The organism is Kitasatospora nipponensis, assembly GCF_039528135.1.
Classification (GTDB): domain Bacteria; phylum Actinomycetota; class Actinomycetes; order Streptomycetales; family Streptomycetaceae; genus Kitasatospora; species Kitasatospora nipponensis.
Genome location: NZ_BAAALF010000004.1, coordinates 66,218 through 119,200, shown reverse-complemented (window position 1 = coordinate 119,200; position 52,983 = coordinate 66,218). Strand labels below are relative to the sequence as shown.

The following is a 52,983-nucleotide window of genomic DNA, read 5'->3' as shown; positions in this document are numbered from 1 at the left end:
CCCCACGCCCGCGAAGCCGAAGACCGTCCCAACCCCCACGCCCGCGAAGCCGAAGACCGTCCCAACCCCCACGCCCGCGAAGCCGAAGGCCGTCCCCGCCCCGGCCCCCGTCCCCGCCCCGGCCAAGCCCGAGCGGCTCAGCGTCTCCGCGCTGCGGGCCAGGGCGCTGGAACACGAGCGGAACGGCCGCCCCGAGGAGGCACTGGGGAGCCACCTACAGGCCGAGTCGCTGGGCGACGCCGCCTCCCGGCGGGACATCGCCCGGCTCTGCCTGCGGCTCAGCGAACGCAGCACCGATCCCGACGAGCGCAAGCGGTACCGCAGGCGCGCCGTGAAGCGCTACCGCGAGCTCGCCGAGGCGGGGGAGGTGCAGGCCCTGCAGATCATGGCGGAGCTGGACGGCACCAACGCCCACACCTGGCAGCTGCGGGCGGCCGAGGCGGGCAGCACCAAGGCGATGCGGGCGGTGGCCCGCGGGCACCTGGCGACGGGCGGCGAGCCGGACGCCCGCAAGGCCCTGGAGTGGCTGCTGCGGGCCGGGCAGCAGGGCAGCACGGCGGCCGTGCTGGACGGCGCGCGGGTGCACGAGCAGCGCGGCGACTACCGCGAGGCGTTGGACTGGTACGCATGGGCCCAGCACAGCGGCGACGCCGGCGCGGCCCGGGAGGTGGCGCGCCTGCAGGCGGAACACCCGGGGGCGGCGCTGTGGCGTCGGGTCTCCGAACGCCTGCGCCGCCCCTGGGGCTGAGCCCCCGTCAGCCCCGTGCGGGCCCCGGGATGCCGGTCGGCGCGGCCACGGTCGGCGCGGGGTCGCCCGGTGCGGGGCCCGCGTCGGTGAGCCGGGTGGCCCGCCGCAGCTGCCGGCGCAGGTCGGCCAGCGCGCTGCGGGTCTCGCCGGGGAAGGAGCGGGCGGCGGTGGTGGCCAGGGTGTCGGGCAGGTCGCGCAGGGCGGCCCGCAGCACACCGGCCAGCCGCTCCAGGTCCCCGAGCGCCAGCCGGCTCTCCTCCTGGTCGGCGGTGGGCGGTTCGGGCGCCGGCGCGGGTTCGCCCTGCTCCCACTCCCGGGCGGTCGCGGGGACGTAGCCGAGCGCGGCCCGGGCGGCGGTCAGCGCCTTGGCGGTCGGCCGCTCGCCGTCGGCCAGCGTCTTGCCGACCACCTCGCGCACCTGCTCGGGACCGTGCTCGCGCAGCACGGGGACCAGCACCCGGGCCTGCGACTCGCGCAGCACGAGGTTGCCAAAAGCGGGATCTGGCAACAACGCGGCCTGTACCGGGATCATCTCCAGCAGGCGGTGGGCGTAGGACCGCGAGAGGTTCCAGCGCTGCGTCAGGTACTCGTCCCAGGTGCGGTGGGTGGCCCGGTAGAGCCGGCGGTCGTGGATCTCCCACAGGGCGGGACCGGCGTCCGCGGCGAACCGGGTGTGCGCGGCCTCCTTGTCCGCGTCGAACTGCGCCTGCGCCTGCCGGACCACCTCGATGCCCTCCTGCTGGGCGGCGGCCACCCTGGCCTCGAGCTCGGCCAGGCTGCGCCCGGTCACCCCTGACGCCGATGCCGGTGTCGATGCCGCGGCCGTGCCCTCGGCGCACCCGGTGCCCGGGTCCGCCGCGGCGGCGACCGCGACCGGAGCCGGGGCACCGTCGGTTCGGCGCCGGCCCGGCCGGTGGCCGATCAGCAGGGTCTCGGGGCCGGCCAGCCGGGCGGTGCTGTCCGGGCGCTGGAGGCGGGGGCGCTCGCTCATGCGACGGTCTCCTTGAGGCGGGTGATCCGGGCGGCCAGCTGGGCGAAGTCGTCGGCCATCTCCCGGGCGGGCAGGGTGCGCAGGGAGCGCAGCGGGGCGACGGAGTCCGCGGCGGCCTTGATCACGGCCCGCTCGCGGATGTGCGGAGCCCACACCAGCCGCGGGAAGCAGGTGGCGAGGCCCTCCAGCTGGAAGTCGTGGACGCCCAGGCCGGCCCGGACCCGGGACGGGACGACGCCGGCCACGTGCAGCCGCGGGTTGTTGAGGTCCTCGGCGTGGTCGCGGACGAAGGCCAGGACCCGCACGGCGCCCTCGATCCCGTCGAACTCCGGCTCGACCACGATGAGCACCGCGTCGGCCGCGACCATGGCCAGCTGGGTGAGGTGCCCCAGCGAGGGCGGGCAGTCGAGCAGGGTGGTCCGGCCGTCGTCGCAGCCGGCCATCGCCCGCTTGAGCCGCTTCACGGCGCCCACGGTGCCGGCCTCGGAGATCCGGTTCTCCAGCTCGAAGCGGGCCGGCAGCACGCGGATCCGCTCGCTGTACACCCCGCCCCAGCCGCACTCGACGTAGGCGTCCCGGGCCGCGCCGAGCGCGTCGCACTTGATCGCCTCGCTGATCGTCGCCTGGTCGGCGTCGGGCCGCGCGCCCAGCCGCCGCGAGGCGTTGCCCTGCGGATCCACGTCGGCGACGTCGACCCGCTCGCCGGCCTCCGCCAGCGCGGCGGCGAGGTTCACGACCATGGCCGTCTTCCCGGAGCCGCCCTTGTTCTGACACACCGCGATCCGCACTGGTGTCTCCTGTTCGCCGCCTGGGCCGCCGGGAGCCGCCGGCCGTGCTCGCAGCGTAGCCAGCCGATCGCCCACCGCCACCGAGCCCGGCTCGCCCCGGGCCAGGAACACCCGGACGGCGGCGCCCGCCGCCGGCGGGGTCGTCCCCGAGCCGTCCGGCGGGCGCCTGCCCGCCTCCGCGCCCGCCGATCGGCCCAACGACGCGCCCCCGGCCGGGTGAGCAGCACGGCGCGGACGGCCGGTGCGCTGGTAGGACGGGGCGCGAAAGGTCGGGCATCCGAGGGGTGGGGATTCAGTTGAGCGTTCTTGCTGCTGCCGGCCTGCGGCTGGACGCCGGGCCGGTGGACTACGCGCTGCTCGCCGTCTACTTCGTGCTGGTGCTCGGCATCGGCACGCTCGCCCGCCGCTCGGTCTCCTCCAGCCTGGACTTCTTCCTCTCCGGGCGCTCGCTGCCCGCCTGGGTGACCGGCCTGGCGTTCATCTCGGCCAACCTGGGGGCGGTCGAGATCTTCGGCATGACCGCCAACGGCGCGCAGTTCGGCATCCCGACCGTGCACTACTACTGGATCGGCGCGATCCCGGCCATGGTCTTCCTGGGCCTGGTGATGATGCCGTTCTACTACGGCTCGAAGGTGCGCAGCGTGCCGGAGTTCCTGGCCCGCCGGTTCGGCCGGTTCGCGCACCTGGTCAACGGGCTCAGCTTCGCGCTCGCCCAGGTGCTGATCGCCGGCGTCAACCTGTACGCGCTGGCCACCGTGGTCAACCTGCTGCTCGGCTGGCCGCTGTGGGTCTCCATCATGGTCGCCGCGCTGATCGTGCTGGCCTACACCATGCTCGGCGGGCTGTCGGCGGCGGTCTACAACGAGGTGATGCAGTTCTTCGTGATCGTGGCCATGCTGGTCCCGCTCACCCTGGTGGGCCTGCACCGGGTCGGCGGCTGGGACGGCCTGAGCACGCGGGTGCGGGCGCTGAACACCGACGCGAACCTGCAGCTGCACGCCTGGCCGGCCACCAACCTCACCGGCATCGCGAACGCCACGCTCTCCGTGCTCGGCATCGTCTTCGGCCTGGGCTTCGTGCTCTCCTTCGGCTACTGGACGACGAACTTCGCCGAGGTGCAGCGCGCGCTGGCGGCCCGGAACATGTCCGCGGCCCGCCGCACCCCGCTGATCGGCGCCTACCCCAAGGCGCTGCTGGCCCTGGTGATCGTGATCCCCGGCATGCTGGCCGCGGTGCTCTCCCCGGAGCTGGCCGCCTACAAGGCCAGCGGCGGGACCCTGGACAACGGGGTGACCTACAACAACGCGATCGAGCTGCTGATCCGCGACCTGCTGCCGAACGGCATGCTGGGCGTGGCGATCACCGGACTGCTGGCCGCGTTCATGGCCGGCATGGCGGCCAACGTCAGCTCGTTCAACACGGTCTTCACCTACGACCTGTGGCAGGCCTACGTGGTCAAGGACCGGCCGGACGCCTACTACCTGCGGGTCGGGCGCACGATCACCGTGCTCGGCTGCGCGCTGGCGATCGGCACCGCGTTCATCGCCAGTGGCTACAACAACATCATGGACTACCTCCAGACCCTCTTCTCCTTCTTCAACGCCCCGCTCTTCGCCACCTTCATCCTGGGCATGTTCTGGAAGCGGACCACCCCGCTGGCCGGCGGCATCGGCCTGATCGTGGGCACCGCCTCGGCCGTGACGATCGACCAGCTCAACCGGCACCACGTCCTGCACCTGTCCGGCCAGGGCCCGAGCTTCGTGGCGGCGAGTGCGGCCTTCGTCATGGACGTCACGGTCAGCGTCGCGGTCTCGCTGGTCACCGAGCCCAAGCCGGACGCCGAGCTGGTGGGCCTGGTCTGGTCGCTGACCCCGCGCGACACGATCAAGGACTCCGACACCCGCGAGGACGCCGGCTGGTTCCGCAACCCCGCGCTGCTCGGCACCGGCGCGCTGCTGCTCGCCGTCGCCCTCAACATCGTCTTCTGGTGACCAGGTGAACAGGAGCCCGTTGTGACCGACCCGGACCCCGATCCCGCGAGCGACGGCGCCCCCGCCCAGGCCGGCGCCTTCGACCTGCGCCGGGTGCTCGCGCTGCTGTTCGGCATCTACGGCACGGTGCTGACCGTCATGGGCGCCACCGTCACCTCCCAGGCCGACCTGAACCGGGCCGGCGGCGTGAACGTCAACCTCTGGGCCGGCATCCCGATGCTGCTGGGCGCCACCGCCTTCGGCGCCTGGGCCCAGCTGCGCCCGATCCGGCTGCCCGCCGGCCCGCCCGCCCCCGGCGCCCCGCCGACACCCGGGCCGCACTGAGGGGCAACCGGATCGGGGGCCGGCCGGCGGGTGTTCAACTGCGGAGGCGCCCCGCTTGGACACCCGCCGGCCGGCCCGGCCGCTACCGCTGGTGGGGCAGCCAGCCCTGCTGGACCGCCCGCACCCCGGCCTCGAAGCGGCTGCGGGCGCCGAGCCGCTCCATCAGGTCGGTGGCCAGCCGCCGGGCGGTGCGCGGGGAGACGCCGAGCCGCTTGGCGATCGCGTCGTCGGTGTGCCCGTCGGCGAGCAGCTGGATGGTGGTCGTCTCCTGCGGGTTCAGGCCGCTACCGTTGTGCCGGGTGCTCTCGCCGAACGGCTGCGCGGTGGACCAGACGTTCTCGAAGAGCGCGCACAGGGCGGTCAGCGTGCCGTGCCCGGTCAGCACGACGGCCGCGGCGGCGGTGTCCTCGTCGCTGACCGGGATGACCGCGATGGCGCGGTCGACGATGATCATGCGGGTGGGCAGCGAGGGCGCCGTGCGCACCCGGCCCCCCCGTTCGGCCAGCCAGGTGACGTAGTCGACGGTGGGCTGGTTGTTGCGCAGGCTCTCCAGGTAGATGGTGCGCATGGTGATGCCCCGCTCCAGCAGGGACTGGTTGAGCGGGCGGGCGGCGTCGATGCTCTCCGCCGTGTGGGCGCCGTCCGGGGCGAAGGTCATCACCTCGGAGCGCATCTCGTGGGTGAGCGTGGCGAGACGGTCGCGGATCTGGTCGATTCCGACCAGCTGCTCGACACCCGGGTGGGCGGTGTTCGGCCGCAGGTCCGCGTACTCCGCGATGAGTTGGGCCGCCGCGGCGCGCGAGGCCTCGATCCGCTGCTGCTGGGCGGCCAGTTCGGCCTGCTGGCGCGACATCAGGATCTCCATCCCGATGTCGGGGGACACGGCGCGCAGTTCGCCCCGGCGCTCGTGCGAGGGGCGGAGCAGGGCCAACTCGCTCAACGTGTCGAGCGCCTGGCGCACAGCGACCTCTGAGAGCCCCAGATGCTGGACCAGCTGTGCCACCCCGTACTGTGGTCTGGCGAGCATGGCCCGGTAGACGGTTTCGGACGTTCGGTCAAGGCCAAGCATGGCGAGCATTGTTGTCCCCCGTGGACGACAGTGTGGACCATCATTTCGAACGCGATCATTTCACGCGTATCGTGCGTTGCTCCAGGACTGCTCCTGGACGTTTCGGGTCGTGGCCTGAACCGTCCAGGAAGACCCTCTTTGCACCTCAAGGGGGTGTTTGGGAGTGTTGGCGCCATGTATCTCGTTCATCTCCGCCTGATGGTGCCGCCCGACGCCACCGTCCCGCTGGAGCGCGTCAGGCAGCTGATCCGCGTCTCGGCGCTGCCGTACGAGCGCGTCGAGCACGTCGCGGCGCACCAGCACGCTCCCGGCCGGCTGGTGGTCGGGGTCTACCTGCTGGCCGACCGGCTGGAGGAGGCCGAGGTCCGGGCGGCGGGGCTGTGCGTGCGGGTGCTGGCCGCCGCGCCCGAACTCGACTGCTGGCGCCTGGAGAGCGCGAGCGTCCCGCTCGTGGTGCCTTTCTACCAAAGGTTGTTGTCCTCGTCCGACGACGGTGGACGGATTGGGCCAGGGCCGTTTCCGTCCAGCTGACGGCCCTTCCAACTGCCCTGGGATGTGACGAAGCTGGTACTCGCCGGCAGGGAGCACCGCCCGGAAGCCGGCGCCGGAGAAGCGTCACCGCGGAACGCGCGATCCGGAAGTCAGCCAGCCGACCCAGATCGTTCGAAGGGCTCCGTCATGTCTCGCAACATCCTCGTCCAGACCGCCGCGGTCATCACGCTCGCTTTCGCCGTGGCCGTGCCCGCTCTCGAGGTGCACAGCGCTCTGGCGGTCCACCACACCGTTCCCTCCGCTCTGGCCAACGACATGATCTGGCAGAACACACCGCTGGAACGGACCCCCGGCACCGTGCTGCAGGCCGACATGATCTGGCAGGGCAGCCCGATCACCCCCGCCCCGACCCCCGTCCCCAGCGCTTCCGGCTCCCAGGGCGACGACATGATCTGGCAGTAGCCGGTCCCGCCACCGGGCCGGTGCCCACGGTCCCAGCACCGCCGGCCTCCGCGGGTTCCCGGCCACCCGGCGGCCCCGCAGGCGGATCCGACCGCCACGCCGCGGCCACCCGGCCGCTCACGCCCGTCCGCGCTCCCGTCCGCGCTCGCTGTCCGCTGCCCACGGCCCGTCGGGCCGAGCGCGTGACCCAGTGACGAGCCACCGGGGCGACACCCTGCGGGCCCCATGCCGCAGGCCCGGGCAACGCACGACTCGACTTTCCGCGGGCCCCACGAGTACCGGATCGCGGGCCGCTATCCAACGGGGTGAGACCATGAATCAGGCAGTCGCCGGTCCAGTCGAACGCGCGAACAACGGAACGGGCACCGAGCTGCGCGCAGCAGTCGGACCAGTCGGCGTGGTCGGCGCGGACGAGCTCGAGAGGCAGAGGTTCGCCACCGTCCCGATCGCCCTGCTGCTCCCGGGAGAGTCGCCGCGTTCCGAAGGGCCGGACGCCGAGCACGTGGCCCGACTGGCGGAGCTCGACGCGCCGCTGCCGCCCATCCTCGTCGAGCGGCGCACCATGCGGGTGATCGACGGGATCCACCGTCTGATGGCCGCGTTCTGGAAGGGCCACGAGGCCATCGAGGTCGAGTTCTTCGACGGCACGGCTGAAGAGGCCTTCCTGCGTGCCGTCGAGGCGAACATCACCCACGGCCTCCCGCTCTCGCGGGCCGACCGCCGGGCCGCCGCGACCCGGATCATCGTCTCGCACCCGCAGATGTCGGACCGCGCCATCGCCCGGGCCGCGGGACTGGGGGCCAAGGCGGTGGCCGCCATCAGACGCGGCTCGGTGGACACGGTGCCGCAGTTGCACGTCCGGGTCGGCCGGGACGGCAAGGTTCGTCCGCTGAGCAGCGTGGAGGGCCGGAAGCGGGCGGCCGAACTGATCGCCGAGGACCCGCAGGCCTCGCTGCGCGAGGTGGCGCGGCTCGCCGGGATCTCACCGGCCACGGTCAGCGATGTCCGCCGGCGCCTGGAGGCCGGGCAGGCCCCGGTGGCGGACCGCTCGGTGCAGTCGGCCGCCTCCGACGCCGCCACGGTCTCCGTCCCCCGACAGCGCACCGGGCGTCGGATGCGCCCGGTGCCGCCGGATCCCGCCACCGTGCTCGAGAAGCTGCTGCGCGATCCGGCCCTGCGCCACAAGGAGGAGGGCCGGCACCTGCTGCGGCTGCTGCAGCAGAACGCGGTCGGGATGCAGGACTGGTCCGGCCTGACCTCCGTGGTGCCCACGCACTGCGGGGACCTGGTGGTCGACCTCGCGCGCCGCTGCGCCGAGGTGTGGGAGGAGTTCGCGCAGGAGCTGGACGACCGGGTGCGCTCGGTGGGTCGGGTGTGATCGGTCGTCCAACCGAGCCGGTGCTTCACTTGGACGGGTCGCCACCCCGCGGGACGAGTGCTCCGGCTCCTGCTCTCCGCCGACCCGTTCTCTCCCGACGAGCCGTCAGCGGCGGCCCAGGCGCACGGTGAAGGCCTGGGCCGTGTGGTCCGTGTCACCCGGCAGCACCGTGCTGCCGTCCGCGCCGAAGAGCAGCACGCTCCCCGCCGCGTCCACGGACGCGCCCACCCCCTGGGCCCCGCCGTCCGGCAGCAGGGGCAGTTCCAGCAGGCGCTCGCTGCGCCCCGAGCGCAGGTCGCGCCGGTAGAAGGCGAGGGAGTCGCTCGCGCCGCCGGGCAGCAGGTTGTCGGCGGTCGAGCCGAAGTACGCGAAGCGGTGGTCCGGGCTCAGCGCCAGCAGGGACGAGGAACGGTTGCCCGCGGTGCCGTCGGCGGCGGCGCTGACCAGCGTGGTCGTGCCGCGGTCCAGGTCGCGGACCATGACCTGACTGGGGGCCAGGTAGTCGTTGTCGAGCGAGGTGAACACGGCGCTGCGGCCGTCCGCGCTGATCCGCCCGGCGGTGACGTCCGCGGTGGTGGTGCCGTCCGGCTCCACGCTCGCCACGGCGGTGCGACCGGTGCGCAGGTCGTGCGTGAAGAGCGGGTAGTAGCGGGCCTTGTGCGGGGCCAGGTCCGAGGCGGCGGCGTCCGTGGAGGCGGCGGGGGAGGAAGCCGTGGTGGGGACGTCGGTGGCCAGGTCCCGGTCGCGGGAGACGAAGACCACCCGGGAGCCGTCCGCGCTGATCGAGGGCCAGAACGAACCCGCGGCGCCCTGGGTGCCGTCGCTGTGCACCGAGACCCGCACGGTGCTGCCGGTGCGGCGGTCGCGGACGAAGGCGTCGGAGGCCTGGTTGGTGTCGCCGGGCACCAGGTCGGAGCGGTTGGAGTTGAACGCCACGTAGCGGCCGTCCGCGCTGATGCTCGGCTGCGCGCTGCCGCCCACCTGCGGTGCGCCGCCGGTCCCGACGCTGATCAGCTCGGTGTGGCGGGTGCGCAGGTCACGCAGGTAGATGTTGTCGACGCCCTGGGTGGTGCCCGGCACCAGGTTGCCCGCGGAGGAGGTGAAGACCACGTACCGGCCGTTCGCGCTGATCGCGCCGGGGGAGCTGAAGCCGTCGGGCTGGGCGCCCGCGTCGCTCAGGTCCGCGCGCTCGACGTGCCCGGTGCGCAGGTCGCAGACCAGGACGCCGCCGTTGCCGTTGTTGCCCCCCGGCACCAGGTTGCCGGCCGACGAGTCGACCAGCGCGAAGCGGCCGTCGGCGCTGATCGCGGCCGGGTACACGGCCTGGTCGGGCTGCGCGCCCCCGGGCGCCAGGCAGACCTGGCGCGCGGTCGCCGGGGTGGCGGTGGCGGGCGCCGCCACCGCCGGTGCGACGCCGGCGGCCGCGAGTGCGGCGGTGACGGCGCAGACCCCCGCGACCGTCTGGACGGTGGATCGACCGAGTCCGAACATGGTTCCCCTCCCGAAGTGGCCGCCCCCGCGGCCGCCGGCCCCACTGACGCCCCGAGCCAACCCGCCCGGCCGCCTCCCGTCAACGGGGCCGCCGACAACAGCCGCTCCGGATAAGGAAGCTGACGTACCCCGGACGGTCAGGGCTTGCGGGCCACTCCCACCGCCGCCAGCCGCAGCACCGGGTTGGCGTCCAGCGCCGGGGTGTCCGCCTCGGGGCGCCACTCGGAGACGGTGACCACGCCGGGCTCGACCGGGTCCAGCCCGTCGAGGAAGGCGGCGACCGCGGGCAGCGTGCGGAACTGCGCGCGCCCCACGCCCTTGCGCAGCACCGCCTCCGCCGCGGCGGCGTCGGGGTCGCCGGCGGCCAGCAGGTGGTGGATGAACAGGTAGCTGCCACTGGGCAACGCCTCGACCAACTCGCGCACCAGCCGCGCCGGTTCCTCCTCGTCCAGCACGTAGTGCAGGATCCCGCAGAGCAGCAGGCCCACCGGCTGCTCGAGGTCGATGTGCGCGCGCAGCACGGGATCGGCGAGCAGCCCCGCCGGGTCCAGCAGGTCGCCGGCGATGACGACGGTCTCCTTGGTGTCGGCGAGCAGCGCCCGGGCGTGCGTGAGCACCACCGGGTCGTTGTCCACGTAGACCACCCGGGTGGCGGCGTCGACGCCCTGGGCCACCTGGTGCACGTTGTCGGCGGTGGGCAGGCCCGAGCCGATGTCGATCAGCTGCCGCAGCCCGGCCTCCTCGACCAGGTACCGCACCACCCGCCGCAGCACGGCCCGCTGCTGCTGCACGCCCAGGTGCACCTCGGGCAGCGTCTGCTCGATCTGCTGGCCGACCACGCGGTCGGCCGGGAAGTTGTCCTTGCCGCCCAACAGGTAGTCGTAGACCCGGGCGATGTTCGGCGGCGGCGAGTCGTAGACCCCGGCGTGCGCCTGCGCGGTCGTCTCCTGCTTCGGCACTGCGGGTCTCCCTCTGCGCGACTGCTGTGCGACGGCGGCTGCCTCGACGGGGCCTGGCGCCGCTCGTCCTGTGCCGCCGCTCGTCCCTGGGCCGAATGATGGCCGATCATGCTCCGACTTTCAACGCCCAGTTGACGCCCCCCGACCTGACCTGCGGTTCCACCGGTCGGGCTAACCTACGGGGGTGACCACCGACCTGACCCTGCTGCCGCGTGTCGCCCACCGTGGACAGGAGGTCACCGCGCCCCGGCTCCGCGCCCTGCTCGCCCTGCTCGCGGGCGACCTGCGCACGGGCTGCGGCACCGAGCGGCTGGTGGCGGGGCTGTGGCCGCAGGAGTTGCCGCAGCGGCCCGGCAAGGCGCTGCAGGTCCTGGTGTCCAGGGCCCGGGCGCAGTTGGGCGCCGACCTGATCGTCAGCACGCCGAGCGGGTACCGGCTCGACCTCGCCGAGGACCAGGTCGACAGCTCCGCCCTGCTGCTGCACGCCGCCGCGAGCGCGGAGCGGGCCAGGGCCGGGGACCACACGGGATCGCTGGCGGCGGCCGAGGCCGGGCTGGCCCTGTGGACCGGCACCCCCGACGAGAGCGGCGGGGACGACGACCCGGTGGCCGCGCTGCGCGCCGAGCGCGCCCCCGTCCGCGACGCGCTGCTGCGCGCACGCGCGCTGGCGCTGGCCCGACTGGGCAGGCGCGCGGAGGTGGCCGGGCAGCTGGCCGCCCTCGCCGCCAGGCATCCGCGCGACGAGGAGGTGCTCGCCGAACTGCTGCGCGGCGAGGCGGCGACGGCCGGCCCGTCCGCCGCGCTCACCCGCTACGAGGAGTACCGCCGCGAGCTGCGCGAGGAGCTGGGCACGGGCCCGGGGACCGGGCTCAAGACCGTCCAGCAGGAACTGCTGCGCGGCGAGCCGCCGGTGGTGCGACACGGCGTGCCGCACGAGCCGAACCCGTTGCTCGGACGGGACGAGGACGTCGCGGCGGTGGAGGCGCTGCTGGGCGCCTCGCGCGCCGTCACCGTGGTGGGCCCCGGCGGCCTGGGCAAGACCCGGCTCGCGCACGCGGTGAGCCGCCGGGCCGAGCAGCGCGTGGTGTACTTCGTGCCGCTCGCCGCCGTCACCGCCGACCGGGACGTGGCCGCGCAGGTGGCCTCCGCGCTCGGCGCGGGCGCGGTGAGCGGCCCCGCCGCGGCCGACCCGGTCTCCGGCATCCTCGGCGTGCTCGGTTCCGGCTCCGCGCTGCTGGTGCTGGACAACTGCGAGCAGGTGGTGCGGGGCGCCGCCGACCTGGTCCGGGCCCTGATCTCCTCCTCCCGGGACCTGCGGGTGCTCGCCACCAGCCGAGCCCCGCTGGGCCTGACCTCCGAGGCGGTGTACGCGCTGCCGGAGCTCGAACTGGCCACCTCCGTCGAGCTGTTCACCCAGCGGGCCCGGGCCGCCCGCAGCGGAGTGCAACTGCCGTCGGACGCGGTGGCCGAACTGTGCCGCCACCTCGACGGGCTGCCGCTGGCCGTGGAGCTGGCCGCGGCCCGGGTGCGGGTGCTGTCGGTCCCGGAGATCGCCCGTCGCCTCGGCGACCGGTTCGCGCTGCTGCGCGGCGGGGCGCGCGACGCACCGGAACGGCACCGCACGCTGCACGCGGTCGTGGAGTGGAGCTGGAACCTGCTCGCCGAGGACGCCCGGGCGGCGCTGCGCACGCTCTCCGTCTTCCCCGGCGGCTTCCTGGGCGAGGCGGCGGAGCGGGTGCTCGGTGAGGACGGGCTGTTCCTGCTGGAGCAGTTGGCCGATCAGTCGCTGGTCACCGTCGCCGACACCCCGGCCGGTGTGCGGTTCCGGATGCTGGAGACGGTACGGGAGTTCAGCGCGGCCCGGTGCGCGGAGGCGGGCGAGGAGGAGCGGGCCGTCGACCGGTTCCTCGGCTGGGCGCGGGACTTCGGGGTCGCGTACCACGACGCGCTCTTCGGCTCGCAGGCGCTGGCCTCCTGGGAGCGGATCAAGGTCGAGCAGGACAACCTCGTGCTGGCCCTGCGACACGCCCTGACCCGTGCGGACGGGCCGTCCATCGCCGCCCTCACCGCCGTGCTGGCCGCCCTGTGGTCCACCGACTCCAACTTTCCCCGCCTCACCGCCCTGGCCGCGGACACCGGCCCGCCGCTGTCGCACTACCACCCCGAGCCCGAGTACCTCGAAGTCGCCCGCGCCGCAGCGGTGTTGTGCACGGTGGTGCTGTTCATGGGGCACGGCCCCAGTGCCGTGCGCCAGCTCGTCACCCTGCGGCGGCTGCCCCCGGCCCCGCCGGACACACTGCTGCGCGCCATCGCCGTGGTGCTCAGCGCGGTGCCCGCGATGGTGCCTCCCGACTACGACGTGCTGCGGGGGTTCTGCGACAGCGGACAGCCGCTGGTCGCCGGCATCGCCGAGTGCATCGCCTCCTACCTCTGGGAGTACGAGCACGACATCGACCGCGCGATCGTCGCGGCGCGCAGGACGGCCGCCGAACTCGCGCCGATCGACAATCCCTCCGTGCGGCTCATGGTGCACTCCCGGCTCAGCGAGCTGTGCCTGCGCACGGGTCAGGGCGAGGAGGCGCACGAGCACCTCAGGGCGGCGCTCGCGGTGCTGCCGCAACTCGGCGACGGTCAGGACTACATCGGCATCCGCTCGCTCCTCGTCCTCGCCTGCCTGCAGCGCGGCGACCCCGACGAGGCCGAGCACTGGCTGCGCCAGACGGAGGGCGACGACACCCCGCGGCAGAACGACTTCTACCGGCCCGACCTCGCCGGGCGCGCCGAGATCGCGCTGGCCCGCGGGCTGACGGAGGTCGGGCTCGGCCTGTGGCGCAGTGCCGTGGAGCGGATGCTGGCGGCCGGCTCGGTGCAGGGCAGCGCCCCCTGGCTCGACCCGTGGGCGCTGCAGATCCAGTCGGCGGCCGTGACGGCGCACGCGCACGCTGGCCGCCTCGAACTGGTCGCGGGGCCGGTCGAGCGGCTGCGGGAGCGGCTGCGGACGCTGCTCGGCGACCCGTCCGGCTCGCCCATGGTGCTCCCGGTCCTCGGGACGGTGCTGCACGCGCTGGGCATGGTGGGCCTGGCGAGGGGCGATGCCGGTGCCGTGCGGATGATCGCGCTGGCCGAACGGCTGCGGGTGCTGCGGGACTTCCAGCCGACGATGTCGGCGGACCGCGCCCGGCAGGCGGCGCAGGACGCCGACCGGGCGGCGTATGCCGACGCGGTGTCGGAGTACGCCGCCCTGGAGCGGGACGAGTTGCGGCAGGCAACCCGCGCGCTTACTTCGGGTCGCGGTTGAAGGACGCCGTCGACCAGCGGTAGCCGAGCGCGGACAGGCCGACGCACCAGGCGATCGCGATCCAGCCGTTGTCGCCGATCTCGGTGCCGAGCAGCAGGCCGCGCAGGGTCTCGATGGCCGGGGTGAACGGCTGGTACTGCGCGATCGGCTGGAACCAGCCGGGCATCGAGTGCAGGGGGACGAAGGCGCTGGAGATCAGCGGGAGCAGGATCAGTGGCATGGCGCTGTTGCTGGCCGCCTCGGCGCTCGGGCTGGCCATGCCCATCCCGACCGCGATCCAGGTCAGCGCCAGGGCGAAGAGCGCGAGCAGCCCGAACGCCGCCAGCCAGTGCAGGGCCGTGGCGCCCGTGGACCGGAAGCCGATGGCCACGGCGACGGCGCCCACCAGGACCACGCTGGCGATCGACTGCAGCACGCTGCCGACGACGTGCCCCACGAGCACCGAGGGGCGGTGGATCGCCATGGTGCGGAAGCGGGCGATGATGCCCTCGTTCATGTCGGTGGCGACGGCCACCGCGGCCCCGATCACGGTGCTGCCGATGGTCATCAGCAGCAGGCCCGGCACGATGTAGGCGATGTACGCGGACCGACCGCCGCCGCCGATGCCCGCGCTCATCGTGTCGCCGAAGACGTAGACGAAGAGCAGCAGCAGCATGACCGGCGTGAGCAGCAGGTTCAGGGTGAGGGAGGGGTAGCGCCGCGCGTGCAGCAGGTTGCGGCGCAGCATCGTCTTCGAGTCGCGCACGGCGAGGGAGAGGGTGCTCATCGGACGGTCTCCTTGGACTGGGTGGGGACGGTGGGGGTGGCGTCGGTGCCGGTGCTGCTGGTGGCGGTGCTGGCGGCCGTGCCGCCGGTCAGGGCGAAGAACACGTCGTCGAGGTCGGGGGTGTGCACGGTCAGCTCGTCCGCCTCGACACCGGCCGAATCCAGCCAGTCGAGGATGGAGCGCAGCTCGCGCTGGCTGCCGTCGCTGGGGATCTGCAGCGCCAGCGCCTCGTCGTCCCGGGTCACCTCGCGCAGCGCGACGGCGGCGGACTGGTACGCGGCGGGGTCGGTGAAGCGCAGCCGCACGTGCCCCCCCGGGACGAGCCGCTTCAGCTCGGCCGCACTGCCCTCGGCGGCGATCCTGCCCTCGCTCAGCACCGCGATGCGGTCGGCGAGTTCGTCGGCCTCCTCCAGGTACTGGGTGGTGAGGAAGACGGTGACGCCGCCGGAGACCAGCTCGCGGATGATCCCCCACATGGTGTGGCGGCTGCGCGGGTCGAGCCCGGTGGTCGGTTCGTCGAGGAAGATGATCCGCGGGCCGCCGACCAGCGTCATGGCGATGTCCAGGCGGCGCTTCATGCCACCGGAGTAGGTGGAGGCGGGCTTCTGGGCGGCCTCGGTGAGGTCGAAGCGCTCCAGCAACTCGGCGGCGGTGCGCCGGCCCTCGGCCCGCGAGAGGTGGTGCAGGTCCGCCATCAGCAGCATGTTCTCCTCCCCGGTGATCAGACCGTCCACGGCGGAGAACTGCCCGGTCACCCCGATCAGGGAGCGCACCGCCTGCGCCTGGGTGGCCAGGTCGTGCCCCCCGACCCGCAGCTCACCCGCGTCGGCCCGCACCAGGGTGGAGAGGATCTTCACGGCCGTGGTCTTGCCGGCCCCGTTCGGCCCCAGCAGCGAGAAGATGGTGCCCGCCGGCACCGCCAGGTCGATCCCGTCCAGGACCGTCTTCTCCCCGTACGCCTTGCGCAGCCCGGCGGCCGAGATGGCGAGTTCGTGCGATGTCGTTGTCGTCATGCCGCAGAGCTTGCGCCAGCCCGCATTCAACCCGCCCTCAGCCGGGTTTCACCCCGGTTTCAGCCCCCCTGGAACCGGGACGGGCGACTCAACTCCTCTTCCTACGCTGTCAGATCCGTTCAACCACAGGCGGGTCATGGGAAGGCCCTACACTCTGCCCATGATCGAGATCCTCGACAACCTGGACCTGCTGTGCCAGTCACACCTCGATCTCGCGACGGTCGAGATGGGCGGCATAGCCCTCGGGGCACCAGCCGCCAGGGTGCCACGGCCGACCATCGTCGGGGCCAATTCCTCCATCGTGATCCGATACCACGGCGGGACCGACATCGAGAGCGAGTACTACGACGGCGAGGGGCGGCGGCTGACCCTCGACGAGGTCGTCGACCATGCTTCCCGGTCCGACGGATTCCTGTACTGCGCCGACAAGCTCACCTACAAGGTTCGAGTGGGGAAGGTCGTCGGCTTCGCGATCTGCGGCCCTCACCTGTCCCACTTCGCCCATCTGACCTCCTACGAGGAGTTCCTGGCCGCCTTCGGCAAGCCCGACCGGGCACGCGAAGAGGTGACCTACGGCGAACTCATGGGCTACGACAACTACTACTGGAGCGCGCAGAAATTCGTCCGGTGGGACGCCTGGGACCACCGGGTGAGCCTGATCAACCTGGGCGCCTTCGAGGGCAACACCGGTCCGTGACCAGACTCTCTCAAGGGCGTCAGCTCCCGAAGGACGCGTCAGGAGTTCCCCGAGAACAACAGAACCACCCCGTCTGACCTGCGGGTCAGAGCATCACTCAAAATCGCTTCACCCCCGACCTGAAGGCCGGAGCACTGCGATCAGCTCTGGTAGTCGGCTGCCGTCCGGTGCCGGCTCACGCAGCCGCGTCCTGGTCGGGGAACGGCACCTGTCCCTGCGGGTGGTCGGACGGCCGGTCCGGTGCCCGCCGTCGTGCCCGAACGATTTCCACCGACAGGGACAGGGCGGAACCCAGGACGCCGAGAACGGCATCCACGGTGAGGAGGATCGTGTCCATGGGAGGGATCCATTCTCCGGACCCCTGACGCTCCAAGCGCGGGCCCGGATTCGACGTTCCGCGTCGACGGCCCCCAGGGGTGTTCCCTCGTTCCCCATGATGCCGATGGCGGCCGGATCGCGCTAGACCCCGCCGGCGTTCCCGACCGGTGTCAGCAGCCGGGGCTGATCGGTGCGGACGAGATCAGGGCGAGTGCGGTGGTGCGAAGTTCGGCCTCCCAGGTCTGCCGGTCGAGGTCCAGGGTGTACTCGAGACAGCACGCGCACTGCGGGATCAGCAGCACGAACGACCGCTCCTGCGCGGTCTCGACCTCCGTCTCCCACCAGTCGCCCGTCGCGAGGACGGCGGGGGCGGGCTCCCCGTCGACGAGTCGCGCCGCCAGTCGGCGCAGGGCGTGGCGCCGGGCGAGGAGCGGGGTGGGCAGCTCGATCCCGGACTCGTGGAGGGCCTGCTCGAAGGCGTCGCGGATCTCGCGGGTGTCCGCGGTGCGGGGCAGACCGGCGAGCTCGCAGAGCGTCGGGGTGTCCAGCCCGGCCGCGAGTGCCTCGGCGGCGATCATCGGCAGGTCCGCCGGGTCGATCTCGTCCGCCCGGTAGCGGCACGCCACCTCGCCGAGGGTGGTGAGGGCGTTGGAGGGCGTGGTTCCCGCTGGTCGCATGGCCCCTACGATGCCAGCACGGTCCCCGGGGGAAGTCGGCGGAGTCGACCCTCACGCACGGATGTTTCGTGCGGTGGCGGCCCGGGCGACCGCGGGATGTCAGTGGGTGGTCGTAGCCTCGGTTCTCCGTCGCCGACGAGCAGGGAGTCGTCATGACCGCTTGGGCCAGAGGCATCGCCGCCAGCACCGTCTTCGTCGAGGACCTGGCCGCCTCGAAGAAGTTCTACCTGGACGTCTTCGACGCCCCGATCCTCTTCGAGGACGAGCAGTCGGTCGCCTTCGGGTTCGGTGGGACGATCGTCAACCTGCTGCGGACGACGCACGTCCCCGAGCTCATCGAGCCGGCGACCGCCGCCCCGCGCGAGGCCGGCGTGCGCCTGGTCCTCACCGTCGAGGTGGACGACGTCGACGCGAAGTGCGCGGAGCTCGCCGCGGCCGGCGTCGAGCTCGTCAACGGGCCGATGGACCGGCGCTGGGGTCCGCGCACCGCCAGCTTCCGGGACCTCGACGGCTACATGTGGGAGATCGCCCAGGGCCAGTGAGCCCCGACGGCCCCGGCGGTGCGGCCGGCGTCCCAGGAGGCCGACCACCGCACCGGCCACTCAACGACATTCCTCGGGAAAGGACATGATGAAGCTCCTCCTCACCGACTCCGGTATCAAGAACGCGAGCATCCGGGACGCACTGGTCGACCTGCTCGGCAAGCCGATCGCCGAGTCCCGCGCCCTGTGCATCCCCACGGCGGGGTACGGGGCCCCCGAGGCCGATCCGGCCGGGCCGTGGCGGTTCGTCAGCGGGCGGTCCCCCTGCCCCATGACCGAGCTGGAGTGGAAGTCGGTGGGCGTGCTGGAGCTCACCGCTCTGCCCAGCATCGAGAAGGAGCACTGGGTCTCCTGGGTCCGGAAGGCCGACGTCCTGCTGGTCAACGGCGGTGACGCGCTCTACCTGAGCCACTGGATGCGGGAGTCCGGGCTGGCCGAACTGCTGCCGTCCCTGTCCCACCTGGTCTACGTGGGATTCAGCGCCGGGAGCATGGTGATGACCCCCCGCATCGGCGAGGACTTCGTGGGCTGGAAGCCGCCCACCGGCGGCGACAGCACGCTGGGCCTGGTCGACTTCTCGATCTTCCCGCACCTGGATCATCCGTCCTGTCCGGAGAACACCATGGCGGATGCGGAACGGTGGGCGGCCGAGATCGCCGCTCCGGCGTACGCGATCGACGACCAGACCGCCATCAAGGTGGTCGACGGCGTCGTGGAGGTGATCTCCGAGGGGCACTGGAGGGCGTTCCCGTGACCGGCTGACCGGCTGACCGTCGAAGCGCTGAACGTCGGCGGAGTCGACGCTGCGCGCGGGCTCTGAGCCGGGGGGCTCAGAGCCCGCGCTGCGCGGGGGCCGGTCAGAAGACCACGATGTTGCGGTCCAGCGGGAGCTGGGCGTGGTGGTGGCCGGCGTAGGGGGAGGGGGAGACGGGCAGGACGCCGGTGGGCTGCAGGCCGAGGTTGTCGTCCCAGATCCGGGGGACGACCTGGCCGGTCACCTCGAAGGAGCGGAAGGTGTAGGGCGGGCTGTCGGTCGGGAAGAACTCGCGGGTCGTCATCACCTGGAAGTGCAGGTGGGGCGTGGTGGAGTTGCCGCTGTTGCCGATCAGCGCCAGCTGCTGGCCGGGCTCGACGCAGTCGCCCTCGTGGACGGTGAGGCTGCCGGCCTCCAGGTGGGCGTAGAGCAGGTACTCACCGGGGGCCACCTCCAGGGTGAGGTGGTTGCCGACGGTGTCCTCGATCGGCGGGATCGTCGGCGGCACCGGCGGCGGGTTGTCCGGCAGGCCGTCCTGGACCTCCACCACCCTGGCGCGGGCGGCGGCCAGCACCGGCTGACGGAAGCTCAGGTAGCTCTCCAGCCGGCCGGGGTCGCCCTGCCAGGTCTGCTGGTCGGCGCCGACCCGGAACCAGTCGATGGCGAAGCGCTGCGGCACGTCGAGCACGCCGTTGATCGGCGCCAGGCCGCGCCGGTGGTGGGTGTTGTCGCAGCACCCCTCGCTGGCGTACCAGGTACCGGCGGGCACCGGCGCCGCCAGCGTCGGCGGGGGCCGGTGGGCGAGGTCCGTCCTGGTGATGGTCTCCTCGAACGGCCGGTCCCCGGCGGGCAGCAGGAGGGTCCCGTCGAGGTGGTGCTCGATCGCGGTGGGCACCGGGTCCGCGGGATCGAGCGTGAAGTCGATCCAGACGATCCACTGGGACGAACCGGCCAGCACGGTGGCGGTCGCCCTCCCGCCGCGCGCGGCCGGCCCGTCCTCCGTCGCGGGGGAGGGGCCGCCCACCGGGTTGGCGGCGCCGGCGAGCGCGGCGGGGTCGAGCGCGGCCAGGACCCGCCGGCTCTGCGCGTCGCGGATCTCCAGGCGGTCCAGGCGGACCGGCGCGCTGCCGACGGCGTTGGTGGTGATCAGCTCGTACGACAGGTGGATCTTCGAGTCCGCCCCCTCGAAGGGCGCGGGGGTGGTGAGCAGTGATCCGGTCAGCGGGGTGAAGGCGGTGCCGGGGGCCAGCGAGCGCGGTTCGGCGCCGTGGGCGGGCAGCGCGACGGCGGCCAGCAGCAGGCCCCCCAGCGCCGCCGCGCGCAGGCGGTTCCCTCGGCCTGATCGGTTCGGACGGTCGGATCGCTTCAACAGTGCCATGGGGCCCTCGGGTTCGGGGTCACCCGGACGGTCGAACGGCCGGGCGACCGGTGGAGGCGTTGGCCCCATGCTCGCGTCGGGGTGCCCGGTGGCCCGGCGGCCCTGACCGGGCGGCCGACCACAATCACCCGCCCGGCGCAGCACCCGCCGCGGCACCCGCCGCCCCGCCGTCGCCCCCGCCCTCCGCGCGTTCGCGGGCGGCGGCGTAGCGCTCCGCCAGCGGACCGTACGTCAGGCCGTGCAGGACCAGGCTCATCAGCACCGTCATCGTCATCACCTGGCCGACCAGGTCGGCGGCCGGCGCGTCGACGGGGGCCAGGCCGATGAAGGCGAGCAGGCCGAAGACGATCGAGGCCAGCCCGCGCGGGCCCAGCCAGGCGAGCAGCAGCCGGTCGTTCCGCTCCAGGCCGCTGCCGCGCAGGCTGAGCAGCACCGGGAGGATCCGCACCACGGTGAGCGACAGCGCCGCGTACGCCACCACCCGGCCGTCGAAGTCGCCGGTGAACGCCTGGGTGACGACCTTGCCGAAGACGAACCAGAGCGCGAGCGAGAGCAGCGTGCCGGCGTCCTCCAGCAGGTGCAGCGCCTGGCCGGGCAGCGCCCGGGAGTAGGGGGTGAAGCAGAGGCCGGCCACGAACGCGGCGACGAAGCCGTTGCCGCCCAGCTCACCTGCCAGCGCGTACGCGGCCAGCGGCAGCGCGAGCACCCCCAGCCGCACCGCGGCCGGCCGGGTCCAGCCCGCCAGCCAGGAGCGCCGTAGCAGCCATCCACCGGGCCGGCCGACCAGGACGCCCGCGAGCACCGCCCAGAGCAGCGCGTTGATCGCGTCCCCGACCTGGTCGGAGGCCGCTTCGTGGACGCCGCCGTGCGCCTCGAAGCCGGCCAGGGCGAGCAGGAAGACCGGGGCCACGATGCCGTCGTTGAGCCCGCTCTCCACCGTCAGCACCCCGCGCAGCCAGGCCGGCAGGCGCGGGTCGCGGATCAGCTCGGCGGCCGGGGCCAGGTCGATGGGGACGGTCACGGTGGCGAAGAGCGCCGCCTGCCACCAGCCGCCGCCCCAGAAGAGCAGACCGCCCGCCAGGACCCCGGCGCCCAGGGTCAGCGGCAGGCCCAGCACCAGCAGCCGGGTCAGCAGGCCGCGTTGTCCGTGTACAACGCCGGCCGGCACGTCGGTGGCGTCGGTGAAGAGCAGGACGGCGAGGATGATCTCGACCGCGTGCTCGGCGTTGTCGGTGGTGAGGGTGATCTGCACCAGCGGGTGGGTGCCCGCGGTCAGCACCACGCCGGCGGCCGTCATGGCGACCGGCGCCGTGATGCTCCAGCGGGCCAGGCGTCCCGCGACCAGCGCCCAGACGAAGAGGGTGCCCATGCTGACGGCCAGCGCGATCACGTGGGCACCTGTCTTCCCCCGGAGGTGACCGGACGGGGCGGCGGAGTGCTCATGATCGTACGGCCCGGCGCGGTCGGCGGGCGTGCGCGGCGTGACCCGCGTGTCCTGCCCGCCGGCGCCGGGTAGGACTGCCGGTACGGCGGCAGCTTGGCTGTACAACTCGTCCCCAGTTCCGGCCATTTCCGCCGGGAGGCGTTGGCCCGGCGTTCGCCCCGCGGACAGCCCGGGCCGCTACTCATGACGTGGCACGGCCATGGGCACCGGCACGGACGCCGGTGGACATGGGCACGGACAGAGAGACGGACGAGGAAAGGGTCAGTGGAGATGAGACGACTTTGGCGAGCACTGGGCGGCGTGTTCGCGCTGCTCGGTGCGCTGCTCGCGGTGATGCCCGCGAGCGCGGCCACCACCAGCGGGAACCTGATCGTGAACGGCGGCGCGGAGGCCGGCTACTGCACCACGGACTGGACCGCAGCGACCACCCTGCCGGGCTGGTCGGTGGTGTCCGGTAGCCCGGACGTCATCTGCTACTCGGCCGGCAGCTTCGGCCACCCGGCGAGCCCGGCCCCGGGCACCGCCTTCTTCGCCCCCGGCAACCAGGGCGACGGCGCGATCCAGCAGAGCGTCGACGTCTCCTCGGCCGCGACCGCGATCGACGGCGGCGGCATCGGCTACAACCTCTCCGGCTGGCTCGGCGGCTGGACCACCTACGCGGGCTACGCGCAGGTCACCCTGCAGTTCCGCAGCGGGGCCGGCCAGCAGCTGGGCGCCACCGCGACGCTGCCCACCGTCTCGGCCGCCGACCGCTCCAGCGCCACCTCGTTCCTGGCCCGCAGCGCCACCGGTACCGTCCCGGCCGGCACCCGCTCGATCCTGGTCCAGGTGCAGTTCCTGCAGAGCTCGGGCGAGTCCGGCTACCTGGACAACCTGTCGCTGACCCTGAACACCCCGGTCACCGCGGCCACCCTGGCGCCGCCGGTCTCCCAGGTCCCCGGCTACGACCACGTCTTCATGGTCATGATGGAGAACACCGACTACTCGGCGGTGATGGGCGACCCCACGGACACCCCGTACCTGCACAGCCTGATGGCGCAGGGCGCCTCGCTGGCCAACTACCACGCGGTGTACCACCCGAGCGACGAGAACTACCTGGCCGTCGCGGGCGGTGACACCTACACCACCGGTGCCACCTACTGGCCGCACATCAACGCCCCGGGCACCAACCTGGGCGACCGGATCGAGTCGGTGGGCAAGACCTGGAAGGCCTACGAGCAGGGCATGGGCACCCCCTGCAACACCACCACCCAGTACGACTCGTACTACGAGCCGGACGACGCGCCCTTCATCAACTACACGGACGTCAGCGGCAACGCGACCCGCTGCGCCGCCCACCTGTTCGACACCACCCAGCTCACCACCGATCTGAAGAGCGCGGCCACCACCCCGAACTTCTCCTGGATCGCCGCCGACGACTACTACGACGGCGAGGCCTCCGGCAACGGCAGCGTGACGAGCCTCAAGACCCAGGACGGCTGGCTGAAGCAGACCCTGGCGCCGATCATGCAGTCCCCGGCCTGGACCACCCAGAAGTCGCTGCTGATCGTCACCTGGGACGAGGACACCAGCAACGCCGACAACCAGGTCGTCGCGATCGTCAACGGCTCCCAGGGCACCGTCCCGGCCGGCACCACCAGCGCGAGCCGCTACGACCACTACAGCACCGCCCGCACCATCGAGGCGGCGCTGGGCCTGTCCGGCATCACCGCCAACGACACCTACGCCACCCCGCTCAACGACGCCTTCGTGCCGGTCTCGGCCCCGGCGCCGACCAGCACCCTGACCACCGGCACGCCGAGCGTCCCGCACGGCTCGGGCGTCACCTTCCAGTACGCGACGCCGGCCGGCAGCACCAGCTCGACCAACTGGATCGGCATCTACCCGGTGGGCGTGACGCCCGGTTCGCAGTCCTCGCTGGCCTGGCAGTACGCGCCCAACGGCAGCGGCAGCCTGACCTTCGCGGCGAGCAGCCTGCCGGCGCCGGGCTCGTACGCGGTCTGGTACCTGTACAACAACGCCTACTCACCACTGGCCGGTCCGCTGGCGCTGACCGTCGGCTGACGGCACCGGACACCGGCACCCCGCTCGTCGACGGGCCGGCGGCACCCACCAGGTGCTGCCGGCCCGTCGGCTACTACTTGTCGTCCACCGTGATGTCGGCCGATCCGCTCTCCACCTTCTGCAGGTGCAGGTGGTACTTGCCGAACCCCAGGCTCAGGTCCTTCTTCAGGGTGAACGCGATGCCGTGCGAGTCGAACTTCACCGAGTCGTCGTCGACCCCGGTGACGGTCAGCGTCTGGCCCGCGATGGTCAGCGAGCTGCCGTCCTTCACCGTCAGGTGGCACTCGGGAGCCTTGCAGCCGATGTCGATGTCCTTCCCGCAGCCGGCGCTCGTCGCCAGGACGGCGGCCACCAGCAGTCCGGCCGACAGCAGTCTTCCGGGGGTCGCTCGACGGGTGGCCGCCCTGTGGGCGGTCGGGACCGGGGCGGTCGGGATCAGGGCGGTCGGTATCAGGGCGGTACGGCGGCGCATGGAAGGTCTCCGCTCACTGGGCTGACGTGGACGCACGGTCGGGGTCGGTGCTCGGTGCGAGGCTGCACTCTGACGCGGCATCAGTCTCTCGCACCGGGGTGGTGCCCGACTCGGAAACGGCTACGGCGCAGGCGTGCGGACGCCTCGGGCCGGTGTGCTCGGCCGGTGGACGCTGTCGGTGTCCCGTGCTGTCTCCTCAGACAGCTGACCCGCAGGGTGCGACCGACGTACGATGACGCCCGGGCGTTTGCGCAGGAAGCCGCCGTCTCCTGTGTTCTGCCCGGGCGCGATCTTCACACGTTCGACCTGTCGGTCCCGAGTGCTCGGCAGTCCGATGACGAGCTCCTGCTCGGACCCGCCGGAGATCGGGCCGCTCCGTGGCCGGCCGGCCGGGTCCGGTCCGGGTTCCGGCGCGAGCCGAACCGGTTCCTGATCCTACGTGCTGGGCGAGTTCGATGGTCGTCGCGCATTCCCAGGCCGCTGCCTGCTGTCCGAGGCGGGAGGCTTCCCGGAACGGCCCTGTGGGAAATTCGGTTGACAGCTGCCGGGCGGCCCGAACCCGCTGTCACAGCTAGTTGGAGGTTGCTGATGAGCTGCAGCTCGACGTACTCGAGTCGCGGAGTGCGTCCCCAGTACGGTGCCTCCCGGTATCCGGGGATTCGCATCACGTTGGTAGCCCTGACGCTGCGCTGGGCCGCTCGGAGATGGGCCTGGGTGGAGCCGGAGGTCGCCGGTCTGCGTCGGCTGGTGCGCCCCGGGGCGGTCTGCCTGGACATCGGCGCCGAGTACGGCCTCTACACCTGGACCCTGTCCGCGCTGACCGGACCGACCGGGCAGGTTCACAGCGTGGAGCCGCTGCGCGGCCCGGCCGGCTGGCTGACGACCGTCGCGACGGCGCTGGGCTGCCGCAACGTCACCGTGCACCGGATGGCCATGGCCGATCGCGTGCAGCGCGGCACCATGAGCCTGCCCTGGCGCCGGCTGCTGCCGGTTCACGGACGCGCGTACCTCACCGAGGGCTCCTCGGGCCCCGGGCCCAACGCCGAGTTCGCGGTCTCCAGGTCGGTACCGACGCTGGTGCGGACCGTGGACGACCTGTGCCGGTCGGCGGAGTTGAAGCGGGTCGACTTCATCAAGGCCGACGTGGAGGGGGCCGAGGCCGGGGTGCTCACCGGTGCCTTCAGCACTCTGCTGCGTGACCGGCCCCTGCTGCTCCTCGAGATCGAGGACCGGCACCTCCTCAAGTACGACCTCGCCGCCGCTGACATCGTCAGGCGCCTGACCGTCACGCTCGGATACGGTATGTACCGCTGGGACAGGGGGGGTTGGAACCCGGTGGCGCAGGTGACGGAGGACTGTCGCAACTACCTCTTCAGCGCGGGGCCGCTGGTGTGGGCGGCGGACCTGGGACGGGCGGTCGTCAGGGGTCCGGCCACCGCTCGTTCGACCGGCAACGAAGCGCGAATCACGTCGGCCTGACGGCTGTTCAACCGCCGCGGCGTCGCGGTTGAACAGTGGCCACGCCGCTCGCAAGCGAGCGCAGTGAAGCCCAAGGTGGGCTGGTACCCGAGGTCTTGGCGGCCGGGGACGACCGGTTGCCGTGAGTCGACAACGTCACCTATGACGAGTGACGATGAGTCATGCACGTTTCTGAACAGAGAGCACGGCGACGACAAGGGCGTCGATGACGACCGCGGGTCCAGACCTGCGGTGCACCGTGCTGTCCGTCGGCCGGCACGTCCGGGCCGATCGGCGGGTCCGGCCGCGGGCGCGGATCGGGACCGACGGGGCAGTTGGGTAGGAGAGATCGCGCGCTCTACACACGGGTGGTCCGAGATGGACGCGGTCACCTGAGTACCAGGTCGTGAATTTCCTTCAACGGGGTGAAATGCAGTGGACCAGTCAGCCGCCGAACCATTCAATGCTGCTGAGGACGGAGTGATCGCCCGATCGGACCGCACCATTGTGCCCACGACAGTTCGGCAACAGAGGATCGTGATGGTCCCGATCGCGTCGCTGCTGCCAGGCGAGTCCCCCCGCTCCGGAGGGCCGGACGCCGAGCACGTCGCCAGGCTGGCGGAGCTTGAGGGTCCGCTCCCCGCCATTCTTGTCGATCGTCACACCATGCGCGTGATCGACGGAATGCATCGTCTGATGGCGGCTTTCCTGAGGGGCCAGGAGGCAATTGAGGTCGAATGGTTCGACGGTACCACCGAGGACGCGTTCCTGTATGCGGTCGAAGTCAACGTGGCGCACGGTCTGCCGCTTTCCCAGGCTGACCGTCGGGCTGCCGCCGCGCGGATCATGGCCTCGCATCCGCAGATGTCGGACCGGACGATCGCAGCGGCGGCGGGGTTGGGGGCCAAGGCCGTGGCGACCATCCGGCGGAGCTCGAGCGAAACGGTGCCGCAGTTGAACGTGCGGGTCGGGCGGGACGGCAGGAGCCGGCCCTTGAGCAGTGCGTCCGGCCGCCGTCGGGCCGCCGAGCTGATAGCCGAGCGCCCAGGGGCTTCGCTGCGCGAGGTGGCGCGGCTCGCCGGAATCTCCCCGGCGACGGTCAGCGACGTCCGCCGCAAGCTCGAATCGGGCGAGGACCCGGTGGCCACCGGACCGGCGTCGCCCGGCGCCGCTTCGGTGGCCAGGGTCCGGGTTTCGCAGCAGCGATCCGCCCGCGGGGTACGGCAGTTGGCCCAGGACCCCGAGCAGGCCATGGAGAAGCTGGCGCGGGATCCGTCCCTGCGGCACAAGGAGGAGGGCCGGCTGCTGCTGCGGCTGCTGCGGCAGAACATGATCGGGGCGCGCGAGTGGTCCGACCTGACGGCGGTGGTGCCGTCGCACTGCGGTGCTCTCGTCGTCAGCCTGGCCCGTCAGTTCGCCGAGATCTGGCGGGAGTTCGCGCAGGAGCTGGACGAGAGGAGCAGATCCGCCGACGATCTGGCGGTCGCCGAGTGACCACGTGCCGCCGGGGGCCGGGCGTCATCGTCCGGCCCCCACACGGGTGTTACGCGTCCACCCAGCGGTGGGCCATCGCGAGCCGGACCAACTGGCGGCGCACGGCCAGGATCTGTTCGCCGGTCAGCGACGGGCTGCCGGCCAGCAGCGCCTCGGTGACCTCGTCGGAGAACTCCTGCACCGAGAGCACCTCGCAGGTGACCTCGTCCTGGCCCGACCGGGGATCGGCCGCGGCGTGCGAGCGCGCTGTCGTGGCGGCGGCGTGCTCCACCAGGGCGACCGCGGAGGCCTTGCGGCCGCGGTCGCCGTCCTCGAGGTCGAACCGCACGTGGACGCCCGGTCCGATCAGCGACTTGTCGACGAGCAGGTCGTTGACGTGCAGGAAGACGTCACCCCCGCCCCCGTCCGGAGCGATGAACCCGTAACCGCGCACCTCGTCGAACTTGACGACCCTGCCCGTAGCCACCATGAGAACCCCATCACTTCACTCAACCAGCGCAACAACACCTGGACTGCCGGCCACCTCTCCCGTGGCCACCGACCAGGGTAGGCCCCGCCGGCCGGTGGACGGGAGGCGGGCGGGCGGCGCGTCGGCGCGTCGGCGCGTCGGTGTGCCGGCGTGTCGGGCCGGGGCGGGTCGCCGGGGCGGCGGCGCGCCGGTGGGGCCCGGAATCCGGAATAGGGGTTCCGATGGGCCCCGGCAGCCAGCAGGATGGGAGGCGGCCGGACCGGATCCGGCCCGGGGGTGTACCACCAGCGAGGCGAAGGGCGTCAGCGTACCCATGGGGAGCCTGTTCGCGGTCAGCGATCTGCACGTCGTCCACCAGGAGAACCGGGCGCTGACCGAGGCCCTGCGACCGCGGTCGCCGGACGACTGGCTGATCGTGGCCGGCGACGTGGGGGAGAAGTTCGACGACGTCGCCCGGACGCTGCGGCTGCTCAGCGAACGGTTCGCGAAGGTGATCTGGGCTCCGGGCAACCACGAGCTGTGGAGCCATCCGCAGGACCCGGTCGACCTGCGCGGCGAGGAGCGCTACCGGCACCTGGTGGAGATGTGCCGCGGCCTGGGGGTGTCGACGCCCGAGGACCCCTACCCGGTCTGGCCGGACGAGGAGGGCCCGGTGACGGTGGCGCCGCTCTTCCTGCTCTACGACTACTCGTTCCGGGTCCCCGGCGCGGCCACCAAGGAGGAGTCGCTGCGCCTGGCCCACGAGGCCGGGGTGGTCTGCACGGACGAGTACTTCCTGCAGCCGGACCCCTACCCCAGCCGGGACGCCTGGTGCCGGGCCCGGGTGGCGGCCACCGAGCAGCGGCTGGCCGCCGTCGACCCGACCCACCGCACGGTGCTGGTCAACCACTTCCCGTTGGTGCGCCAGCCTACCGACATCCTGCGCTACCCCGACTTCGCGCAGTGGTGCGGCACCGAGCTGACCGCCGACTGGCACCTGCGGTTCCGCGCGGTCGCGGTGGTCTACGGCCACCTGCACATCCCCCGGGTGACCTGGTACGACGGGGTGCGCTTCGAGGAGGTCTCGGTCGGCTACCCGCGCGAGTGGCGCAGCCGGCCGCCCCGCGAGCCGCTGCGCCGGATCCTGCCCGGGCCGGCCGACGAGCGGGCCGAGGTGCCGGCCGCCGGGCCGGGGTCCGCCGGGTGATCGAGTGGATCCTGCCCGCCGGGGTCGCGGTGGCGCAGGCCTTCCAGGACGAGGAGCCCGCGGCGGGCGGCACCGGCTCGGCGCTCTTCCCGGCCGAGGCCCGACTGGTGGCGCGGGCGGTGCCCGGCCGGCAGCGCGAGTTCGCCACCGGCCGCGCCTGCGCCCGCCGCGCGCTGGCCGAACTCGGCCATCCGCCCCGGGCGCTGCTGCCCGACCGGCGTGGCGCGCCGCAGTGGCCGGCCGGCGTGGTGGGCAGCATCACGCACTGCGCCGGCTACCGGGCGGCGGCGGTGGCCCGCAGCGACCGGCTGGCCGCGCTGGGGATCGACGCGGAGCCGAACGGCGTGCTGAAGGAGGGGATCCTCGAAGCCGTCTCGCTGCCCGGGGAGCGCGCGATGGTGGCGGCGCTGGCCGCGCGGTCGGCGGTGGTCCGCTGGGACCGGCTGCTGTTCAGCGCGAAGGAGAGCGTCTTCAAGGCCTGGTACACACTGACCGGCCGGGAGCTGGACTTTCCCGAGGCCCAGGTCGCCATCGAACCGTCGGCGCGGACCTTCACGGCGCGCCTGCTGGTGCCGGGTCCGGTGGTCGACGGGCGGCGGCTGGACGGGTTCGAGGGGCGCTGGCTGGCGGCCGAGGGGCTGCTGGTGACGGCCGTCGCGGTGCCGTCCGGGGCCTGACGTACCGTCAGCCGTCAGCCGTCAGCCGTCGCCCCTGGGATGTCGGCCGGCTGCGGGCGGCGCAGCTCGACCACGACGCCCCAGAAGACCGAGACCAGCGGCAGCGAGACCGCCGCCCCGATCACCCCGGCCAGGATCCCGCCGGCGGTCACCGAGAGCGCCACCACCACCGGGTGGATCCGCACCGCCCAGCTCATCACGATGGGGTGCAGCAGGTGCCCCTCGATCTGGCCGATCACCACGATCAGCGCCAGCACGATCAGCGCCGTCACCGGGCCCTTGGTGGCGAGCGCGACCACCGCCGCCACGATCATCGCGATCGGGGAGCCGATCAGCGGGATCAGGGTGGCGAAGAACTCCAGCACGGTCAGCGGCAGCGCCAGCGGGACGCCGAGCAGCACCAGCGCGATGCCGACCAGCACGGCGTTGCTGGCCGCGACGATCATGATGCCGCGGGTGTAGCCGGCGAAGGCGCGCCAGGCGGCGGCGCCGGCCCGGGCCCAGGTCGAGTGGGCGCCGGCCGGCAGTTGCCGGCGGGCCCAGCGCCACATCGCGTCGCCCGAGTGGATGAAGAAGATCGAGCAGAAGAGGGCCAGCGCCGCGCCGGTGACGATCTCCAGCACCCGGCCGGCCTCGCCCACCGCGGTGCTGATCAGGGTGGAGCGGTGGGCGGAGAGGAACGAGCTGAGCTTGCCCTGCAGGTCCGAGACGGCGCTGGACTTCAGGTGGAGCGGCGGGCCCTCCAGCCACTGCTCGATCCGGTCGAGCCCACCGTGGAACTCCTGGTTCAGCCGGTGGGACTCGCCGGAGACCGTCTCGCCGATCAGCACGCCCAGCCCGGCCAGCAGCAGCAGTGCCCCCAGCACGGTGACCACCACGGCCATGGACCGGGGCCGGATCACCCGGCCGATCAGGTCGGCGGCCGGGCGCAGGATCGCGGTGATCACCAGCGCGACGAAGACCGCGACGACCGGCAGCACCAGTCGGCCGAGCACCACCAGCACGGCGTACAGCGCGCCGCCCACCACCAGCAGCCGCCAGGCGTACCCGGCCGTCCGCCGCAGGCCGGGCCCGACCCGCCCGCCGTCGTCCGGCAGGTCGCCCGTCGCCCGCCCGGGCCCGCCGGACGGGTGCCCGCCGCCGCGCACCGGGCCCGTCCGCGGCCCGCGCAGCGCGGCGCGCCGGGGCGCGGCGGGACCAGGGGACCGTGCTGCCCCACTTCTCATCGCGGCGTCGCCCTTTCCTCGGCAGCGGTCTCGGACCCGCTGACCACAGTAGGGCGAGGGCCCGCCGGGGGACCGGTAGGGCGAGGCGGCGCCACGGTGATTCGCCCTCGATGGCGCCTTGCTGACGTGGCGTCAGGAGTGGATCGATGATCGTCTTCGAACATGGTCGAATCATTCGACTGTCAGTTCGCCGGGCCGCTTCACTGGTCCTGTTCGGCCGAACGGCCGGCTCCCGGCAGCGGACCGGGACAGCCGGCCGGCCGGTCGCCGGGGGCCGGAACGGGGGACCGGCCCCCGACGGCCGCGGTCGTCCGAACCGCAGGGCCCGCGCTAGCTCCGGAGTGGCGACTGCCCGGCCGCCCGCACCTGGTAGAAGACGTGCCGGGAGCGCTGCACGCGCTGGAGCAGGCCGGCCCGGTGCAGCACCTGGAGGTGGTACGAGACGGTGCTGGCGCTCAGGTGGACGTGCCGGGCCACCTCGGCGGTGGTGCGCGGCTTCGACAGGGCCTTGAGGATGGCGGCCCGGGAGCCGCCGATGAGCTCCCCGAGATCGTGGGGGCCCTCCGGTCGGGCGGCCGTCGGATAGGTGATCACCGGCGTGCGCGGCGTGTCCGTGTAGGTCGTGTCGATGGAGAACGTGGGGGACGTGAGGAAGGCTCCGGGAATCAGGATGATCCCCGGAGCCTGGTAGTCCACGTGGTACTCGCTGTTCACCGCGAGCGCGCCGTCCTGCCAGTCGAGCAACGGGTCCAGGCCGCCGATCATGCCGCCGAGCCCCAACCGCGCGGTGGCGCCGGCCCGTTGGTCGACGTCGCGCTCCAGGCGCTCCGAGATCTCCCCCCAGGACGGCGCCAGCACGCCCCGCCAGAAGGCGTCCAGCTGGCCGGCCAGCAGTTGCGCGAACCGGTCCTCGCCCGCGCCCAGGGCCTCCAGCACGACGCGCTGGGCGCCCCGGGCGGGCACCCGGGAGACGTCGAGACCGTGGGAGACCACCGCCATCTCGTCGCGCACCCGCTCGGCCGCGACACTCGCGACCCGGTGCAGCTCGTCGTCCACCGGCGAGCTGTAGGCGGTGGGTTCCGGAGTCAGGAAGTCCGGGGTGTACCCGTGCGGGCTGACAGTCAGGGCCGCGAGCAGCCACAGTCCACGGTCCTGGATGACCTCCCGGCTGCGCAGCCGTAACGCGCGCGGTACCAGCTGCGGGCGGCGGCCGAGTTCGAAGAGCAGGCCGACGGCCTGGTAGACCGGGGACACGGCGAACCTCGTGCGGGCCGTCGCGTCGGCCGTCAGCTCTATCCGGATCACTGGTCCCCCACGTCGTGACCGCCCTCGCTCCCATGGAAGCATCTCGGCCGCACGCCGACCACCCCCGGTGGCGACCCGGCCGGGCCCGGGTCAGCCGGCGATCCCCGGTACCACCAGACCGGACTCGTAGGCGATCACCACCGCGTGGGTCCGGTTCTGCGCGCCGAGCTTCGTCAGCACGTTCCCGACGTGCGTCTTCGCCGTCTCCAGGCTCACCGTGAGCCGCTGCGCGATCTCCGGGTTGGACAGGCCGGTGGCCATCAACCGCAGCACCTCCTCCTCGCGTCCCGTCAGCGCGGCCCTCGGCAGCGCCTCGGCGCCGCCCAGCGGGCGGGCGGTCACCATCCTGCGCAGGGCCGCGGGGAAGAGGATCGCCTCGCCCGCCGCCACCACCCGGACCGCCTGCGCGATCTGGCGGACCGGAAGCCGCTTGAGCACGAACCCGCTGGCCCCCGCGCCGAGCGCGGCGGTGACGTAGTCGTCGTTCTCGAAGGTGGTGATCACCACGACCTTCGGCGGCACGGGGTGGGTGCCGCGCGTCGACGGACCGGCGGGGGCGGCCAGCAGCTGCCGGGTGGCCTCGATCCCGTTGCGACGCGGCATCCGCACGTCCATCAGGACGACGTCCGGCCGAAGGCGCCGTGCCTCCTCGACGGCCTCGACGCCGTCGGCGGCCTCCCCGACCACCTCGATCCCGGGCTGCGCCGCGAGCAGGGTGCGCAGACCGCTGCGGGTCACCTCGTCGTCGTCCGCGATCAGTACGGTGACGGCGCCGGTCGCGACGGCCGCGCCCGCGTCGGGGACGGTCATGCCGGCAACCGTGCCGGCAGCCGGACCGCCAGCCGCCAGTGCCGCGGCCCGTGCGGCCCGGCCTCGAACTCGCCGTGCAGCAGCCGGACCCGCTCGGCCAGTCCGGGCAGGCCGTGACTGGAGGTCGGGAAGGCGTCCGGGCCTACGCCGCCGCCCGTCCCCGGGCCGGCCCCGTTGACCACGCTGAGCTCCAGCGCGTGCGGCGCGGCCGCCACCCGGACCTCGATCGGGCCGCCCGTCCCGTGCCGCAGGGCGTTCGTCAGACCCTCCTGGAGGATCCGGTAGGCCGCCCGGGAGAGCGTGCCCTGCACCTGCGCCAACTCGCCCGACAGCTCAGGCTCCACCACCGCGCCGGCGTGCCGCAACCGGTCGAGCAGCTCGGGCAGGTCGGCCAGGGTCCGGGTCGGGGCCGTCCCCGCCTGCTCCTCGCGCAGCACGCCCAGCACGTAGTCCAGGTCCTCCAGCGCGGCCCGGGTCGACTCCTCGATGCTGCGCAGGGCGGCCCGCGCCGCCAGCGGGTCGGCGGCGAGCACCTCGCCCGCCACCGCCGCCTGGATCGTGGCCGCCGTCAGGGTGTGACCGATCGAGTCGTGCAACTCGTGGGCCAGCCGGTTGCGTTCGGCCGCCGCGTGCTCCCGTTCGGCCGCCAGCGCGAGCCGCTCGGCCGTCGAGGGCCCCAGCAGCCCCGGCGCCAGCCGGCGCAGGGCCGAGCTCAGCGCCAGGCAGACCAGCGGCACCAGCAGCAGACAGACGACCGCCACCACCCAGGTCCAGACACCCGTCACCCGCACCGACCCGCTGGACCAGGTCAACCGCGCCTGGTCGGACTGCCCGGCCATCGGCAGGGCCACGCCCGCGCCGAGCAGGACCAGGCTCGCCAGGCCGCCCGTCCACCCCAGTGCCACGTGCAGCAGCAACCAGAGCGGGGTCCGCCAGCGGTCGGCACCACGTGGTACGGCCGGCGCCGGATCGGGCAGCGGCACTCCCAACGGGCGGCGGGCGCAGGCGATCAGCGCCCGCCGGGTGAGGCGGGCGGAGCCGAGCGCGGCGACCAGGGCCGCCCAGAGCAGCAGGGTCAGCCCCATCTGGACCCCCCAGGGGGCCGACCGCCAGGTCAGCACCGGCAGGGCGGCGAAGGGCAGCAGTGGCAGGCTCACGAACGCGCCACAGAAGGCGAAGAGTGCACCCGAGTACGTGGAGCCGCGCAGCAGCGGCCGGATTCCCCTGATCATGATCGCCAGTATGACCGGGCAGCTCAGAGCGGTCCTCCCCCGATCGAGGGAGCGCTCTCTCCTGCTTTCCCGCGATGTGCGGGCCACGACCCGGACGTCAGGATCGTGCCCTGCCAAGGGGAGCGAGGGGACGGGCGATGAACGGGAACGTGCGCGAGGGGCGGGGGCAGGGGCGGGGGCGCGACGACGGCGGGCGGCCGCCCCAGGGGACGAACGGCCTGGCCGTGGCCGCCGGCGAACTGGGCGTCAACGCCCTGCTCGGCTCGGTCTTCCTCATCGGCGGCCTGCTCGGCCTGGTCGGCCTCGGCCTGGGCGTCGCCGCGCTGCACAGGGCGCGGCGCACCGGCGCGGGGCGGCTGCGGGCCACCGCCGGCGTGCTGACCTCGCTGCTCGCGATCGCGGTGTCCGTCCTGGTCGCGGCTCTCGCCCTCTGGTACGCCCACCGGACCCAGGGCTGCTTCCGGCTCGATCACGTCCACCCCGGGCCGCCGCGTCCCGGGTACGGATCGCCGTCGAGCTGAAGGTCCGGCGGGGCGGTGCCGCCCGCTGCGTGGGGGTGCGGACGGCTGCCCCGCCGGCCTCCGGCTCCGGGCGCCGGGTGATCCGGATCAAGGACCCACCCGGATCACCCGGTGATCACCATCCGGTGTGCGCCCCGCGGGGATCAGGGGTTGCAGGTGGCCGGGGTGGTCGAGGTGTCGGGCTTGGTGCAGAGCGGGCCCAGGCCCGTGACCGCGTCGGGGCGGGTGATGAAGGCCAGTGGCCCGGCGTTGTGCTCGCCGTTGAAGGGCGTGCTGCCGGTGAAGCCGCAAGCTGCCGCGTCGCTGGGCTTGTTGAACCAGAAGCCGGCGTGGAAGGTGTTGGTGGGCGGCAGGGACGCGTCCGGGTCGAACCCGAAGATCTGGTCGAGCAGGATCGTCTGGATCCTCGCCCGGCCGTCCCCGTGGTGGTCGGTGTGGAGGTCGGACTGGTACCAGGCCAGGCCGAAGCTGCCGGTGAACGAGGGGTCCGGTGCGCCGTTGGCCAGCTGGTTGCTGCGCTGGACGGTGAACAGGTCGAAGTCGAGGTCGGGCTTGAAGCCGTGCAGCTCGATCTCCATGGTGTCGTTCAGGTCGCCGCGGTGGACCTCGGCCTCGACGCGGGGCGTCCTGCCGTCGGCGGACAGGCACGGCAGGAACTTGGTGTTGGGGAACAGGCGGAACCGGGTCGTGTCGTGGCCGTCGTTGTGCGGCGTCAGAGCGGTGGCGGTGCCGGTGGCGGAGAGGGTGAGAGCGGCCAGTGCCAGCGCGAGCCCGAAGGCACGGCGCGGGCGAACCCTGCAGGAGGACATGAGCCTTCCATTCGGTAGCGGTGAGTGAGGATAAGTCACGTTAGGTGACTTATGTCACATCTACCACTTCTCGCCCGGCGGTCCATCCGTACACGCCCAACATGCTTCGTGAACGGAGAGATCGGCTCGGCCGCGCGCCCGACGGGGAAGTCGGACGGGCCCTAACGCGGCGGCAGTTCGCTGGGGCCCACGTGGCCGTCGAGCCAGTCCTTCAGCGGCTGCGAGGCCCGCAGGAAGGTGGCGACGCGCTGGTAGGCCCGCGCGGTGCCCAGCCAGTCGGCGGGTTCCCACTCCTGCCAGGCGACCAGGCCCTTGTTGCGCAGCAGGGCGATCCGCGGGTGGTCCTTGGGGTAGCCGCGCGGGGCGGTCTTCAGCGGGTCGCGGCCCGAGACCACCGGCCCGGCCCCGGTGACCGTGGCGATCACCCGCTCCAGTTCGGCGCCGGTCACGTCCTCGGCGACCGCCCGGCGGTAGCGCTCCAACTGGTCGGCGGCCAGCTGGTACATCCCGTTGCCGCAGGCCAGGCCGTCGGCGGAGAGCTGGATGTAGCCGCCGGCCGCCAGGTGGGCGCCGCAGTGGGTCTTGTAGGGCGCCTTGTCGGCGCTGAACCGCACGTCCCGGTGCGGGCGGAAGATCTTCCCGGGGCCGAACTCCGGCTCGAGCCGGTCCAGCAGCTGCGCCATCGGCTCGCGCACCGCGCGTTCGTAGAGCTCCTTGTGCTCGGCCCAGAAGGTCTTCGAGTTGTCGATCTCCAGGCGCTCGTAGAACTCCAGTGCCTCGTCCTGCCAGCCTTCGAAAGTCACCCCACCAGGCTATCGGCCGCACCGCACCGCCGCCGCGCACGGCGGTGGAGCGTCGGCGGCTCGGGCGGGCGGTCAGGCGGGGTTCAGGGCCTTGGCGGCCGCGCCGGGGCGCGGGAGGTCGTCCACGCTCAGGCAGATGCCGAAGACCCGGTCGTGGCCGGACCAGCCGTTGACCCGGCCGCGATTGTTGCTGATCTGCACCCGCCGGCGGGCCGGGTCGAGGGCCGAGACCAGGTGCAGGTAGACCGTCCCGGCGACCCTGGCCAGCACGATGTCGCCGACCTCCAGCCGGGCCGGGTCCACCGGGGCGACCACGACCTCCTGCCGGCTGCGGATCAGCGGCGTCATCGAGGAGCCGCTCGGCCGGAACCGCGCGGTGGCCCCGGCGGCGACCCGCCCCGCGACCGCGTCCAACATGCCCATCCGCCGATGGTGCCCGATGGGGCGGCGCGGGGGTAGCGGATTTCCGTCAGGGCGGGCCGAGCAGGACCGTGCCGGGCCGAGGCGTGCTGTGCCGTGCCGCGTCGGGCTGGCCGACCCCGTGAGGTCGGCCGGCCCGACGTGCTCACGGACGGCGAAGCCCAGGCCGGGCTCCAGCGGCACGGGCTGGCCGAGCGTCACGGTCACCTCGACGCTCTCGCCCGGCCGCACCGGCCCGCCGCCCTCGCCCAGGTCCACGTCGCCGACCACGTCGCCGGTCCGCAGGTAGAACTGCGGGCGGTAGCCGCTGGTGATCGGCGTGCGGCGGCCGCCCTGCTCGGTGGCGAGCAGGTGCAGCCGGGCGGTGAAGCGGGTGTGCACCGAGGTGCCGGACGGCGCGCTGACCACCTGCCCGCGCCGCACCTGCCCGCGCTGCACACCGCGCAGCAGCAGTGCGACGTTGTCGCCCGCCTGCGCGAACTCCATCGTGCGACCGAAGGTCTCGACGCCGGTGACCACGGAGACCACGTCCCCGCCGTACCCGAGCACCTCCACCCGGTCGCCCAGGCGCACCTGGCCACGCTCGATCGCGCCGGTCACCACCGTGCCGCGGCCGGTGATGGTGAGCACGTTCTCGACCGGCAGCAGGAAGGGCGCGTCGGTGTAGCGCACCGGCGTGGGGACGTGGGCGTCCACCGCGTCCAGCAGCTCCAACAGCGCGGCCGTCCACCGCGGGTCGCCCTCCAGCGCGCGCAGGCCGGAGACCCGCACGACCGGCAGCGCGGCGCCGTCGTAGCCGTGCGCGGTCAGCAGCTCGCGGACCTCCAGCTCCACCAGCTCGAGCAGCTCGGGGTCGCCGGCGTCGGCCTTGTTCAGCGCGACGACCACGTGCTCGACGCCGACCTGACGGGCCAGCAGCACGTGCTCCGCGGTCTGCGGCATCACCCCGTCCTGCGCGGAGACCACCAGGATCGCGCCGTCCAGCTGGGCGGCGCCGGTGATCATGTTCTTCACGAAGTCGGCGTGCCCGGGCATGTCGACGTGGGCGTAGTGGCGGCCCGCCGTCTCGTACTCGACGTGCGCGATGTTGATGGTGATGCCGCGGGCGGCCTCCTCCGGGGCGCGGTCGATCCGCTCGAAGGGGACGAACGAGCCGCCGCCGCGCTCGGCGAGGACCTTGGTGATGGCGGCGGTGAGGGTGGTCTTGCCGTGGTCGACGTGACCCATGGTGCCGATGTTGAGGTGCGGCTTGGTGCGCACGAAGGCCTGCTTGGCCATGGTGGTGATCTTCTCCGGGAGTCGTCAGCATGGTGACGGGACCTCAGGGACGGGCCGACCTTCCCCGTCCGAGGTCCCGGGACTTCCCGGGGAAGGTCAGCTTCGCGCGCCGCCGATGGCGGCTGCGAACGCGCCGTCGAATGCGGCTGCGACTGCCAGGGCAGCGGCCATCGCACCCGCGACTGCGGGGAACTCGGCGATGGCGTCCTGGTACATGTCGACCATCCTGCTGCCCCGACCCGCCCCGGGGCCACCGGTTTTCGCGCCCGGAGCGTGGGTCAGGACCTGGGGGTGGGGGCTCAGCCGGTGACCGGCTGCGGCTGCTCGGTGCGGACCGGGCGGCCGGCCCGGTAGACCGCGCGGACCCGCAGGACCGCGCCGATGTCGTGGACGGGGTTCCCGGCCACCGCCAGCAGGTCGGCGTCGTAGCCGGGGGCGATCCGGCCCTTGCGGTGACCCAGCCCGCAGGACTCGGCGGCCAGCGCGGTGACCGAGGTGAGTGCCTCGGTGTTGGTGGCGACCTGGGAGGCGAAGTACACCAGGTCGCTGGGCAGCACGTCGTGCGGCTTGTGCGGGTTGATGCCGGCGTCGGTGCAGCAGACCACCCGCACCCCGCGGCGGTGCATGGCGGCCTGGTTCTCCCAGTAGGGCTCGATGGTGCTGAGCACCTCGGGCGGCATCCCGGCACGCGGCCTGACGACCGTGCAGCCCACGAAGGTGCCGGCGGCGGCCAGCGCGTCCACGGTCGCGGGGTCGGGGCGGACGCCGGCGGGGGTCATGAAGGTGCAGTGCTCGATGCCGTCGACCCCGGCGGCGACCGCGTCGGCGATCCCGCCGGCCGCGTGCGCGTGGGCGGTGACGGGCAGTCCGCCCGCGTGGGCGGCCCGGGTCAGGGCCCGCAGGGCGGCGCGGTCGTACTGCGAGCCGCCCGGGTTCGAGCCGGCGGTGGACATCCCGCCGGTCGCCATCACCTTGACCAGGTCCACCCCCGCGCGGGCCCGGTCGGCGACCGCCGCCAGTGCCTCGTCGACGCCGTCCGCGGTGCCGCCCAGGTACCAGCAGTGGCCGCCCGCCGTGGTGATGGGCGGGCCGGCGGTGACCAGGTGGGGGCCGGCGGCGGCCCCGGCGCCGCCCTCGGCGTGGCGGGCGAACTCGGCTCGCAGCCGCAGCGTCAGGTAGCCGCGGTCGCCCAGGTCCCGCACGGTGGTGATCCCGGCGCGCAGCGCCTGCGCGGCCTGCGCGCGGGCCCGGGCCAGCACGGTGGCGTCGTCCTCCTGCAGCAGCTGCCGCTCGGCGTTGCCGTGCGGGTCGAAGACCAGGTGGCTGTGCGCGTCCACCAGGCCCGGCAGCAGGGTGGCGTCGCCGAGGTCGGTCAGCGGCACGCCGGGCGGGGGGTTGGCGCCGGTGAGGTCGACGTCGGTGATCCGTCCGCCCTCCAGCAGGACCAGGACGGGTCCGCCCACCGCCGCCAGGCCGTCGAAGAGCCGGGCCGCGCGGATGGCCAGGCGGGGGTCGTCCACGAAGTGCTCCCAAGGTACGGCGGTTCTCTACAACGATTCTGACGTTCCATCAGATCGACCGACGGCACGCCCACTTGGGCGATACTGTCGCAGGGGTGTGCGATCACCGTCCCAACGCCCCGATCGGCACTGATCGTTCCCGTGATTGCTGGCATGTACACTTTCGTGGATCGACGGGGGCAACGGGGGCTTGGGGGAAGAACGATGAGCAGGAGATGCCCGCAGAGGCCAGGAAGGGCTGAGCTCGTGACCAACAGGCATGTGCGGGCCGTCGCCGCCGGGCTCATGGCGAAACTGCCCGACCTCCCCCGGCCGTGGGGCATCGAGGAGCTCTGCGACGCGCTCGCGCAGCAGCGCGGCCGGCCGCTCACGGTGCACCCCGTCGACCTGCCGGGCCTGCCGTTCGGGCTCTGGTACGACGACGGGGTCGGCGACCGCGTCCTCTACCGCTCGTCGGCGACCGGGTACTACCGGGACCACATCATCCTGCACGAGATCTGCCACCTGCTGGCCGGCCACGGCGTGAGCCCGCAGGAGCTGGCCGAGCAGAGCGCGCAGGAGGCGCGGAGCACGCAGGGCGAGCCGGGGGAGCAGGACGAGCAGGACCCGGAGCAGGGCCCCGCCGCCGCGCGGGCCCGCAGCGCGGCGTGCAACAACGTCGAGGAGGAGCTCGCGGAGACCTTCGCCTCGATGGTGCTGCGCCGCGCGGGCCAGCTCCCGGCCGACCGGGTCAGCGCCGTGGAGCGGCGCGCCGAACAGTGGTTGGGAGCCGGCCGTGCATGACGTCCCGAGTTGGGTGGAGACGCTGCGCGGCGTCATCCTGCTGATCGTCTGGACCGTCCTGGCGGTGCGCCTGCCCGCCCTGCGACGCTCCTCGCACCGCCCGGTCTGGGCGGTGCTCTTCATGCTGGCCGGCGGCGCGCTGGCGATCCAGGCACCGGTCGGGCACTGGATCGACCGCACCACCCAGATCCCCGCCGCGGCCGAACTGGCCGTCGCCCTGGTGGCGCTGACCGACTTCGCGACCGTCTGGTGGTTCGCCGTCGCGCTGCACGGCGCCGGGCACCGCACGCCGACCTGGCTGCGCCGCGCCCCGCTCGCCTGCGCGGCCACCATGGCCGCACTGGCCGTGCTCTTCTTCGCGCTCACCCCGGCGCACGACCGCTTCGGCGCCCAGGCGCACGGCTGGTGGGTCGGCTACGCGATCGCCTGGAGCAGCTACGGCCTGATCACGGCGGTGGGCGCGGCCGCGCTCTTCTGGTGGCACGGCGTCACCATGCGCAGCGCGGTGCTGCGGCTGAGCATGCTGGCCCTGGCGGTCGGCTGCACGGCGGAGGTGCCCTACCAGGTGATCCGGGCGGTGCGCTGGTTCGACCCGCACGCCTCGCCGACGCTCACCCTGGCCGGCTTCTGGTGCTCCTTCGCGCGCTTCGTGCTGGTCGCCCTCGGCTGCTCGCTGGCCGCGCTCGAACCGCTGCGCAAGGCCGTGCTGTACCGCTACCGCCGCCAGCGCCTGCACGCCCTGTGGCTGCTGCTGCGGGAGGCCACGCCGGAGCTGGTGCTGACCGCCCCGCAGGCCCGGCTCGCCGAGCTGTTGACGCCGGGCGACGCCTGGGAGCACCTGCACCAGCGGGTCATCGACATCCGCGACAGCATCGCCTACCTGCACGACGGCTGGGCCTCCCCGCAGCTGCTGACCCGGGCCGCCGGGCACGCGGCGGCGGCCGGCGGCGGACAGCCGCTCGCCATGGCGTGCTGGATCGAGGTGACGCGCCGCCAGGCGCTGGCGGACGAGCCCAAGCTGCACGAGGAACTCGGTGAGCTCGGCGAGGAGTTGCTCCCGCAGACGGACGCGAGCCAGTCCACCGTGCAGCACGAGGTCCGCCGTCTGCTGGAGCTGCACCGGGCCCTGCGCTCGGAGCCGGTCCGCGCCTTCGCCGACCGCACGGACCACCCGAGCGCCGAGCCGAGCGCGTTCTAGGATCCCTGCGGTCGTGCGGTCGTGCGGTCCTGCGGTCGCGCCGTCGCGCGGTCACTCCCGGCCGGTGGTCGCGAAGACCCCGCGGGCGGGGGTGCCGTCGGGCCGGGTCCAGCCGGCGACGAGGTGCCGGGGCGCCGCCTCGTCGACCTCGGCCGGCCTCAGGACCCGCTGGATCTCGACCGGGCGCGTGCCGGTGCCGTCGGTGGCGGTGGCGGTGCCGTGGAGGCGGACGGTGGGGTCGGGGGTGTCGCTCTCGTTCTGGTGCTGCGGCACCGCCCGCCCGTCCAGCAGCTCCCGCAACTGCGCGCTCACCACGGGATCGTGGGCGCCGTCGTAGACCCACCGGGTGCCGAGCACCCCGTGCTCGCAGGTGCCGACCAGGGCCTCGCGCCCGGCGCCGTCGAGCGCGACGCCCCGGTAGCCCAGCGGCACCAGGTAGGCCACCGGTTCGGGGGCGGCGCGGTCGACGACCACCAGGAACTCGATCCCGACCTCCCCCCGCGGATCGTCCAGCCGGAATCCGCCGCCCTTGACCAGGTCCGGGGCTCCGGCGTGGGCCACGTACCAGGGTTGGGCCGGCAGCCACTCGGTGAGGAGTTCCAGCTTCGTCGGCGTGACGGTGGTGTTCTGAATGGTGGCCATGCGAGCTCTTCCACGGGTCGGGCGGATCCGCCGGCTGACGGACCATGGGGCAACCTACCGCCGAGGCCCCGGGCCGACCCGGATGCCCGGCGCGACCCGCGGCCGCGCGGTGGCAGACTGCCCGGCATGGAATCAGCAGCACGTCCCACCGTCACCGTATACGGCGAGGCCGAGTTGGAGGTCGAGCCGGACCACGCCGACCTGCACCTGACGGTCCAGATCCAGGGCAGGGAGCGCGGCTCCGTCGTGCGCCTGCTGGCCGAGGAGCTGCGGGCCGCCCGCTCGTTGCTCGACCCGTACGGCGCGGCCGTGGAGCGGGTCGCGGACGGCGCCCTGTGGATCAACCCCGAACGCTCCGACTCCCGGCGTGGCGCAGAGAAGATCACCGGATATGGCGGCGGCGCCGAACTGGAGGTCACCGTGGTCGAGTTCGAGCGGCTCGGGGACATCGTCGTCGCGCTGGCCGGTCTGGAGCACGGCACCGTGGCCGGGCCGACCTGGCGGTTGCGCCGTGACCATCCGGTCCACGAGCAGGCCCGCACCCAGGCGGTGCAGGCGGCGGTGCTCCGGGCGCGGCAGTACGCGAGCGCCCTGGGATCGGAGTTGACCGGCCTGGTGAGCCTGGCCGACCAGGGCCTGGGGGAGGGCGAGAGCTATGTCGCCTCCGGGAACCGCGGGCCGGTGCACGCCGCGGTGTCCTACGGCTCGCTCGGCTCGTTCAAGAAGAGTCCGGAGCTGGACCTGCGCCCGGTCGAGCAGACCGTGCGCGCCACGGTGGTGGCCCGCTTCACCCTGCGTCCCCCGGAGCTTTCCTGAGGCCGGGGCCGGTTGTGGGTGGCCCGTGCCACAGTGGGCGGCATGCTTGCGATCACCGTGACGACAGAGACCGGTCCGCCCCGGGCCCGGATCACCGCCGACGACCTGGCCGCCCTGGTCCGCCGGATCGGTGGTGCGGGCGACACGTTCCTGATCGCCGAGCGGCTCCCCGACCAACCGGACGTCTACGTCCAGGTGTTGCGCACGACAGCGGGCGACTACCAGCTGGAGCACCGCGACGGCGCACCCGAGCGGCACTACCAGGTGATGCTCGACGGGCCGGAGCCGGTGATCGCGGCCATGACCGGCTGGGCGCGCCGGCGGGAGGGCTGGGACGCCGGACTGGCCTGGGAGCGGCTGGACCTGGGCCCGGCCGTGGCCGAGTCGTCCGACGCCGATCCCGACCTCCCACCCGGTCTCGACGAGGACGAGTGGCAGGAGCTGACGGAACACGTCGGCACACTGCTGGCCGGCGGCTACGCCACCCGGGCGGAGCTGGCCGAGGCCGCGGAGGAGTACCTCGCCACCGACGACGAACGGCCGCTCTCGCCCGCGCAGGCATGGCAGTTGGCCGACCGGCTGTGGCGGGAGCGGCTGGCCGAGCAGGCCGGATGGGAGGGCGAGACGGATCCGGAGCGGCTGGCCCGGGCGTTCGAGGCGCTGCGGAAGGCGGGCATCACCGCGGAGGAGAACTTCACCTGCTGCCGGACCTGCGGGCAGGCGGAGATCGGCGCGGCGGGCTCCCCGGACGCGCGCGGCTTCGTGTACTTCCACAGCCAGTGCACCGACTCGGCGGTGGCCGGGAACGGGCTGACACTTCTGTACGGCGGGTTCGACGGGTCGGCGGAGACGACGCGGGCCATCGGGCACGAGGTGGCGGCGGTTCTGCGGGAGCACGGGTTGCCGGTGGAGTGGAGCGGCGATCCGGAGCGGGCGATCACGCTCACCCCGCTCGCCTGGTGCCGCCGGCTGGTCGGCTGACGGCGAGGGCGAGACCGGCTCCCGGTCCGCTGCCGGTCACGGGTCACAGCTCCCGGTCGAGGCGGTGGCAGAGCTCGGCCAGCGCCCGGCGGGCCGCGAGCGCCACGGCCGGTTCGGGGTCGTCGAGGGCCGAGCGGATCAGCTCGGCGTGCTCGCTCTCGGACAGGGCGCCGAGCCCGCGCAGCGCGGCGCCGCGCACGCGGGCCACCCGGTCGGTCGTCAGCGCCGCCAGCGGCTCGACCGAGTCGGCCAGTTCGTGGATCAGGGCCAGCTTCGCGGCCGTCTCCCGGACCCGCCAGGAGGAGTCGGTCAGGGCCCGGACGACCGCCGGAGCGGCCTCGGGCGTCCACGCGTAGCGCAGGGCCCGGACCGCCCAGACGCGCGGCCAGTGGTTCTGCTCGGGCCGGGCCAGCCGCCCGGTGCGCAGCGCGGCGGTGGCCGGCCTGCCACCGATCCAGCCCAGGGACGGCTGTCGGGGATCGTCCGGCGCGACCCGGCCCGCCAGGAGGTCGACGCACCACGTGGTCACGGTCCGGCGCCCCAGGCGCGCGCACGCCTGGGTGACCAGCGCGCCGGGGTGCAGGTCGAGGTCGGGGTCGGTGGGTGCGGGCAGGGTCATGATCGCCATCCTGCACCCACCCACCGTCACCGGCCGCGCCTCAGGCGCGGCGGGCCAGGTGCACCACGTCCGGCACGCCCCGGCCGACCGGGATCTCCAGGGTGCGGACGTCGGCGAACCCGGCCGTGCGCAGCGCCCGTTCGAAGGCCGGGGACGGCTGAGCGCTCCAGACGGCCAGGACGCCCCGGTCGGTCAGCCGGCTGCGGGCGGCGGCCAGCCCGGCCGGGCCGTACAGCGCGTCGTTGGCCTCGGTCACCGTCCAGTCCGGGCCGTTGTCGATGTCGAGGCAGATCGCGTCGTAGCGGTCCCGGGTGGTGGCGAGGTAGCCGACCAGGTCGGTGTGCAGCACCTCGACCCGGGGGTCGGCCAGCGCCCCGGCGGAGATCGCGCCGAGCGGCCCGGCGCGGTGCCAGTCGATGATCGCCCCCTCCCGCTCGACCACCGCGATCCGTCCCCAGCGCGGTTCGGCCGCCGCGTGCGCGAGCGAGAAGCCCACCCCGAGACCGCCGATGAGCACGGTCGGCCGCTCACCGGTCGGCCGTTCATCGGTCAGTGGTCCACCGGTCGGCCGCCCACCGGTCAGCCGTTCCAGCGCGGCGTCGATCAGCAGGCGCTCCGAGCGGCCGTCGGCGGTGTCCATCAGGAAACAGCCGTTCGCGATGATCTCGTGGTCCGCACCCCGCCGGCGCAGCACGACCTCGCCGTAGGGCCCGTCGCGCCGGTCGAGGACGACGGCCGGTGCCTCCTGGTCCCGGGTGGGCAACTCGGACATCGCTGATCTCCTCGACTCTCGGGTGGTCGGTCCCTCGTGGACCTTCCGACTCTAGGCCCTCTCGGAGACCGCCCACCGCCCCGACCGCCGGCCGGCCGCGCACCCGTGCGGCCGAGCGCGCGCGGACGGTCGCGTGCGCCCCCACCCGCTTCGGGGGAGCCGGTCGCGGACCGCCCCAGGCCGAGTCGTCCTGCCCGAGCGGCCGGCGATCGGGCCGCCCGGCTGGGGGAACTGATGGTGCGTCGGGTGCCCGGCGCGCGGGCCGCGTCGCTCCGCTCATCGTGCGATGGCGGAGACCGCCTCTCGGTTCGTCATGCGCGGCAGCGTGCCAGCCGGGACCCCCGCCCGCAACCGGTTATCCGGCGTTCCCGGCGGGGGCGCGTCGGCAGGTCAGCGGGCGCTGCCGAGGTTGGCGTCGGCCTCGCTGCCGCTCAGCAGGAGGGTGGTCTCCTCGATGCGGCGGAAGCGGCCGTCGTCGGCGAACTCGGCGAAGAGGTAGACCTCCATGGTGACCGTGGAGCCGTCGGTCTTGACGACGTCGACCACGTGGCGGTCCGCGTAGCGGTCGCCCTGCGCCAGCTCGTCGAGGACTTGGACCGAGCCACTGGCGACGACGGTCCGCAGGTGGGCGATGTGGGTGATGAAGGCCTCGCGGTCGTCCCAGTGGCCGTCGGTGCGCTGGCGGTAGTCCGGGGCGAAGTGCCGGTCCACGGCCTCGGCCAGGTCGAGGCCGGGCGTGAAGAGCAGGTCGTTGAGGGCGGTGGCGATGTCGGTGCGGGTGGCGGCGACGTCGGAGCAGGCGGCGGTGGAGGTCATGGCGGTCCCCTTCGGGTTCGGTGCGGGATAACTGCGTGCGCTGAGCACGCATCTGTACTGTAGCGCATAGTGCGTGCGCCGTGCACGCTAAACTGAGGTCATGTCGACAGCTGTGGGACACGAGATCGCCGAGGCGCTAGGGGTGCTGCTCAAGCGCAGCAACCGCGCCCGGTTGTACCAGCACCTCACCGAGGGCCTGGGGGAGGCGGTGGACGAGGTGACCTACCCGGTGTTGAGCGGACTGGCCCGCAGCGGCCCGCGCAGCGCCGCCGACCTCGCCGAGGAGATCGGGCTGGACCGCTCCGGCGTCACCCGCCGCGCCACCCGCCTGGAGGAGGCCGGCCTGCTGCGCCGGGAGCCCGATCCCGCCGACCGTCGCGCCACCCTGCTCACCCTGACCGAGAGCGGCCGGCAGGCGATCGCGACCACCCGGGACCGTCTCGCCGTGCGCATCGAGACGTCCGTCGGGTCGTGGGGTCCTGGTGAGGCGGAGAGCTTCGCCCGCCGGCTGCGGGAGTTCGCCGGCAGCTCCCTCTTCCAGGACCTCTGACGGCGTCCCGCCGCGCGGTGGCCGCCGAAAGCCCGCGCGACCGCGTCACGGCTGCACCATCGCGCAGAAACGTTCCAGCGCCAGGTCGGTGCGGGCGCGGTCGCCGGTGGTCGTGAGATCGAAGAGCAGGCCGCGGATCACGGCCATCAGCAGGGTCGGGGTGACGGTGTCGTCGGGGCCGGTGGCGAGGTCGTGGAAGGTGGCGCCCAGGGTGGTGAACCAGTCCGTGATCGCCCTGGCCTGCTCCGGGTAGTTCTCTGGGTGCGCCAGGCCGTCGGCGTGCACCTCGAAGAAGAGCCGGACGAACGGCGCCCGCTCCGGTGCGCTGATCCAGGCCCAGAGGCCGCGCAGGCGCTCCTGCGCGGACGCCGTCTGCGGCAGCGGATTCCCGGCCAGCCGGGCCGCGCCGCGCCGGCGCGCCTCGGCGAGGACGGCGGCGACCAGCTCCTGCTTGCTGCCGAAGTCGTAGAGCAGCATCCGCGGGCTGGTGTCGAGCGCCGCGGCGAGCGGTCGCAGGCTCAGCCCGGCCAGGCCGTGGGCCAGGACGTAGTCGGTCGCGCGCGCCAGCGTGCGCTCCCGCCGGGCGGGATCCGGTGGTCGCCCCACGGGGGATCATCCCTTCGCTGATGGGGATGTGAAGCCGCGTCAGTATATGGTACGACTGTTTCATGAACGCACAGGGGGCCGCCGTGAACGCACTCGACCAGGCACATGACCAGGCAGGGGACCGGTCACAGGACCAGCCGCTCGACCGGTCACCCGGGAGGGCGCTCGTGCTGGGCGGTGGGGGTCTGGTCGGCACCGCCTGGACGGCCGGGCTGGCGAGCGGGCTGCGCCGGGCCGGGGTGGACCTCGCCGAGGCCGACCTGACCGTCGGCACCTCGGCCGGCGCGATCCTGGCCGCCCTGCTCGCCACCGGCGGGCCCCCCGAGCGGCTGGCCGCCCCCGTGCGCCCCACCGGCTCCGACGCCGCCCCGGTGCGGGTGGACGGGCGCCGGCTCGGTGAGGTGTTCGCCGTGCTCGGCGAGGCGGCCGCGAACCCGGCCGAGGCCTGGCGCCGGGTGGGCCGGATCGCCCTCGCCGCCGAGACCGGCCTCGAGCAGGCGCACCTCGCCCGTGTCAGCGCCATGCTCGGCGCCGCCGACCGCTGGCCGGACCGGCGGCTGCTCATCACCGCGATGGACGCCGAGACCGGTCGGCCGGTGGTCTTCGACGGCGCCGACGGTGCGCCGCTGCTGTCCGCCGTGGCGGCGAGCACGGCCTTTCCGGGCAGCTACCCGCCGATCACCGTCAACGGTCGCCGCTTCATGGACGGAGCCCTGCGCTCGGCCACCAACGCCGACCTCGCGGCCGGTGCCCACACGCTCGTCGTGGTCGACCCGCAGGCGCACCTGTTCCCCCGTGAGCGGCTCCGGCGGGAGCTGGCGACCGCCGGGGCCCGCGTCGCGGTGACCGTCGAGCCCGACCCGGCCTCGCTGCGCGCGTTCGGCCCGGACCTGAACGACCGATCGGCCTGGGAGCCCGCCTACCAGGCCGGGCTGCGCCAGGCCGCCGACGCCGCCCAGCAGTTGCGCCCCGCCTGGCAGGCCGCGGCGGAGCGAGAGGCCCGGCAGGCGACGGCCGCCGGGCGCGACGCCTGACGCCTGACGCCTGATCCGGACCGGCGGGCCGCGGGGTCCGTCACGGATCGGACCGCTGCGCTGTCCTGTGGCGGAGGGTGTCCCGCAGGGGGACGTCCCGAGTGGAGGAGCGGTACCCATGACCATGATCGACCCGAACGCCGTGGAACCCCTGCTGGTGCGCGCGAGTGAGGCGGAACTGCTCGGATCCGCCCCCGCCACCCTGCAGTTGCTCGCCGACGGCAGCGACACCGCGGGAGCGCTCAGTGCGATCCGCACCAGGATGGGCCGGGGCACGGCGGGGCCGACCCCGCACTTCCACCGGAAGTCCCCCGAGATCTTCTTCGTCATCGAGGGCGGTCTGGAGGTGCTGATCGGCGAGCAGTTGGTCACCGCGCGCGACGGCGACTTCCTGCTCGTGCCGCCGGGAGCCGTGCACGCCTTCCGCACCCCGGCCGACACGGGGGTGGACCTGCTCTTCCTGATGCCGGGCGCGGACCGCTTCGAGTACTTCCGGCTGATCGAACGGATCCAGCGCGGCCAGGCGAGCCCGCAGGAGCTCCTGGACTCGCAGGAGCGCTTCGACAACCACTTCCGCCCCAGCCCGCTCTGGGAGGCGTGAAATCCCGAGGTGAGGTCGTGGGGCCGCTCCCTTGGCGGAGCGGCCCCACAACCTCACTGCTGCGCGGTGGAATTCGCCTCCGTGCGGACTGCCGGTGGCAACGGCTACGGTGACAGGGCCGAGCAGATGCTGGAACCGGCTGCCAACCGGGAGTCCTCGGTGTCGATTCGGCGATCGACTGGGAGAGCAGGACCCGGCACTCCCGGGAACTACGCTGAATTCGTCGTCAACTCCATGAAGTCGGGAGGGTGAGAGTGACTCCGGAGGAGTACTGGGAGAAGCGCTGGCCGGTCGCGCTGGAGCTTCATGACTGCTGGCGGAGCGAGGAGTCGGTGGTGGCCGTCCTGCGCCTCCTGGTGTCGAAGCTCGCTCCCTGCGACGACCCCGGAGCCACTGACTTCGGCGTGATCGGCTACCTGCACGACGCCTTCGACATGACGCTGGGCGAGGCCAAGCGCCTCTGTCGCTGGTCCGGGCTCGGCGGGGATCTGTCGGACCAGGAGGTCGAAGAGCGGACCGGCACCCTCGTGCCCCACCAGCAGGACTACTGGCTCGAACCCTAGGTGCTCCGACCGCAGGGGTTCGCCGGCACGCAACGCCGACGCCCGCCACCCCGACGTCCCGGCCACCCGACCTCGCGAACGCTCCCGCGTCCGCGGCGAGAGAGTGCGGGGAGCCTTGCGGCCGGCTTCTGAGGGGGACGACCGTCGGGTGGGGGTCAGAAGTGGTCGGGGCCCGACCAGGTGTACCAGGTGCCGGTGAGCTGCGTGTAGCGGTCGCGGTGCCGGGTCGGGCCGCCCGGCGGGAAGTAGGCGTAGCCGTGGCGGGCGAAGATGCCGGAGCCCGAGAGGGTGAACTTCACTCCACCATCGGTCAGTTCGGCGTCCTGCACGGGGTAGCCGCCGATCCAGGTCGGGGCGCGGTCGGTCGAGCCGGTGGTCAGGGCGTGCTCGGCGGCGGAGGTGAGTGCGGGGCGGGCGAGCGCGAACCGGGCTTCGCGGGGGACGTCGTGGCCGACCAGCAGTGCCGCGGTCCCGACCAGCAGCGGGACCGCGGCCCAGCGCCAGAGGCCCCGTGGGGCGGAGGTCCGGTGCCTGGCCTGCCGGGCGAGCCAGCCGAACGGCAGCAGGGCGAGGGTGGCCAGGCCGGCGCCGAGCAGGCCGTAGTCCTGACCGGGCACGCTGGATCCCAGCACGACGGCGCCCGACGCCAGGGCGATGCCCAGCAGTGCGCTGTCGCCCGGCCGGTGGAGCCGGCGACCGTAGGTTCGTGCGCGGCTACGTGCGGCGGGTGACGCGGCGAGTCCCGCCAAGGCGAGGGCGAGGACGACCGCGACCGGCACCGCGACGGGCGTGAGCAGCGTGACCGGCACCATGACGAGCAGGCCGGCCGTCGCCGTTCCCGCCACCACGGCCTCGTGCGCGAGGCCGTCCGGGGCCGCGGCGACGGTGGCCAGCAGGGCGGCCAGCACCAGCGGTCCCCGGTACCCGGGCCGGGACAGGCGGTGGAACGCGGCGGCTCGTGCGGCCGCCAGGGGCGAGGGGTTCGTGATCACGCGGCCATCTCTACCAGAGCGACCTCAGCGCGTCGCGATGGGTTCCGGGGGCAGGACCTCGCGGTACCAGCGGTGGTGGACCAGCGGGCCGACGAGCAGGACGGCGAGGGCGGCGACCGTGCCGACCAGGAGGCTGGGCGGGCCGCCGCCGTTGGCCAGGGCGGCGGCGCAGGCGAGGGCGACGACCAGGGGGCGCAGGAGGGTCAGGGGGCCCAGGCCGACCACGACGGCGAGGGTGCCGGCGCGGAACGGCAGCAGGAAGTAGGCGGCGAGCGAGAGCAGCACCAGGGCGGCGTACAGCGCGAGCGGGAGCAGGTAACCGGTGCCGCCGTGGGTCAGCAGGGCGTAGGTCCGCGGGCGGTCGGCGGCCGCCAGCAGGACGCCGCCGGCCGCGGGGGCGGGGGCCAGCAGCAGGACGGCGCCGGTCGCCAGGGCGCGCAGGGGCGCCCCGGCAGGGGCGCGGGAACGGAGGGCGGGGACCAGCAGCAGGACGGCGCCGACCGCCAGGCCGCGCAGGGCCGCCCTGGCGGTGGCCCGGAACCGGCGGATCCGGGCGTCGCGGCCGGCGTAGGCGCGGAAGCCGCTGAACGCCGCGTCGATCAGGCCGAGGGCGGCGAGCGGCACGGCGGGGGTCATCGGACGGCTCCGGCGAGCCGGTCGCGGCCCGTCGCCGCGAACTGTTCGGGGCCCACCAGCCGGCGGGAGGCGCGGCCGAGCGCCTGGCGCAGCGGGGCCTCCAGGTGCGGTCGGACGCCGATGACGGGGCGCAGGGTGGTGCAGAACGGGTTGGCCAGGGTGCGCGGCTCGTACAGCAGCGGTCGCATGCCCGGGACCGTCGCGGCGCGCAGCAGGGTCGCGTCACCGTGGGCGCGACGGGCCGAGGCGGCGCCGTCGTGGCGGCCGAGCGGGTGGCGCATCCGGGCCCGGTGGAAGACCCAGGCACCGATCGGGGCGAGCCGGTGGACGGCGATGTCGTAGTGGCAGAAGGCGAGCGCGGGCGAGGCGGCCTGGGCGTGGAAGAAGTCCGCCAGCGCGTCGGCGGGGAAGTGGTGCAGCACCCCGGTGGAGATGTAGACGGTGGCGGCCTCCGGCAGGTCGAAGGCGTTGCCGTGCACGAAGCGGCAGGCGAGTCGCTCGGCGCGGGCCAGCCGGTCGGCCTCGCCTACGAGCGCGGCGTCGAGGTCGGCGCCGACGAGTTCGACGTCCGGCCCCAGCGCGCCGGTGGCCGCCAGCCAGCGCAGCAGGTAGCCGAGGCCGCATCCGATGTCGACCACCCGCAGCGGCCCGGGGTCCGCGGCGCCGGCCCGGACGGCGGCGAGCAGCGGGGCGAGCAGGTGGACCAGGCGGTCGCCGATCCGCAGCTCCTGGCTGAGCCGCTGGAGTTCGGTGTGCACGCTGATCATCGTCCGGTCCACGGCGAGCGGGTCGAGCACGCCGTCGGGTCCGGCCGGCAGCGCGGCCACGATGCGGGCCGCGCGCCGGTTGCCGCAGGCGTTCAACTGCTCGACGACCTCGGCCCGGTGGACCGGCAGGCGGGCGCCGCTGTGCGGGTCCGTGACGGTGATCAGGTCGGATATCTCAAGGTGGGGCACGGTCGAGAACCCTAACGGGCCCCGGCGCTCCCCGAGTCGCCCACGTGGTCGGTGAGTCGGCGGGCCAGGGGGTCAGCCGGCGCTCGGGGCGTCGAGCCGGTCGCGGTCGATGTTGAGGGTGACGCCGCCCCAGGTCTCCCGGACGTCGCCGTCGTACTGGTGGATCCGCTGCTGGTCGGCCCACAGGTCGTCCGGGACCGTGCCGCTGCCGGCGGTGTCGGCCGCGTGGTCCCAGCGGGCGTACCACAGGACGTCGGGGGCGGGGGAGCGGCCGGCCCGGACGGCGGCGATCAGGTCGTGGACGCCGGAGTCGACGCTGGAGTAGAAGCCGGCCAGGTAGCCCGCCTGGTGGAGCTCGTCGGTCCAGCCGAGCACGGCGTCGACGACGGCGCGCACGCAGGTGGGGTCGTTCCCGCCGGGGTAGGACTCGATGTCCAGGTAGACCGGGTTGCCGGGGCCCAGGCCCAGCGCGGTGAGGCCGGCCACCGCCTCGTCGGCCTCCGCGCGGCCCTGCTCGGTGGCGTGGGCGGGGTCGAGGCGCCCGCTCTGCGGCGCGTCGCCGTTGCAGGGCGCCTGGCGGCCGACGTGGGTGGGGATCAGCCGCCAGCCCATGGCCAGCGCCTGGTGCACCCAGTCGGCGGTCAACCGCGGCTGCCCGCAGGCGCGCTGGCTGCCGCTGCTGTAGATGCCGACCGCGCTGTAGGGGGAGTCGTCCCACCAGGTCCGCATGGTGTCCAGCGGGGGCGCGGTGCAGGCCTCGAACCCGAGGCCGTGGGTGACCTCCGAGGCTCGCCGGTCGGGCTTGGCGGCCCCGGCCGGGCCGCCGGCGCGGCCGGCGCCGTCGGCGGGCCCGGCGGTACCGGGCGCCGCCTCGGCGGCGCCGGCGGGGAGCAGCAGGACGAGGGTGGCCGCGGTGAGCGCGGCTTGTCTGAGGAAGTGGCGCACAGGACCGGACTCTGCCGGGCCGTCGGGACGGACGAGGGCCCGCGCGCCGGACGGGGGGCGAAGCCAACCCGTCCGGCGGCGGTCGTACCGCCAGGCGGACGGACCCCGGGCGCCCCGGGCGCCCCGGCTGTCCGGCTGTCCGCCGGGCC

The 52,983-nt window shown here is 73.8% G+C and carries 53 protein-coding genes and 1 pseudogene; 24 read left to right on the top strand and 30 right to left on the bottom strand.

Going from position 1 to position 52,983, the window contains the following annotated elements:
- On the top strand, positions 1-748 hold a 748-nt coding region (locus ABD323_RS02575), incomplete at its 5' end, for a tetratricopeptide repeat protein (protein WP_425555835.1).
- Between the two features lie 7 nt (positions 749-755).
- On the opposite strand, the gene ABD323_RS02570 is transcribed toward ABD323_RS02575, so the two are convergent.
- Both ABD323_RS02570 and ABD323_RS02565 read right to left on the bottom strand, forming a co-directional pair.
- On the bottom strand, positions 756-1,739 hold the full coding sequence (locus tag ABD323_RS02570) for a hypothetical protein (protein ID WP_344438532.1): 984 nt from the start codon (positions 1,737-1,739) through the stop codon (positions 756-758).
- Positions 1,736-2,527: a ParA family protein gene (locus ABD323_RS02565; protein ID WP_344438530.1), complete on the bottom strand. Its 792-nt coding sequence runs from the start codon at positions 2,525-2,527 to the stop codon at positions 1,736-1,738. The genes ABD323_RS02570 and ABD323_RS02565 overlap by 4 nt, the downstream gene beginning before the upstream one ends.
- A gap of 296 nt (positions 2,528-2,823) precedes the next feature.
- Here ABD323_RS02565 and ABD323_RS02560 point away from each other — a divergent pair, with 296 nt between their 5' ends.
- Positions 2,824-4,518 (top strand): sodium:solute symporter family protein, encoded by a 1,695-nt coding sequence (locus tag ABD323_RS02560; RefSeq protein WP_344438527.1) that lies wholly within the window; start codon positions 2,824-2,826, stop codon positions 4,516-4,518.
- Positions 4,519-4,539: 21 nt separating this feature from the next.
- Positions 4,540-4,842, top strand: coding sequence for a hypothetical protein (locus tag ABD323_RS02555; protein WP_344438525.1), 303 nt, complete (start codon positions 4,540-4,542; stop codon positions 4,840-4,842).
- Positions 4,843-4,924: 82 nt separating this feature from the next.
- Here ABD323_RS02555 and ABD323_RS02550 read toward each other — a convergent pair whose 3' ends face one another.
- Entirely contained in the window at positions 4,925-5,920 is a 996-nt protein-coding gene (locus ABD323_RS02550) for a helix-turn-helix transcriptional regulator (protein WP_344438522.1), read from the bottom strand.
- A 165-nt stretch (positions 5,921-6,085) separates the two neighbouring features.
- Between ABD323_RS02550 and ABD323_RS02545 the strand changes: the two genes are divergently transcribed.
- The 3 genes from ABD323_RS02545 to ABD323_RS02535 all read left to right on the top strand — a co-directional run bounded on the left by ABD323_RS02545 (position 6,086) and on the right by ABD323_RS02535 (position 8,243).
- The gene (locus ABD323_RS02545) at positions 6,086-6,442 is read left to right on the top strand and encodes a hypothetical protein (RefSeq protein ID WP_344438520.1); all 357 of its coding nucleotides are present in this window, start codon (positions 6,086-6,088) and stop codon (positions 6,440-6,442) included.
- 147 nt (positions 6,443-6,589) lie between these two features.
- Positions 6,590-6,865 (top strand): hypothetical protein, encoded by a 276-nt coding sequence (locus ABD323_RS02540; protein WP_344438518.1) that lies wholly within the window; start codon positions 6,590-6,592, stop codon positions 6,863-6,865.
- A gap of 313 nt (positions 6,866-7,178) precedes the next feature.
- Positions 7,179-8,243, top strand: coding sequence for a transcriptional regulator (locus ABD323_RS02535; RefSeq protein WP_344438517.1), 1,065 nt, complete (start codon positions 7,179-7,181; stop codon positions 8,241-8,243).
- Between the two features lie 105 nt (positions 8,244-8,348).
- On the opposite strand, the gene ABD323_RS02530 is transcribed toward ABD323_RS02535, so the two are convergent.
- Together ABD323_RS02530 and ABD323_RS02525 are read right to left on the bottom strand one after the other, a co-directional pair.
- A complete protein-coding gene (locus ABD323_RS02530; protein WP_344438515.1) occupies positions 8,349-9,734 on the bottom strand; it encodes a TolB family protein in 1,386 nt (461 codons plus the stop codon).
- Between the two features lie 137 nt (positions 9,735-9,871).
- Positions 9,872-10,693: an SAM-dependent methyltransferase gene (locus ABD323_RS02525; RefSeq protein ID WP_344438512.1), complete on the bottom strand. Its 822-nt coding sequence runs from the start codon at positions 10,691-10,693 to the stop codon at positions 9,872-9,874.
- Between the two features lie 184 nt (positions 10,694-10,877).
- Here ABD323_RS02525 and ABD323_RS02520 point away from each other — a divergent pair, with 184 nt between their 5' ends.
- Entirely contained in the window at positions 10,878-13,991 is a 3,114-nt protein-coding gene (locus tag ABD323_RS02520) for an ATP-binding protein (protein WP_344438510.1), read from the top strand.
- On the opposite strand, the gene ABD323_RS02515 is transcribed toward ABD323_RS02520, so the two are convergent.
- Together ABD323_RS02515 and ABD323_RS02510 are read right to left on the bottom strand one after the other, a co-directional pair.
- Positions 13,972-14,757, bottom strand: a complete 786-nt coding sequence (locus tag ABD323_RS02515) for an ABC transporter permease (protein WP_344438507.1) — start codon at positions 14,755-14,757, stop codon at positions 13,972-13,974. The two genes, ABD323_RS02520 and ABD323_RS02515, sit on opposite strands and share 20 nt — an antisense overlap.
- On the bottom strand, positions 14,754-15,770 hold the full coding sequence (locus ABD323_RS02510) for an ATP-binding cassette domain-containing protein (protein ID WP_344438503.1): 1,017 nt from the start codon (positions 15,768-15,770) through the stop codon (positions 14,754-14,756). Before ABD323_RS02510 ends, ABD323_RS02515 begins: the two co-directional genes overlap by 4 nt.
- Positions 15,771-15,930: 160 nt before the next feature.
- On the opposite strand from ABD323_RS02510, the gene ABD323_RS02505 reads away from it, so the two are divergent.
- Entirely contained in the window at positions 15,931-16,467 is a 537-nt protein-coding gene (locus ABD323_RS02505) for a hypothetical protein (RefSeq protein WP_344438500.1), read from the top strand.
- A gap of 175 nt (positions 16,468-16,642) precedes the next feature.
- On the opposite strand, the gene ABD323_RS02500 is transcribed toward ABD323_RS02505, so the two are convergent.
- Together ABD323_RS02500 and ABD323_RS02495 are read right to left on the bottom strand one after the other, a co-directional pair.
- Entirely contained in the window at positions 16,643-16,804 is a 162-nt protein-coding gene (locus ABD323_RS02500) for a hypothetical protein (protein WP_344438498.1), read from the bottom strand.
- A 151-nt stretch (positions 16,805-16,955) separates the two neighbouring features.
- Entirely contained in the window at positions 16,956-17,462 is a 507-nt protein-coding gene (locus ABD323_RS02495) for a hypothetical protein (protein WP_344438495.1), read from the bottom strand.
- 152 nt (positions 17,463-17,614) lie between these two features.
- Here ABD323_RS02495 and ABD323_RS02490 point away from each other — a divergent pair, with 152 nt between their 5' ends.
- Complete coding sequence (locus ABD323_RS02490; protein ID WP_344438493.1) at positions 17,615-18,004, top strand: VOC family protein; 390 nt, start codon at positions 17,615-17,617, stop codon at positions 18,002-18,004.
- 88 nt (positions 18,005-18,092) lie between these two features.
- On the top strand, positions 18,093-18,758 hold the full coding sequence (locus ABD323_RS02485) for a Type 1 glutamine amidotransferase-like domain-containing protein (protein ID WP_425555836.1): 666 nt from the start codon (positions 18,093-18,095) through the stop codon (positions 18,756-18,758).
- Between the two features lie 103 nt (positions 18,759-18,861).
- Here the strand turns inward: ABD323_RS02485 and ABD323_RS02480 are convergent, their stop codons facing one another.
- Both ABD323_RS02480 and ABD323_RS02475 read right to left on the bottom strand, forming a co-directional pair.
- Positions 18,862-20,136: a M23 family metallopeptidase gene (locus ABD323_RS02480; protein ID WP_425555834.1), complete on the bottom strand. Its 1,275-nt coding sequence runs from the start codon at positions 20,134-20,136 to the stop codon at positions 18,862-18,864.
- 124 nt (positions 20,137-20,260) lie between these two features.
- Positions 20,261-21,526, bottom strand: a complete 1,266-nt coding sequence (locus ABD323_RS02475; protein ID WP_344438487.1) for a cation:proton antiporter domain-containing protein — start codon at positions 21,524-21,526, stop codon at positions 20,261-20,263.
- Between the two features lie 324 nt (positions 21,527-21,850).
- Here ABD323_RS02475 and ABD323_RS02470 point away from each other — a divergent pair, with 324 nt between their 5' ends.
- Positions 21,851-23,644, top strand: coding sequence for an alkaline phosphatase family protein (locus tag ABD323_RS02470; protein ID WP_344438484.1), 1,794 nt, complete (start codon positions 21,851-21,853; stop codon positions 23,642-23,644).
- Positions 23,645-23,717: 73 nt separating this feature from the next.
- Here ABD323_RS02470 and ABD323_RS02465 read toward each other — a convergent pair whose 3' ends face one another.
- Complete coding sequence (locus ABD323_RS02465) at positions 23,718-24,116, bottom strand: hypothetical protein (RefSeq protein WP_344438480.1); 399 nt, start codon at positions 24,114-24,116, stop codon at positions 23,718-23,720.
- A gap of 714 nt (positions 24,117-24,830) precedes the next feature.
- Between ABD323_RS02465 and ABD323_RS02460 the strand changes: the two genes are divergently transcribed.
- Together ABD323_RS02460 and ABD323_RS02455 are read left to right on the top strand one after the other, a co-directional pair.
- On the top strand, positions 24,831-25,595 hold the full coding sequence (locus ABD323_RS02460; protein WP_344438476.1) for an FkbM family methyltransferase: 765 nt from the start codon (positions 24,831-24,833) through the stop codon (positions 25,593-25,595).
- A 645-nt stretch (positions 25,596-26,240) separates the two neighbouring features.
- Complete coding sequence (locus ABD323_RS02455; RefSeq protein WP_344438472.1) at positions 26,241-27,068, top strand: helix-turn-helix domain-containing protein; 828 nt, start codon at positions 26,241-26,243, stop codon at positions 27,066-27,068.
- A 49-nt stretch (positions 27,069-27,117) separates the two neighbouring features.
- Here ABD323_RS02455 and ABD323_RS02450 read toward each other — a convergent pair whose 3' ends face one another.
- Positions 27,118-27,537, bottom strand: a complete 420-nt coding sequence (locus tag ABD323_RS02450; protein WP_344438470.1) for a cold-shock protein — start codon at positions 27,535-27,537, stop codon at positions 27,118-27,120.
- Between the two features lie 313 nt (positions 27,538-27,850).
- Here ABD323_RS02450 and ABD323_RS02445 point away from each other — a divergent pair, with 313 nt between their 5' ends.
- Both ABD323_RS02445 and ABD323_RS02440 read left to right on the top strand, forming a co-directional pair.
- The gene (locus tag ABD323_RS02445; RefSeq protein ID WP_344438466.1) at positions 27,851-28,723 is read left to right on the top strand and encodes a metallophosphoesterase family protein; all 873 of its coding nucleotides are present in this window, start codon (positions 27,851-27,853) and stop codon (positions 28,721-28,723) included.
- Positions 28,720-29,400 carry a 4'-phosphopantetheinyl transferase family protein gene (locus ABD323_RS02440; RefSeq protein WP_344438463.1) on the top strand — a complete coding sequence of 227 codons (681 nt, stop codon included), beginning with the start codon at positions 28,720-28,722 and terminating at the stop codon, positions 29,398-29,400. Before ABD323_RS02445 ends, ABD323_RS02440 begins: the two co-directional genes overlap by 4 nt.
- A 14-nt stretch (positions 29,401-29,414) precedes the next feature.
- Here the strand turns inward: ABD323_RS02440 and ABD323_RS02435 are convergent, their stop codons facing one another.
- From ABD323_RS02435 to ABD323_RS02420, 4 genes are all read right to left on the bottom strand, one after another.
- Positions 29,415-30,626, bottom strand: coding sequence for an AI-2E family transporter (locus ABD323_RS02435; RefSeq protein WP_344438458.1), 1,212 nt, complete (start codon positions 30,624-30,626; stop codon positions 29,415-29,417).
- 330 nt (positions 30,627-30,956) lie between these two features.
- Entirely contained in the window at positions 30,957-31,931 is a 975-nt protein-coding gene (locus tag ABD323_RS02430) for an ArsR/SmtB family transcription factor (protein WP_344438456.1), read from the bottom strand.
- Positions 31,932-32,021: 90 nt separating this feature from the next.
- On the bottom strand, positions 32,022-32,741 hold the full coding sequence (locus tag ABD323_RS02425; protein ID WP_344438454.1) for a response regulator transcription factor: 720 nt from the start codon (positions 32,739-32,741) through the stop codon (positions 32,022-32,024).
- Positions 32,738-33,973 carry a sensor histidine kinase gene (locus ABD323_RS02420; protein WP_344438452.1) on the bottom strand — a complete coding sequence of 412 codons (1,236 nt, stop codon included), beginning with the start codon at positions 33,971-33,973 and terminating at the stop codon, positions 32,738-32,740. The genes ABD323_RS02425 and ABD323_RS02420 overlap by 4 nt, the downstream gene beginning before the upstream one ends.
- Positions 33,974-34,110: 137 nt before the next feature.
- Here ABD323_RS02420 and ABD323_RS02415 point away from each other — a divergent pair, with 137 nt between their 5' ends.
- Positions 34,111-34,494 (top strand): DUF4190 domain-containing protein, encoded by a 384-nt coding sequence (locus tag ABD323_RS02415; protein ID WP_344438450.1) that lies wholly within the window; start codon positions 34,111-34,113, stop codon positions 34,492-34,494.
- A 143-nt stretch (positions 34,495-34,637) separates the two neighbouring features.
- Here ABD323_RS02415 and ABD323_RS02410 read toward each other — a convergent pair whose 3' ends face one another.
- The 4 genes and pseudogenes from ABD323_RS02410 to ABD323_RS02395 all read right to left on the bottom strand — a co-directional run bounded on the left by ABD323_RS02410 (position 34,638) and on the right by ABD323_RS02395 (position 39,324).
- On the bottom strand, positions 34,638-35,303 hold the full coding sequence (locus ABD323_RS02410) for a hypothetical protein (RefSeq protein ID WP_344438448.1): 666 nt from the start codon (positions 35,301-35,303) through the stop codon (positions 34,638-34,640).
- 161 nt (positions 35,304-35,464) lie between these two features.
- A complete protein-coding gene (locus ABD323_RS02405; protein ID WP_344438446.1) occupies positions 35,465-36,106 on the bottom strand; it encodes a DUF2461 domain-containing protein in 642 nt (213 codons plus the stop codon).
- Between the two features lie 564 nt (positions 36,107-36,670).
- A pseudogene (tuf, locus tag ABD323_RS02400) lies at positions 36,671-37,804 on the bottom strand (elongation factor Tu); the annotation flags it as partial.
- 299 nt (positions 37,805-38,103) lie between these two features.
- The gene (locus tag ABD323_RS02395; RefSeq protein WP_344438443.1) at positions 38,104-39,324 is read right to left on the bottom strand and encodes an amidohydrolase family protein; all 1,221 of its coding nucleotides are present in this window, start codon (positions 39,322-39,324) and stop codon (positions 38,104-38,106) included.
- Between the two features lie 246 nt (positions 39,325-39,570).
- Between ABD323_RS02395 and ABD323_RS02390 the strand changes: the two genes are divergently transcribed.
- Complete coding sequence (locus ABD323_RS02390; protein ID WP_344438441.1) at positions 39,571-40,107, top strand: hypothetical protein; 537 nt, start codon at positions 39,571-39,573, stop codon at positions 40,105-40,107.
- Entirely contained in the window at positions 40,100-41,305 is a 1,206-nt protein-coding gene (locus ABD323_RS02385) for a DUF6545 domain-containing protein (protein ID WP_344438439.1), read from the top strand. Before ABD323_RS02390 ends, ABD323_RS02385 begins: the two co-directional genes overlap by 8 nt.
- Before the next feature lie 51 nt (positions 41,306-41,356).
- Here the strand turns inward: ABD323_RS02385 and ABD323_RS02380 are convergent, their stop codons facing one another.
- Positions 41,357-41,947, bottom strand: coding sequence for a maltokinase N-terminal cap-like domain-containing protein (locus ABD323_RS02380; RefSeq protein WP_344438437.1), 591 nt, complete (start codon positions 41,945-41,947; stop codon positions 41,357-41,359).
- A 126-nt stretch (positions 41,948-42,073) separates the two neighbouring features.
- On the opposite strand from ABD323_RS02380, the gene ABD323_RS02375 reads away from it, so the two are divergent.
- Both ABD323_RS02375 and ABD323_RS02370 read left to right on the top strand, forming a co-directional pair.
- Positions 42,074-42,763, top strand: a complete 690-nt coding sequence (locus ABD323_RS02375) for an SIMPL domain-containing protein (protein WP_344438435.1) — start codon at positions 42,074-42,076, stop codon at positions 42,761-42,763.
- A gap of 42 nt (positions 42,764-42,805) precedes the next feature.
- Complete coding sequence (locus tag ABD323_RS02370; RefSeq protein ID WP_344438433.1) at positions 42,806-43,744, top strand: DUF6891 domain-containing protein; 939 nt, start codon at positions 42,806-42,808, stop codon at positions 43,742-43,744.
- A gap of 43 nt (positions 43,745-43,787) precedes the next feature.
- Here the strand turns inward: ABD323_RS02370 and ABD323_RS02365 are convergent, their stop codons facing one another.
- The 3 genes from ABD323_RS02365 to ABD323_RS02355 all read right to left on the bottom strand — a co-directional run bounded on the left by ABD323_RS02365 (position 43,788) and on the right by ABD323_RS02355 (position 45,951).
- Entirely contained in the window at positions 43,788-44,363 is a 576-nt protein-coding gene (locus ABD323_RS02365; RefSeq protein WP_344438431.1) for a HEAT repeat domain-containing protein, read from the bottom strand.
- Positions 44,364-44,403: 40 nt separating this feature from the next.
- Positions 44,404-45,135 carry a spermidine synthase family protein gene (locus tag ABD323_RS02360; RefSeq protein WP_344438428.1) on the bottom strand — a complete coding sequence of 244 codons (732 nt, stop codon included), beginning with the start codon at positions 45,133-45,135 and terminating at the stop codon, positions 44,404-44,406.
- 390 nt (positions 45,136-45,525) lie between these two features.
- Complete coding sequence (locus tag ABD323_RS02355) at positions 45,526-45,951, bottom strand: nuclear transport factor 2 family protein (protein ID WP_344438426.1); 426 nt, start codon at positions 45,949-45,951, stop codon at positions 45,526-45,528.
- Between the two features lie 100 nt (positions 45,952-46,051).
- Here ABD323_RS02355 and ABD323_RS02350 point away from each other — a divergent pair, with 100 nt between their 5' ends.
- Positions 46,052-46,501, top strand: coding sequence for a MarR family winged helix-turn-helix transcriptional regulator (locus ABD323_RS02350; protein WP_344438423.1), 450 nt, complete (start codon positions 46,052-46,054; stop codon positions 46,499-46,501).
- A gap of 45 nt (positions 46,502-46,546) precedes the next feature.
- Here ABD323_RS02350 and ABD323_RS02345 read toward each other — a convergent pair whose 3' ends face one another.
- Positions 46,547-47,107: a TetR family transcriptional regulator gene (locus ABD323_RS02345; RefSeq protein WP_344438421.1), complete on the bottom strand. Its 561-nt coding sequence runs from the start codon at positions 47,105-47,107 to the stop codon at positions 46,547-46,549.
- Positions 47,108-47,169: 62 nt separating this feature from the next.
- On the opposite strand from ABD323_RS02345, the gene ABD323_RS02340 reads away from it, so the two are divergent.
- From ABD323_RS02340 to ABD323_RS02330, 3 genes are all read left to right on the top strand, one after another.
- On the top strand, positions 47,170-48,141 hold the full coding sequence (locus ABD323_RS02340; RefSeq protein WP_344438419.1) for a patatin-like phospholipase family protein: 972 nt from the start codon (positions 47,170-47,172) through the stop codon (positions 48,139-48,141).
- A gap of 118 nt (positions 48,142-48,259) precedes the next feature.
- Positions 48,260-48,742 (top strand): cupin domain-containing protein, encoded by a 483-nt coding sequence (locus ABD323_RS02335; protein ID WP_344438417.1) that lies wholly within the window; start codon positions 48,260-48,262, stop codon positions 48,740-48,742.
- A 248-nt stretch (positions 48,743-48,990) separates the two neighbouring features.
- Positions 48,991-49,305 carry a hypothetical protein gene (locus ABD323_RS02330; RefSeq protein ID WP_344438414.1) on the top strand — a complete coding sequence of 105 codons (315 nt, stop codon included), beginning with the start codon at positions 48,991-48,993 and terminating at the stop codon, positions 49,303-49,305.
- 155 nt (positions 49,306-49,460) lie between these two features.
- Here ABD323_RS02330 and ABD323_RS02325 read toward each other — a convergent pair whose 3' ends face one another.
- From ABD323_RS02325 to ABD323_RS02310, 4 genes are all read right to left on the bottom strand, one after another.
- Positions 49,461-50,297 carry a hypothetical protein gene (locus ABD323_RS02325; RefSeq protein WP_344438412.1) on the bottom strand — a complete coding sequence of 279 codons (837 nt, stop codon included), beginning with the start codon at positions 50,295-50,297 and terminating at the stop codon, positions 49,461-49,463.
- A gap of 24 nt (positions 50,298-50,321) precedes the next feature.
- Positions 50,322-50,933 (bottom strand): hypothetical protein, encoded by a 612-nt coding sequence (locus ABD323_RS02320; RefSeq protein ID WP_344438409.1) that lies wholly within the window; start codon positions 50,931-50,933, stop codon positions 50,322-50,324.
- Positions 50,930-51,889: a class I SAM-dependent methyltransferase gene (locus ABD323_RS02315; RefSeq protein WP_344438407.1), complete on the bottom strand. Its 960-nt coding sequence runs from the start codon at positions 51,887-51,889 to the stop codon at positions 50,930-50,932. Before ABD323_RS02315 ends, ABD323_RS02320 begins: the two co-directional genes overlap by 4 nt.
- A gap of 72 nt (positions 51,890-51,961) precedes the next feature.
- Positions 51,962-52,834, bottom strand: a complete 873-nt coding sequence (locus ABD323_RS02310) for a DUF1906 domain-containing protein (RefSeq protein WP_344438405.1) — start codon at positions 52,832-52,834, stop codon at positions 51,962-51,964.
- Between the last annotated feature and the right edge of the window lie 149 nt (positions 52,835-52,983).

Excerpts from the sequence above, each read along its gene's own strand:
- ABD323_RS02480 (WP_425555834.1), bottom strand. The coding sequence starts at position 20,136 with ATGGCACTGTTGAAGCGATCCGACCGTCCGAACCGATCAGGCCGAGGG.
- ABD323_RS02530 (WP_344438515.1), bottom strand. The coding sequence starts at position 9,734 with ATGTTCGGACTCGGTCGATCCACCGTCCAGACGGTCGCGGGGGTCTGC.
- ABD323_RS02380 (WP_344438437.1), bottom strand. The coding sequence starts at position 41,947 with ATGGCCACCATTCAGAACACCACCGTCACGCCGACGAAGCTGGAACTC.
- ABD323_RS02455 (WP_344438472.1), top strand. The coding sequence starts at position 26,241 with ATGCGCGTGATCGACGGAATGCATCGTCTGATGGCGGCTTTCCTGAGG.
- ABD323_RS02365 (WP_344438431.1), bottom strand. The coding sequence starts at position 44,363 with ATGACCCTGCCCGCACCCACCGACCCCGACCTCGACCTGCACCCCGGC.
- ABD323_RS02495 (WP_344438495.1), bottom strand. The coding sequence starts at position 17,462 with ATGCGACCAGCGGGAACCACGCCCTCCAACGCCCTCACCACCCTCGGC.
- ABD323_RS02500 (WP_344438498.1), bottom strand. The coding sequence starts at position 16,804 with ATGGACACGATCCTCCTCACCGTGGATGCCGTTCTCGGCGTCCTGGGT.
- ABD323_RS02420 (WP_344438452.1), bottom strand. The coding sequence starts at position 33,973 with ATGATCAGGGGAATCCGGCCGCTGCTGCGCGGCTCCACGTACTCGGGT.
- ABD323_RS02415 (WP_344438450.1), top strand. The coding sequence starts at position 34,111 with ATGAACGGGAACGTGCGCGAGGGGCGGGGGCAGGGGCGGGGGCGCGAC.
- ABD323_RS02335 (WP_344438417.1), top strand. The coding sequence starts at position 48,260 with ATGACCATGATCGACCCGAACGCCGTGGAACCCCTGCTGGTGCGCGCG.
- ABD323_RS02550 (WP_344438522.1), bottom strand. The coding sequence starts at position 5,920 with ATGCTCGCCATGCTTGGCCTTGACCGAACGTCCGAAACCGTCTACCGG.
- ABD323_RS02470 (WP_344438484.1), top strand. The coding sequence starts at position 21,851 with ATGAGACGACTTTGGCGAGCACTGGGCGGCGTGTTCGCGCTGCTCGGT.
- ABD323_RS02355 (WP_344438426.1), bottom strand. The coding sequence starts at position 45,951 with ATGACCTCCACCGCCGCCTGCTCCGACGTCGCCGCCACCCGCACCGAC.
- ABD323_RS02450 (WP_344438470.1), bottom strand. The coding sequence starts at position 27,537 with ATGGTGGCTACGGGCAGGGTCGTCAAGTTCGACGAGGTGCGCGGTTAC.
- ABD323_RS02360 (WP_344438428.1), bottom strand. The coding sequence starts at position 45,135 with ATGTCCGAGTTGCCCACCCGGGACCAGGAGGCACCGGCCGTCGTCCTC.
- ABD323_RS02340 (WP_344438419.1), top strand. The coding sequence starts at position 47,170 with ATGAACGCACAGGGGGCCGCCGTGAACGCACTCGACCAGGCACATGAC.
- ABD323_RS02370 (WP_344438433.1), top strand. The coding sequence starts at position 42,806 with ATGCTTGCGATCACCGTGACGACAGAGACCGGTCCGCCCCGGGCCCGG.
- ABD323_RS02425 (WP_344438454.1), bottom strand. The coding sequence starts at position 32,741 with ATGACCGTCCCCGACGCGGGCGCGGCCGTCGCGACCGGCGCCGTCACC.
- ABD323_RS02505 (WP_344438500.1), top strand. The coding sequence starts at position 15,931 with ATGATCGAGATCCTCGACAACCTGGACCTGCTGTGCCAGTCACACCTC.
- ABD323_RS02465 (WP_344438480.1), bottom strand. The coding sequence starts at position 24,116 with ATGCGCCGCCGTACCGCCCTGATACCGACCGCCCTGATCCCGACCGCC.
- ABD323_RS02375 (WP_344438435.1), top strand. The coding sequence starts at position 42,074 with ATGGAATCAGCAGCACGTCCCACCGTCACCGTATACGGCGAGGCCGAG.
- ABD323_RS02410 (WP_344438448.1), bottom strand. The coding sequence starts at position 35,303 with ATGTCCTCCTGCAGGGTTCGCCCGCGCCGTGCCTTCGGGCTCGCGCTG.
- ABD323_RS02445 (WP_344438466.1), top strand. The coding sequence starts at position 27,851 with ATGGGGAGCCTGTTCGCGGTCAGCGATCTGCACGTCGTCCACCAGGAG.
- ABD323_RS02515 (WP_344438507.1), bottom strand. The coding sequence starts at position 14,757 with ATGAGCACCCTCTCCCTCGCCGTGCGCGACTCGAAGACGATGCTGCGC.
- ABD323_RS02540 (WP_344438518.1), top strand. The coding sequence starts at position 6,590 with ATGTCTCGCAACATCCTCGTCCAGACCGCCGCGGTCATCACGCTCGCT.
- ABD323_RS02490 (WP_344438493.1), top strand. The coding sequence starts at position 17,615 with ATGACCGCTTGGGCCAGAGGCATCGCCGCCAGCACCGTCTTCGTCGAG.
- ABD323_RS02545 (WP_344438520.1), top strand. The coding sequence starts at position 6,086 with ATGTATCTCGTTCATCTCCGCCTGATGGTGCCGCCCGACGCCACCGTC.
- ABD323_RS02510 (WP_344438503.1), bottom strand. The coding sequence starts at position 15,770 with ATGACGACAACGACATCGCACGAACTCGCCATCTCGGCCGCCGGGCTG.
- ABD323_RS02535 (WP_344438517.1), top strand. The coding sequence starts at position 7,179 with ATGAATCAGGCAGTCGCCGGTCCAGTCGAACGCGCGAACAACGGAACG.
- ABD323_RS02485 (WP_425555836.1), top strand. The coding sequence starts at position 18,093 with ATGAAGCTCCTCCTCACCGACTCCGGTATCAAGAACGCGAGCATCCGG.
- ABD323_RS02320 (WP_344438409.1), bottom strand. The coding sequence starts at position 50,933 with ATGACCCCCGCCGTGCCGCTCGCCGCCCTCGGCCTGATCGACGCGGCG.
- ABD323_RS02350 (WP_344438423.1), top strand. The coding sequence starts at position 46,052 with ATGTCGACAGCTGTGGGACACGAGATCGCCGAGGCGCTAGGGGTGCTG.
- ABD323_RS02435 (WP_344438458.1), bottom strand. The coding sequence starts at position 30,626 with ATGAGAAGTGGGGCAGCACGGTCCCCTGGTCCCGCCGCGCCCCGGCGC.
- ABD323_RS02570 (WP_344438532.1), bottom strand. The coding sequence starts at position 1,739 with ATGAGCGAGCGCCCCCGCCTCCAGCGCCCGGACAGCACCGCCCGGCTG.